This is a genomic window from Vibrio sp. AK197 (assembly GCF_053903115.1).
The window spans coordinates 115,343-173,013 of record NZ_CP096430.1; the positions used below are offsets into that span (position 1 = coordinate 115,343).

General features: G+C 46.3%; 47 protein-coding genes, 3 tRNA genes and 6 rRNA genes (2 of these 56 running past the window's edge). 40 read left to right on the plus strand and 16 right to left on the minus strand.

Annotated features, from left to right (window positions below):
* Positions 1 to 1,400 carry the 5' portion of a guanosine-5'-triphosphate,3'-diphosphate diphosphatase gene (gppA, locus tag M1D72_RS07645; RefSeq protein ID WP_456296536.1) on the minus strand. The gene continues 91 nt to the left of window position 1, outside the view, so 1,400 of the gene's 1,491 nt are visible here — the first part of the coding sequence; the start codon lies at positions 1,398 to 1,400; the stop codon falls past the left edge of the window.
* Between the two features lie 7 nt (positions 1,401 to 1,407).
* Positions 1,408 to 2,724, minus strand: a complete 1,317-nt coding sequence (gene rhlB, locus M1D72_RS07650; RefSeq protein WP_390196843.1) for an ATP-dependent RNA helicase RhlB — start codon at positions 2,722 to 2,724, stop codon at positions 1,408 to 1,410.
* 112 nt (positions 2,725 to 2,836) lie between these two features.
* Between rhlB and trxA the strand changes: the two genes are divergently transcribed.
* The 15 genes from trxA to M1D72_RS07725 all read left to right on the plus strand — a co-directional run bounded on the left by trxA (position 2,837) and on the right by M1D72_RS07725 (position 20,009).
* Complete coding sequence (trxA, locus tag M1D72_RS07655) at positions 2,837 to 3,163, plus strand: thioredoxin TrxA (RefSeq protein ID WP_093275912.1); 327 nt, start codon at positions 2,837 to 2,839, stop codon at positions 3,161 to 3,163.
* Between the two features lie 200 nt (positions 3,164 to 3,363).
* Positions 3,364 to 4,623 (plus strand): transcription termination factor Rho, encoded by a 1,260-nt coding sequence (gene rho, locus M1D72_RS07660; RefSeq protein ID WP_390196846.1) that lies wholly within the window; start codon positions 3,364 to 3,366, stop codon positions 4,621 to 4,623.
* A 112-nt stretch (positions 4,624 to 4,735) separates the two neighbouring features.
* A complete protein-coding gene (locus tag M1D72_RS07665; RefSeq protein WP_456296537.1) occupies positions 4,736 to 5,746 on the plus strand; it encodes a hypothetical protein in 1,011 nt (336 codons plus the stop codon).
* Between the two features lie 80 nt (positions 5,747 to 5,826).
* Positions 5,827 to 7,680, plus strand: a complete 1,854-nt coding sequence (ubiD, locus tag M1D72_RS07670; protein ID WP_456296538.1) for a 4-hydroxy-3-polyprenylbenzoate decarboxylase — start codon at positions 5,827 to 5,829, stop codon at positions 7,678 to 7,680.
* Positions 7,677 to 7,946, plus strand: coding sequence for a 2Fe-2S iron-sulfur cluster-binding protein (locus M1D72_RS07675; protein ID WP_456296539.1), 270 nt, complete (start codon positions 7,677 to 7,679; stop codon positions 7,944 to 7,946). The genes ubiD and M1D72_RS07675 overlap by 4 nt, the downstream gene beginning before the upstream one ends.
* A 14-nt stretch (positions 7,947 to 7,960) precedes the next feature.
* Positions 7,961 to 8,674 (plus strand): NAD(P)H-flavin reductase, encoded by a 714-nt coding sequence (gene fre / locus M1D72_RS07680; protein ID WP_456296540.1) that lies wholly within the window; start codon positions 7,961 to 7,963, stop codon positions 8,672 to 8,674.
* Positions 8,675 to 9,140: 466 nt separating this feature from the next.
* A 16S ribosomal RNA gene (locus M1D72_RS07685) occupies positions 9,141 to 10,693 on the plus strand.
* A gap of 361 nt (positions 10,694 to 11,054) precedes the next feature.
* Positions 11,055 to 13,945: ribosomal RNA gene (locus tag M1D72_RS07690) — 23S ribosomal RNA — on the plus strand.
* Between the two features lie 123 nt (positions 13,946 to 14,068).
* Positions 14,069 to 14,185 (plus strand): 5S ribosomal RNA (rrf, locus tag M1D72_RS07695).
* A gap of 350 nt (positions 14,186 to 14,535) precedes the next feature.
* Positions 14,536 to 16,088: ribosomal RNA gene (locus tag M1D72_RS07700) — 16S ribosomal RNA — on the plus strand.
* Positions 16,089 to 16,155: 67 nt separating this feature from the next.
* Positions 16,156 to 16,232, plus strand: a tRNA-Ile gene (locus M1D72_RS07705).
* A 39-nt stretch (positions 16,233 to 16,271) separates the two neighbouring features.
* Positions 16,272 to 16,347, plus strand: a tRNA-Ala gene (locus M1D72_RS07710).
* Between the two features lie 361 nt (positions 16,348 to 16,708).
* A 23S ribosomal RNA gene (locus tag M1D72_RS07715) occupies positions 16,709 to 19,599 on the plus strand.
* A 172-nt stretch (positions 19,600 to 19,771) separates the two neighbouring features.
* Positions 19,772 to 19,888: ribosomal RNA gene (gene rrf, locus M1D72_RS07720) — 5S ribosomal RNA — on the plus strand.
* The 16S, 23S and 5S rRNA genes sit together here with 3 tRNA genes alongside, the layout of an rRNA operon.
* A 44-nt stretch (positions 19,889 to 19,932) precedes the next feature.
* Positions 19,933 to 20,009: transfer RNA gene (locus M1D72_RS07725), tRNA-Asp, on the plus strand.
* Positions 20,010 to 20,716: 707 nt separating this feature from the next.
* On the opposite strand, the gene M1D72_RS07730 is transcribed toward M1D72_RS07725, so the two are convergent.
* Genes M1D72_RS07730 through hemC form a run of 4 tightly spaced genes read right to left on the minus strand, consistent with a single transcriptional unit; the run spans position 20,717 to position 24,819 of the window.
* The gene (locus M1D72_RS07730) at positions 20,717 to 21,898 is read right to left on the minus strand and encodes a heme biosynthesis HemY N-terminal domain-containing protein (RefSeq protein ID WP_456296541.1); all 1,182 of its coding nucleotides are present in this window, start codon (positions 21,896 to 21,898) and stop codon (positions 20,717 to 20,719) included.
* Positions 21,898 to 23,130 (minus strand): uroporphyrinogen-III C-methyltransferase, encoded by a 1,233-nt coding sequence (locus M1D72_RS07735; protein WP_456296542.1) that lies wholly within the window; start codon positions 23,128 to 23,130, stop codon positions 21,898 to 21,900. The genes M1D72_RS07730 and M1D72_RS07735 overlap by 1 nt, the downstream gene beginning before the upstream one ends.
* 3 nt (positions 23,131 to 23,133) lie before the next feature.
* A complete protein-coding gene (locus M1D72_RS07740; RefSeq protein WP_390197088.1) occupies positions 23,134 to 23,874 on the minus strand; it encodes a uroporphyrinogen-III synthase in 741 nt (246 codons plus the stop codon).
* Positions 23,875 to 23,880: 6 nt separating this feature from the next.
* Positions 23,881 to 24,819 (minus strand): hydroxymethylbilane synthase, encoded by a 939-nt coding sequence (gene hemC, locus M1D72_RS07745; RefSeq protein ID WP_456296543.1) that lies wholly within the window; start codon positions 24,817 to 24,819, stop codon positions 23,881 to 23,883.
* 349 nt (positions 24,820 to 25,168) lie between these two features.
* Between hemC and M1D72_RS07750 the strand changes: the two genes are divergently transcribed.
* Entirely contained in the window at positions 25,169 to 27,697 is a 2,529-nt protein-coding gene (locus tag M1D72_RS07750; protein ID WP_456296544.1) for a class I adenylate cyclase, read from the plus strand.
* A 29-nt stretch (positions 27,698 to 27,726) separates the two neighbouring features.
* Here M1D72_RS07750 and cyaY read toward each other — a convergent pair whose 3' ends face one another.
* Positions 27,727 to 28,041: an iron donor protein CyaY gene (gene cyaY / locus M1D72_RS07755; protein ID WP_390197100.1), complete on the minus strand. Its 315-nt coding sequence runs from the start codon at positions 28,039 to 28,041 to the stop codon at positions 27,727 to 27,729.
* 75 nt (positions 28,042 to 28,116) lie between these two features.
* Here cyaY and lptM point away from each other — a divergent pair, with 75 nt between their 5' ends.
* The 6 genes from lptM to yigB are packed head-to-tail and all read left to right on the plus strand — an operon-like array spanning position 28,117 to position 32,710.
* On the plus strand, positions 28,117 to 28,248 hold the full coding sequence (lptM, locus tag M1D72_RS07760) for an LPS translocon maturation chaperone LptM (protein WP_446697919.1): 132 nt from the start codon (positions 28,117 to 28,119) through the stop codon (positions 28,246 to 28,248).
* Positions 28,249 to 28,266: 18 nt separating this feature from the next.
* Complete coding sequence (gene lysA / locus M1D72_RS07765; RefSeq protein WP_456296545.1) at positions 28,267 to 29,520, plus strand: diaminopimelate decarboxylase; 1,254 nt, start codon at positions 28,267 to 28,269, stop codon at positions 29,518 to 29,520.
* Positions 29,521 to 29,530: 10 nt separating this feature from the next.
* Positions 29,531 to 30,361 (plus strand): diaminopimelate epimerase, encoded by an 831-nt coding sequence (gene dapF / locus M1D72_RS07770; RefSeq protein ID WP_390197109.1) that lies wholly within the window; start codon positions 29,531 to 29,533, stop codon positions 30,359 to 30,361.
* A gap of 30 nt (positions 30,362 to 30,391) precedes the next feature.
* Positions 30,392 to 31,096 (plus strand): DUF484 family protein, encoded by a 705-nt coding sequence (locus M1D72_RS07775; RefSeq protein ID WP_456296546.1) that lies wholly within the window; start codon positions 30,392 to 30,394, stop codon positions 31,094 to 31,096.
* On the plus strand, positions 31,065 to 31,994 hold the full coding sequence (gene xerC, locus M1D72_RS07780) for a tyrosine recombinase XerC (protein ID WP_390197114.1): 930 nt from the start codon (positions 31,065 to 31,067) through the stop codon (positions 31,992 to 31,994). The genes M1D72_RS07775 and xerC overlap by 32 nt, the downstream gene beginning before the upstream one ends.
* Positions 31,994 to 32,710, plus strand: coding sequence for a 5-amino-6-(5-phospho-D-ribitylamino)uracil phosphatase YigB (gene yigB / locus M1D72_RS07785; protein ID WP_456296547.1), 717 nt, complete (start codon positions 31,994 to 31,996; stop codon positions 32,708 to 32,710). The genes xerC and yigB overlap by 1 nt, the downstream gene beginning before the upstream one ends.
* Here yigB and M1D72_RS07790 read toward each other — a convergent pair.
* Both M1D72_RS07790 and M1D72_RS07795 read right to left on the minus strand, forming a co-directional pair.
* Positions 32,693 to 33,307, minus strand: coding sequence for a tRNA-uridine aminocarboxypropyltransferase (locus M1D72_RS07790; protein ID WP_456296548.1), 615 nt, complete (start codon positions 33,305 to 33,307; stop codon positions 32,693 to 32,695). The two genes, yigB and M1D72_RS07790, sit on opposite strands and share 18 nt — an antisense overlap.
* A 12-nt stretch (positions 33,308 to 33,319) precedes the next feature.
* Complete coding sequence (locus M1D72_RS07795) at positions 33,320 to 34,336, minus strand: hypothetical protein (RefSeq protein WP_456296549.1); 1,017 nt, start codon at positions 34,334 to 34,336, stop codon at positions 33,320 to 33,322.
* Between the two features lie 37 nt (positions 34,337 to 34,373).
* Between M1D72_RS07795 and M1D72_RS07800 the strand changes: the two genes are divergently transcribed.
* Positions 34,374 to 34,835, plus strand: coding sequence for an EVE domain-containing protein (locus tag M1D72_RS07800; RefSeq protein WP_390197124.1), 462 nt, complete (start codon positions 34,374 to 34,376; stop codon positions 34,833 to 34,835).
* A 75-nt stretch (positions 34,836 to 34,910) separates the two neighbouring features.
* Here M1D72_RS07800 and M1D72_RS07805 read toward each other — a convergent pair whose 3' ends face one another.
* Together M1D72_RS07805 and M1D72_RS07810 are read right to left on the minus strand one after the other, a co-directional pair.
* Positions 34,911 to 35,738, minus strand: a complete 828-nt coding sequence (locus tag M1D72_RS07805) for a Cof-type HAD-IIB family hydrolase (protein WP_390197128.1) — start codon at positions 35,736 to 35,738, stop codon at positions 34,911 to 34,913.
* Positions 35,739 to 35,854: 116 nt separating this feature from the next.
* Positions 35,855 to 36,859, minus strand: coding sequence for an alpha/beta fold hydrolase (locus M1D72_RS07810; RefSeq protein ID WP_456296550.1), 1,005 nt, complete (start codon positions 36,857 to 36,859; stop codon positions 35,855 to 35,857).
* 398 nt (positions 36,860 to 37,257) lie between these two features.
* Between M1D72_RS07810 and M1D72_RS07815 the strand changes: the two genes are divergently transcribed.
* Complete coding sequence (locus M1D72_RS07815) at positions 37,258 to 38,478, plus strand: EAL and HDOD domain-containing protein (RefSeq protein ID WP_456296551.1); 1,221 nt, start codon at positions 37,258 to 37,260, stop codon at positions 38,476 to 38,478.
* Positions 38,479 to 38,879: 401 nt separating this feature from the next.
* Positions 38,880 to 39,893: an acyltransferase gene (locus M1D72_RS07820; protein ID WP_390197138.1), complete on the plus strand. Its 1,014-nt coding sequence runs from the start codon at positions 38,880 to 38,882 to the stop codon at positions 39,891 to 39,893.
* On the opposite strand, the gene M1D72_RS07825 is transcribed toward M1D72_RS07820, so the two are convergent.
* Entirely contained in the window at positions 39,890 to 40,222 is a 333-nt protein-coding gene (locus M1D72_RS07825) for a DUF2500 domain-containing protein (RefSeq protein ID WP_390197141.1), read from the minus strand. The two genes, M1D72_RS07820 and M1D72_RS07825, sit on opposite strands and share 4 nt — an antisense overlap.
* 256 nt (positions 40,223 to 40,478) lie before the next feature.
* On the opposite strand from M1D72_RS07825, the gene M1D72_RS07830 reads away from it, so the two are divergent.
* The 5 genes from M1D72_RS07830 to M1D72_RS07850 all read left to right on the plus strand — a co-directional run bounded on the left by M1D72_RS07830 (position 40,479) and on the right by M1D72_RS07850 (position 44,770).
* Entirely contained in the window at positions 40,479 to 40,844 is a 366-nt protein-coding gene (locus M1D72_RS07830) for a DUF4145 domain-containing protein (RefSeq protein ID WP_456296552.1), read from the plus strand.
* Positions 40,845 to 41,834: 990 nt separating this feature from the next.
* Entirely contained in the window at positions 41,835 to 42,455 is a 621-nt protein-coding gene (locus M1D72_RS07835) for a lysoplasmalogenase (RefSeq protein ID WP_456296553.1), read from the plus strand.
* 72 nt (positions 42,456 to 42,527) lie between these two features.
* Positions 42,528 to 42,764 (plus strand): YecH family metal-binding protein, encoded by a 237-nt coding sequence (locus M1D72_RS07840; protein ID WP_456296554.1) that lies wholly within the window; start codon positions 42,528 to 42,530, stop codon positions 42,762 to 42,764.
* A 283-nt stretch (positions 42,765 to 43,047) separates the two neighbouring features.
* A complete protein-coding gene (locus M1D72_RS07845; RefSeq protein ID WP_390197156.1) occupies positions 43,048 to 43,635 on the plus strand; it encodes a YhgN family NAAT transporter in 588 nt (195 codons plus the stop codon).
* A 31-nt stretch (positions 43,636 to 43,666) separates the two neighbouring features.
* Complete coding sequence (locus tag M1D72_RS07850) at positions 43,667 to 44,770, plus strand: mechanosensitive ion channel family protein (protein ID WP_390197159.1); 1,104 nt, start codon at positions 43,667 to 43,669, stop codon at positions 44,768 to 44,770.
* A gap of 29 nt (positions 44,771 to 44,799) precedes the next feature.
* On the opposite strand, the gene M1D72_RS07855 is transcribed toward M1D72_RS07850, so the two are convergent.
* Both M1D72_RS07855 and rsmD read right to left on the minus strand, forming a co-directional pair.
* Positions 44,800 to 45,066 carry a DUF1145 domain-containing protein gene (locus M1D72_RS07855; RefSeq protein ID WP_390197161.1) on the minus strand — a complete coding sequence of 89 codons (267 nt, stop codon included), beginning with the start codon at positions 45,064 to 45,066 and terminating at the stop codon, positions 44,800 to 44,802.
* The gene (gene rsmD / locus M1D72_RS07860) at positions 45,063 to 45,662 is read right to left on the minus strand and encodes a 16S rRNA (guanine(966)-N(2))-methyltransferase RsmD (protein WP_456296555.1); all 600 of its coding nucleotides are present in this window, start codon (positions 45,660 to 45,662) and stop codon (positions 45,063 to 45,065) included. Before rsmD ends, M1D72_RS07855 begins: the two co-directional genes overlap by 4 nt.
* A gap of 268 nt (positions 45,663 to 45,930) precedes the next feature.
* On the opposite strand from rsmD, the gene ftsY reads away from it, so the two are divergent.
* From ftsY to glpG, 6 genes are all read left to right on the plus strand, one after another.
* A complete protein-coding gene (gene ftsY, locus M1D72_RS07865; protein ID WP_390197166.1) occupies positions 45,931 to 47,106 on the plus strand; it encodes a signal recognition particle-docking protein FtsY in 1,176 nt (391 codons plus the stop codon).
* A 61-nt stretch (positions 47,107 to 47,167) separates the two neighbouring features.
* Positions 47,168 to 47,842, plus strand: coding sequence for a cell division ATP-binding protein FtsE (gene ftsE, locus M1D72_RS07870; protein WP_390197168.1), 675 nt, complete (start codon positions 47,168 to 47,170; stop codon positions 47,840 to 47,842).
* The gene (gene ftsX / locus M1D72_RS07875; protein ID WP_456296556.1) at positions 47,832 to 48,806 is read left to right on the plus strand and encodes a permease-like cell division protein FtsX; all 975 of its coding nucleotides are present in this window, start codon (positions 47,832 to 47,834) and stop codon (positions 48,804 to 48,806) included. The genes ftsE and ftsX overlap by 11 nt, the downstream gene beginning before the upstream one ends.
* Positions 48,807 to 48,974: 168 nt before the next feature.
* On the plus strand, positions 48,975 to 49,835 hold the full coding sequence (gene rpoH / locus M1D72_RS07880; protein WP_390197175.1) for an RNA polymerase sigma factor RpoH: 861 nt from the start codon (positions 48,975 to 48,977) through the stop codon (positions 49,833 to 49,835).
* Between the two features lie 398 nt (positions 49,836 to 50,233).
* Entirely contained in the window at positions 50,234 to 50,557 is a 324-nt protein-coding gene (glpE, locus tag M1D72_RS07885; RefSeq protein ID WP_456297369.1) for a thiosulfate sulfurtransferase GlpE, read from the plus strand.
* An 8-nt stretch (positions 50,558 to 50,565) separates the two neighbouring features.
* On the plus strand, positions 50,566 to 51,399 hold the full coding sequence (gene glpG / locus M1D72_RS07890; protein ID WP_456296557.1) for a rhomboid family intramembrane serine protease GlpG: 834 nt from the start codon (positions 50,566 to 50,568) through the stop codon (positions 51,397 to 51,399).
* A 47-nt stretch (positions 51,400 to 51,446) separates the two neighbouring features.
* Here glpG and M1D72_RS07895 read toward each other — a convergent pair whose 3' ends face one another.
* The gene (locus tag M1D72_RS07895) at positions 51,447 to 51,854 is read right to left on the minus strand and encodes a flagellar basal body-associated protein FliL (RefSeq protein WP_390197181.1); all 408 of its coding nucleotides are present in this window, start codon (positions 51,852 to 51,854) and stop codon (positions 51,447 to 51,449) included.
* A gap of 150 nt (positions 51,855 to 52,004) precedes the next feature.
* Between M1D72_RS07895 and M1D72_RS07900 the strand changes: the two genes are divergently transcribed.
* Positions 52,005 to 52,562, plus strand: a complete 558-nt coding sequence (locus M1D72_RS07900; protein ID WP_390197184.1) for a chorismate lyase — start codon at positions 52,005 to 52,007, stop codon at positions 52,560 to 52,562.
* Positions 52,559 to 53,413 carry a 4-hydroxybenzoate octaprenyltransferase gene (gene ubiA / locus M1D72_RS07905; protein ID WP_456296558.1) on the plus strand — a complete coding sequence of 285 codons (855 nt, stop codon included), beginning with the start codon at positions 52,559 to 52,561 and terminating at the stop codon, positions 53,411 to 53,413. Before M1D72_RS07900 ends, ubiA begins: the two co-directional genes overlap by 4 nt.
* Positions 53,414 to 53,478: 65 nt before the next feature.
* On the opposite strand, the gene plsB is transcribed toward ubiA, so the two are convergent.
* Positions 53,479 to 55,929 (minus strand): glycerol-3-phosphate 1-O-acyltransferase PlsB, encoded by a 2,451-nt coding sequence (gene plsB / locus M1D72_RS07910; protein WP_456296559.1) that lies wholly within the window; start codon positions 55,927 to 55,929, stop codon positions 53,479 to 53,481.
* 383 nt (positions 55,930 to 56,312) lie between these two features.
* On the opposite strand from plsB, the gene lexA reads away from it, so the two are divergent.
* Positions 56,313 to 56,933, plus strand: coding sequence for a transcriptional repressor LexA (gene lexA, locus M1D72_RS07915; protein WP_390197192.1), 621 nt, complete (start codon positions 56,313 to 56,315; stop codon positions 56,931 to 56,933).
* A gap of 92 nt (positions 56,934 to 57,025) precedes the next feature.
* Positions 57,026 to 57,671, plus strand: partial view of a class I SAM-dependent methyltransferase gene (locus M1D72_RS07920; protein WP_456296560.1) — the 5' portion only. Its footprint extends 167 nt past the window's final position; only the first 646 of its 813 coding nucleotides appear in the window; its start codon is at positions 57,026 to 57,028; the stop codon falls past the right edge of the window.

Consider the following 57,671-nt stretch of genomic DNA (forward strand, 5'->3'; position numbering starts at 1 on the left):
CAGTTTGGGTCAATGTGCAGCGTTAATTTATCGCCTTGAGCATCCAACGCAATCTGAGGCTCTAATTCCGGTGTGCGGCGATGTGTTAACAGAACTGCCAGGCGTAGCACCCGTAACAAACGTTTGGCGCTTGTTCCTGACATGGCATATTGTTCTGGCAGCGATGTGAGGTGTTCTCGATAACGCCGAGTCAGCTCAGCAAGAAAATGCTTCTGAGCGCGAGTAAAACCAGGAAGATCCAAATGCTGCAATAGGTAGGCACTGTGTTCACCGCCTTTTTTGAAATCGATGGTTAGGCCGATTTCATGCAGTTTTGCCGCTGCTACAAGCAGTGCTTCGCCTTGAGGCTCTTCAACCCACTCGTCTCCACCGCAATCGGCTAATAATTGCTTAGCTAATAAGGCGACTTGTTCACCGTATTCAGAATCCAACTGATAGCGTGTTTGTACACTGTCGATGGTACGTGCGCGAATATCATCTTGGCGCAGCTCATCGACCATTTCATACAACAATCCCTCACGGAGTGCGCCACCGGCTAATGTCATTGAATCAATATTCAGTAACTCAAAAATGGCGATTAAAATCGAGAGCCCGCTTGGAAACACCAGCGCGCGTTCGAGAGTCAAGCCTTCAATTTCCAGCTCTTCTAAGTGATCAGCGCGCATGGCTTGCTGTTGAAGCCGCTTAAGTTTGGCGTGGGTTATTACCTCATCCATACCTTGAGCGAGCATGATCTCTTGCAATGCCTGCACGGTACCACTGGCGCCAACACAAACATCCCAACCGATTTGCGTGTACTGCTGCAACATTGGTTGCAGAGTTTGTTTCGCGGCTTGAATCGCTTGATTAAAGTTATGAGCATTTAATTGGCGGTCTTTAAAATGACGCTCAAGCCAAGTGACACAGCCCATTTTTAGGCTAGTCAGCGCTTTGGCATCAAAGCCTTCACCGATAATCAGTTCGGTACTGGCGCCGCCAATATCAACGACCAAGCGACGCCCGCTTCCTCCTGACGTGTGCGCCACCCCCTTATAGATGGTGGCCGCCTCTTCTTCGCCAGAGATAACCTCAACTGAGTAACCCAGAATGTGCTTTGCCTTACTCAGAAATTCGTCCACATTGGTCGCGGTACGCAGAGTTGCAGTACCGACGATTCGAATGTTGTCTTTGGGAATGTCTTGCAGACGCTCCGCAAATAAACTCAAGCAATCCCAACCTCGCTGCATGGCTTCTTGGCTGAGAGCATTGTTTTCATCAAGACCAGCGGCCAAACGCACTTTGCGTTTGATTTTTGCCATGGTCTGAATACTGCCATCAATATGACGCACAACGAGCATATGAAAACTGTTCGACCCAAGGTCGATGGCAGCATAGAGCGGAGAAGTGACAGCTTGACTCATAGACGACTTAAGAATCCTTTTTCTGTTGTGGCTTACGAGGTGGGCGTGAACGACGTTGTGACTGACGTTTGTTGTTATTTGAGCGCGAACCACCAGTATTTGTGCGGCGCTGTTGGTTACCACTACGGAAACGTTGAGGCGCGGGTAAATCTCTTAATAGGGCGCTTGGGTCATAATCCGAAACAGGAATCGAGTGCTCAATATACTCTTCGATTGGTGGCAAGTTAATCGCATAACGTTCACACGCAAAGCTGATGGAGAAACCACTTTCGCCAGCACGACCAGTACGACCAATGCGGTGAACATAGTCTTCACAATCGTCAGGAAGGTCGTAGTTAAACACATGCGTCACTTGCGGTATGTGTAGGCCACGTGCTGCCACATCGGTCGCAACCAAAATGTCGACTTCACCTTGGGTAAATTGCTCAAGAATTTTTTCACGTTTCTTCTGTGGTACGTCGCCAGTCAGGAGCCCGACACGGTGTTGGTCTGCGGCTAGGTGACCCCACACCAATTCACATTGCTGTTTGGTATTCGCGAAAATGATCGCGCGATCAGGCCACTCTTCTTCAACCAGAGTTTGCAAAAGTGACATTTTGTCTTCATTAGAAGGGTAGAAAAGCTCTTCGGTAATGCGGTGACCCGTTTTTTGTTCTGGTTCAACCACCACGTGTTCCGGTTCGTTCATATGCTCAAAAGCCAACTCTTGAACTCGGTACGAAAGTGTCGCAGAGAATAGCATGTTTAGGCGATCTTTGGATTCAGGCATGCGACGGAATAAAAATCGAATGTCTTTAATAAAGCCAAGATCAAACATACGGTCCGCTTCATCGAGAACCACAGCTTGAATATTATTCAAGTTGAACGCATTTTGTTTATAAAAATCAATGATGCGCCCTGTTGTACCGATGAGAATATCGACACCTTGTTGAATTTTATTTAGCTGTTTATCGTAGCTTTCACCGCCATAAGCGAGCGCCGCTTTTAGACCCGTAGAGGCAATTAACGATTCTGCATCGTTGTAAATCTGAATTGCCAGTTCACGCGTTGGTGCCATAATGATGGCCCGTGGCTGAGTCGGCTTGCGACCTTCATGTTCAGGTGTGGTCAATAAATGATGGAATGTAGCAGCAAGAAACGCGATGGTTTTACCAGTCCCGGTTTGGGCCTGGCCTGCAATGTCTCGGCCGGTGAGCAGAACCGGCAACGCCTTAGCTTGAATAGGGGTACAATACTCGAACCCTTTTTTATTCAATCCTTCAATAACTTGCGCGTTTAGCGCGAAGTCGGCGAACTTTTGCTCTGTGATATGCGTCTTTTTCATCGCTATAGAATATCAGCTTAAGCTTGCAATACGAAAGTAAATACATTCCAATAGGGCATCTATTTGCTGGTTACCATTAAACCAGTTCAAAAAATGTACATTGGAGTGGAAGATGAGTGATAATATTTTGCAGCTGACCGACGATGGCTTTGACAACGACGTTATCAATGCTGCAGGCCCGGTTCTGGTTGATTTTTGGGCAGAGTGGTGTGGTCCTTGTAAGATGATCGCGCCTATTCTTGATGAAATCGCCGAAGAGTACGCAGGCAAACTCACTATCGGTAAACTGAATATCGACCAGAACGCAGGTACTCCGCCAAAATTTGGTATTCGTGGTATCCCAACGCTGCTGTTGTTCAAAGATGGCGGTGTCGCGGCAACAAAAGTTGGCGCACTATCAAAAACTCAACTTAAAGAGTTTCTAGACGCCAACCTATAATGTCTCAATTGTAAAACCGTGCGTGTATCAAGACGTGCGGTTTTACTTTTGTCTCTTAACAAAATCTAGACTAGTCTTTTATTTAGTGATAGTTTATCGCACGTTAAATAAACAAGAACCCTCTTCTTGGTCGATCCTGTGACCAAATCCATCTTAACTAGAAAACAGATCCTATTTTGACTAAACAAGTATCCTCCACAATGAATCTAACTGAATTGAAGAACAGACCTGTGTCTGAGCTTGTCAAACTTGGCGAAAGCTTAGGCCTTGAAAATCTGGCTCGTTTGAGAAAACAAGATATCATCTTCTCGATCCTGAAAGCGCACGCGAAGAGCGGTGAAGATATTTTTGGCGACGGGGTTCTGGAAATTCTACAAGACGGCTTTGGTTTCTTACGTAGTGCCGACAGCTCTTATTTGGCAGGTCCTGACGATATCTATGTCTCTCCGAGTCAGATTCGTCGCTTCAACCTACGCACAGGTGATTCGATTGCTGGTAAGATTCGCCCACCGAAAGATGGTGAACGCTATTTTGCCCTCCTTAAAGTCAATACTGTTAACCACGACAAACCTGACAACGCCCGCAATAAAATTCTCTTCGAAAACTTAACGCCGCTGCACGCCAACGAACGTATGGTGATGGAACGTGGAAATGGTTCAACCGAAGATATTACAGCACGCGTACTGGATTTGGCCTCACCAATTGGTAAGGGTCAACGTGGTCTGATCGTGGCGCCGCCAAAAGCGGGTAAAACCATGTTGCTGCAAAACATCGCGCAAAGCATTGCTTACAACCACCCTGAGTGTGAGTTGATGGTTTTGCTGATTGATGAGCGTCCAGAAGAAGTGACCGAAATGCAGCGTCTAGTTAAGGGTGAAGTGGTTGCCTCAACATTTGATGAGCCAGCATCACGCCACGTGCAAGTTGCAGAAATGGTGATTGAAAAAGCCAAGCGTCTCGTTGAACACAAGAAAGACGTGGTTATCCTTTTGGACTCGATCACTCGTTTGGCTCGTGCGTACAACACTGTCGTTCCTTCATCAGGTAAAGTACTGACTGGTGGTGTGGATGCCAACGCGCTACATCGTCCTAAGCGTTTCTTCGGTGCAGCTCGTAACGTAGAAGAAGGCGGTAGCCTGACTATCATCGCAACAGCACTTGTGGATACAGGTTCTAAGATGGATGAAGTCATCTACGAAGAGTTCAAAGGTACAGGTAACATGGAATTGCACCTGAATCGTAAGATTGCTGAAAAACGTGTTTTCCCAGCCATTGATTTCAACCGTAGTGGTACTCGTCGTGAAGAGCTACTGACGAAAAACGATGAGCTGCAGAAAATGTGGATTCTGCGTAAGATTGTCCATCCAATGGGTGAGATCGATGCAATGGAATTCCTCATTGATAAATTGGCGATGACCAAAACTAACGATGAGTTCTTTGACGCAATGCGCCGTCAGTAAAAACACCTCGCTCAGACGAATATTTGAAGCGCCACCACACTCTGGTGGCGTTTTTGTTTGCATTATCGGCAAACAGTGCCCAAAATAGGTGCAATGTTACAAGGAGGTTAATATGCAACAAGGAATGTTGTCTTCGCTTCTCCTGTCGATGATGTTGGTGCTAGGAGCGGCACCGCAGGCTAACGCTGCAGAAATGCAGTCACAAGAAGTGAAGCAGTGGCTTCAGGATCAACAACTTCAAGATAAAGTCGCTCAACTTCTTCAATATGTTATCGAAGATGAAATCGATAGCCTGAAATTTGCTATCGAGCGACTTGCATTACCCCAGCAGGAAATTGCCCGCTATCTTCTGTTACGAAAAATCGATCAGCAAGAAATCTATTTAACGCCCAAAATGGCGATGTTTGTTGAAGAGCAGCAAGCCATGGCTCCGACATATCATGTGCTCGAGCGTGGTGATGGCTACGAGTTTTCTGTTCCTGCGTTTAATTACCCATCCATTGCCAATCGAATTTTAAAACGTTGGCATCAAGACCAATCTAGCTTAGGTTTTAAGTTGGCGGCAGAACGTCATGAACTCAGATTAAAAGATTGGTTATCAGGCTCGGCTTATCAGGTGCAAGCACGGGAAGCTCTGTTTATCAGTGAACTTGATAGTCTTTCCGCCAGTGCGATTCAATACTTGAGTGAACAATTTACTAAGCAGGCTGTCACCAGCTGGCTACCTTCTTCGCAAGTCATGGTGCGTTTAGCCCAGGTCAGTGAAGATGCACAGGTATATGCGATTTTATGGCGGATGCGTGCCGATCAAACCATTCTTAACGAAATGGAGCGTTTAGCTCGAGTTGGCGATACTTTTTCATTGCAGCAGGTTATGCAAGCAACCAATAACCCGAGTTTAAAAGAATCAGCGCTAAAAGCATTAACTGGGATAAAACCAATGACGGAGCCAGTAAAGCAATTTTTGGTCGCACGGATGTCAACCGCAGGTGATGCCACCTACGTGGCCCAACAGTTGGCCAGCCAAGGTTATCATTCTTGGCTCAGGGAGTTGGCCGACAGTAATTCAGACGTCAATAGCCGCGCCCTGCTTAGTGTGATCAGCCAATCGTTAACCGAATGAAAACCACAAATAAAAAGTGGGATCGATTGGTGACGCTTTTTGATATACTGCCTGCAGTTTAACCAGCCAATAGAAGGCCTATGAGTTTTAAGGACCTACGCGAGTTTACTGACCGCCTTGAACAGCTTGGATTGTTAAAGCGCATTGCTCATCCCGTTGATCCCGATTATGAAATGGTCGAAATCAGCGATCGTACCTTGCGAGCGGGCGGTCCTGCGTTGTTATTTGAAAACCCTATCGGTTATGACATCCCTGTATTAACCAATTTATTCGGTACACCTGAACGTGTGGCGCTTGGCATGGGGCGACAAGACGTCAAAGAATTACGTGAAGTCGGTAAATTACTTGCCTATCTTAAAGAGCCGGAGCCGCCCAAAGGGTTTAAAGATGCGCTGGATAAACTCCCGGTATTTAAGCAAGTACTAAATATGCCCGCAAAGCGTTTGCGTAATGCCCCTTGCCAGCAAGTGGTCCTAACAGGAGAGGGTGTCGACCTCGATAAGATTCCTGTCATGAGCTGTTGGGCAGAGGATATCGCACCGCTAATGACTTGGGGGTTAACGGTGACTCGAGGCCCCAATAAAAAACGCCAGAATATTGGTATATATCGTCAGCAAAAACTCGGCAAGAATAAAATCATTATGCGCTGGTTAGCCCATCGAGGTGGTGCACTTGATTTACAAGATTGGATGGAAACCCATCCGGATAAACCCTTTCCGGTCTCTGTGGCCTTTGGGGCCGATCCTGCAACTATTCTTGGTGCTGTCACTCCGGTGCCAGATTCATTATCAGAATATGCCTTTGCTGGTTTATTACGGGGTAGTAAAAGTGAAGTGGTCAAATCGATCAGCAACGATTTAGAGGTACCAGCTAGCGCGGAAATCGTGTTGGAAGGTTATATTGACCCGCATGAGTTTGCCGACGAGGGGCCTTATGGTGACCACACGGGATATTACAACGAGAAAGAGCGCCATCGCGTGTTCACGATTACCCACATCACGATGCGCGATAACCCTATTTATCACAGTACCTACACTGGTCGTCCGCCTGATGAACCTGCGGTTCTCGGTGTTGCCTTGAATGAAGTCTTTGTGCCGATATTGCAAAAGCAGTTCCCCGAGATTCAAGATTTTTACCTTCCACCGGAAGGCTGCTCTTATCGTATGGCTGTCGTTACGATGAAAAAGCAATACCCTGGCCATGCTAAACGGGTGATGATGGGCTGTTGGTCATTTCTGCGCCAGTTTATGTATACCAAATATGTCATTGTGTGCGACCAAAGTGTTGATGCTCGCAACTGGGAAGAAGTGATTCAAGCAATAACCGATAACACCGATCCGGTTGGCGATGCCTTAATGATAGAGAACACACCGATTGACTCCTTGGATTTTGCTTCGCCTGTGGTTGGGCTCGGTTCAAAAATGGGGATCGATGCGACCACAAAATGGGAGGCGGAAATCGCGATGAGCCCAGTAATGACACCTCATCACAGCCAATCACTGACGGATGCCGAAATCACGTTATTCAAACAACAACATTCTAGTGTGATTGATATGTTAGTTGCTCCAAGTAGCAATAGTCGATTTGTTGTTATTACGATGCACAAAAAGGCTGCGGGTGAGTCGCAAACGTTATTGGAACATGCTTGGTCGTTTTTGGCTCAGTACAGTGATGTAAAGTATGTGGTAGTGTGTGATGATGATGTGAATGCTCATGATTGGAAAGATATTATATGGGCCATTACTACGCGCATGGATCCATCCCGTGATACTGTGCGTATTCCGGCTCAGCATGGTTGCGCCTCGAAATTGGGACTAGACGCAACAAAGAAATTTCCAGGAGAAGTGCAACGCGAATGGGGAGTTCCTATTCACAAAGACCCTAAAGTGGTTTCCAAAGTCGATGCAATCTGGGAACAGCTCAATATCTTATGAGTTATCAAGTCACACTGTTACCACAAAATATTCAATTTGAGGTGGCTGATGGTCAAACGGTATTGGAAGCAGCGCTCAACCAACATATTCGTTTTCCACATCGTTGCCGTGTCGGCGCTTGTGCAGCTTGTTTGTGCCGAAAACTAGAAGGCGAGGTGAGTTACCAACTTGATCCTATGCTCACAGAGAAAGAACAACAGCAAGGTTGGATATTTGCTTGCCAAGCCTTTGCCAAAAGTAAATTAGTACTTACTTTTGAAGAGTAAGTAAGAGGAATAACATGACGATTCAATGTAAAGTAAAGTCGATTCAGCCTTTAGCCAGCAACACCTACCAGATTCTTCTCCATCCAGAGTCTCCAATCGACTTTAAAGCTGGACAGTATTTGATGGTTGTGATGGGAGAAAAAGACAAACGCCCATTTTCAATTGCCAGCAGCCCGAACCGTCACCAAGGTGAACTAGAACTGCATATTGGGGCTGCTGAGCATAACGCCTATGCGATCGAAGTTGTCGAAGCAATGAAAAGTGCATTGGAAAATAATAGTGACATTGCGATTGATGCGCCACACGGTGAGGCATGGGTTAAAGAAGATAGCCAACGACCTCTACTGTTAATCGCGGGTGGAACAGGGTTTAGCTATGTTCGCTCGATTCTGGATCACTGTATCGCTCAGCAACTTGAGAATCCTATCCACCTTTATTGGGGGGCTCGTGATGAAGTGCAGCTTTATGCTAAACAAGAGTTGATGGCGATTGCTGAGCAATACCCACATTTCCATTTCATTCCGGTTGTTGAGCACAGCCCTGAGAATTGGCAAGGCAAAGTAGGTAATGTCCTTGAGGCGGTCAGTGCTGACTTTGAATCCTTGGAAGGCTATGACATCTACATTGCAGGTCGTTTTGATATGGCGGGTGCGGCAAGAGATCTTTTCACTCAACATAAGCAAGCGCGTAACGACCGTTTATTTGGTGATGCTTACGCCTTTATATAAAGTAGTTACTGGGTAAAAAGAGGACAAAAAGTCCTCTTTTTTTATGCTTTTGTACAGATAATCAACGAAAAGCCATATTTTTCAATTTTTTTTGAAAAAAGCCTTGCGCTACTTAGAGATGTCCCTATAATGCGCCCTCACTGACACGGTAGACGCCACAAGGCTTCAGCCAATGTCTTAGAGGGTAAGACTTCTAAAAAAAGAAAATTTGCGAAAGTGTTTGACACAACAAATTATCTGGTTAGAATGCACCTCCGCTTTGAGAACAAAGTTTCGATAAGCAACGCTCTTTAACAATATAAACCTATCAATCTGTGTGGGCACTCGTTGATGATAATCAAAGATGATTCTAAAGAATCAACTGAGGTTTCAATGAACTGAGTGACCAATCAAGACTTCGGTCTTGGCACAGTCAATTCAACATTACTATGTAATGTAATCAGTATTCATTGAGCCAAAAAACTTTAAATTGAAGAGTTTGATCATGGCTCAGATTGAACGCTGGCGGCAGGCCTAACACATGCAAGTCGAGCGGCAGCGACATAAACAAACCTTCGGGGGCGCTTATGGGCGGCGAGCGGCGGACGGGTGAGTAATGCCTGGGAAATTGCCCTGATGTGGGGGATAACCATTGGAAACGATGGCTAATACCGCATGATAGCTTCGGCTCAAAGAGGGGGACCTTCGGGCCTCTCGCGTCAGGATATGCCCAGGTGGGATTAGCTAGTTGGTGAGGTAAGGGCTCACCAAGGCAACGATCCCTAGCTGGTCTGAGAGGATGATCAGCCACACTGGGACTGAGACACGGCCCAGACTCCTACGGGAGGCAGCAGTGGGGAATATTGCACAATGGGCGCAAGCCTGATGCAGCCATGCCGCGTGTGTGAAGAAGGCCTTCGGGTTGTAAAGCACTTTCAGCAGTGAGGAAGGCAATGTATTTAATAGATGCATTGCTTGACGTTAGCTGCAGAAGAAGCACCGGCTAACTCCGTGCCAGCAGCCGCGGTAATACGGAGGGTGCGAGCGTTAATCGGAATTACTGGGCGTAAAGCGCATGCAGGTGGTTTGTTAAGTCAGATGTGAAAGCCCGGGGCTCAACCTCGGAATAGCATTTGAAACTGGCAGGCTAGAGTACTGTAGAGGGGGGTAGAATTTCAGGTGTAGCGGTGAAATGCGTAGAGATCTGAAGGAATACCGGTGGCGAAGGCGGCCCCCTGGACAGATACTGACACTCAGATGCGAAAGCGTGGGGAGCAAACAGGATTAGATACCCTGGTAGTCCACGCCGTAAACGATGTCTACTTGGAGGTTGTTCCCTTGAGGAGTGGCTTTCGGAGCTAACGCGTTAAGTAGACCGCCTGGGGAGTACGGTCGCAAGATTAAAACTCAAATGAATTGACGGGGGCCCGCACAAGCGGTGGAGCATGTGGTTTAATTCGATGCAACGCGAAGAACCTTACCTACTCTTGACATCCAGAGAACTTGGCAGAGATGCCTTGGTGCCTTCGGGAGCTCTGAGACAGGTGCTGCATGGCTGTCGTCAGCTCGTGTTGTGAAATGTTGGGTTAAGTCCCGCAACGAGCGCAACCCTTATCCTTGTTTGCCAGCGAGTCATGTCGGGAACTCCAGGGAGACTGCCGGTGATAAACCGGAGGAAGGTGGGGACGACGTCAAGTCATCATGGCCCTTACGAGTAGGGCTACACACGTGCTACAATGGCGCATACAGAGGGCGGCCAACTTGCGAGAGTGAGCGAATCCCAAAAAGTGCGTCGTAGTCCGGATTGGAGTCTGCAACTCGACTCCATGAAGTCGGAATCGCTAGTAATCGTGGATCAGAATGCCACGGTGAATACGTTCCCGGGCCTTGTACACACCGCCCGTCACACCATGGGAGTGGGCTGCAAAAGAAGTAGGTAGTTTAACCTTCGGGGGAACGCTTACCACTTTGTGGTTCATGACTGGGGTGAAGTCGTAACAAGGTAGCGCTAGGGGAACCTGGCGCTGGATCACCTCCTTAATACGAAGATTATTGCGATGAGTGTTCACACAGATTGATGGTTTTGAAGCATACGCTTCGAGCTATGATTGCTCTTTAACAATTTGGAAAGCTGACGAATAACAACAATCCCCTTATCTTTAGATAAGCGTTGTTATTCAAATAAAAGTTCTCAAATCCTATTCTCTATGAGAGTAGGTACCAAAATACACATTCAAGTGTTCTTGGGAACAACATTTATGTTGTTCATATTTGAGTCCGGCAAAATCGAATGTCTCTCGCTCATTCAAATAATGAGAGACACAAACCTTGGTTGCTTATTTGTCTTCACTTTAAAAAGTGAAATCAAATGGGCCATACGCAAGACCCTTTGGGGTTGTATGGTTAAGTGACTAAGCGTACACGGTGGATGCCTTGGCAGTCAGAGGCGATGAAGGACGTACTAACTTGCGATAAGCGTAGATGAGGCAGTAAGAGCCACTTGAGTCTACGATTTCCGAATGGGGAAACCCAAGTGCATAAGCACTTATCTTGCAGTGAATACATAGCTGTAAGAGGCGAACTCGGGGAACTGAAACATCTAAGTACCCGAAGGAAAAGAAATCAACCGAGATTCCGACAGTAGCGGCGAGCGAAATCGGATTAGCCCTTAAGCTTTTAATGATGCAGGTGAACAAGCTGGAAAGCTTGGCAATAAAGGGTGATAGCCCCGTAGCCGCTCCATCATTTTGAGTGAAAACGAGTAAGGCGGGACACGTGATATCCTGTTTGAAGATGGGGGGACCATCCTCCAAGGCTAAATACTCCTGACTGACCGATAGTGAACCAGTACCGTGAGGGAAAGGCGAAAAGAACCCCTGTGAGGGGAGTGAAATAGAACCTGAAACCGTGTACGTACAAGCAGTAGGAGCACCTTCGTGGTGTGACTGCGTACCTTTTGTATAATGGGTCAGCGACTTATATTCAGTGGCAAGGTTAACCGCATAGGGGAGCCGTAGGGAAACCGAGTCTTAACTGGGCGATTTAGTCTCTGGATATAGACCCGAAACCGAGTGATCTAGCCATGGGCAGGTTGAAGATTGAGTAACATCAATTGGAGGACCGAACCGACTAATGTTGAAAAATTAGCGGATGACTTGTGGCTAGGGGTGAAAGGCCAATCAAACTCGGAGATAGCTGGTTCTCCCCGAAAGCTATTTAGGTAGCGCCTCGGACGAATACTACTGGGGGTAGAGCACTGTTAAGGCTAGGGGGTCATCCCGACTTACCAACCCTTTGCAAACTCCGAATACCAGTAAGTACTATCCGGGAGACACACGGCGGGTGCTAACGTCCGTCGTGGAGAGGGAAACAACCCAGACCGCCAGCTAAGGTCCCAAATTATTGCTAAGTGGGAAACGATGTGGGAAGGCTTAGACAGCTAGGATGTTGGCTTAGAAGCAGCCATCATTTAAAGAAAGCGTAATAGCTCACTAGTCGAGTCGGCCTGCGCGGAAGATGTAACGGGGCTAAGCAATAAACCGAAGCTGCGGCAATGCAATTTATTGTATTGGGTAGGGGAGCGTTCTGTAAGCGGTTGAAGGTGTGTGGTAACGCATGCTGGACGTATCAGAAGTGCGAATGCTGACATGAGTAACGATAAAGGGGGTGAAAAACCTCCTCGCCGGAAGACCAAGGGTTCCTGTCCAACGTTAATCGGGGCAGGGTAAGTCGACCCCTAAGGCGAGGCCGAAAGGCGTAGTCGATGGGAAACGGGTTAATATTCCCGTACTTCTTACAATTGCGATGGGGGGACGGAGAAGGCTAGGTGGGCCTGGCGACGGTTGTCCAGGTTCAAGTGCGTAGACTTAAGAGTTAGGTAAATCCGGCTCTTTCTAAGGTCGAGACACGATGTCGAGCCACTACGGTGGTGAAGTCATTGATGCCATGCTTCCAGGAAAAGCCTCTAAGCTTCAGATTGTAAGGAATCGTACCCCAAACCGACACAGGTGGTCGGGTAGAGAATACCAAGGCGCTTGAGAGAACTCGGGTGAAGGAACTAGGCAAAATGGTACCGTAACTTCGGGAGAAGGTACGCTTCTGACGGTGAAGTCTCTTGCGGATGGAGCTATCGGAAGTCGCAGATACCAGGTGGCTGCAACTGTTTATTAAAAACACAGCACTGTGCAAAATCGTAAGATGACGTATACGGTGTGACGCCTGCCCGGTGCCGGAAGGTTAATTGATGGGGTTAGACTTCGGTCGACGCTCTTGATCGAAGCCCCGGTAAACGGCGGCCGTAACTATAACGGTCCTAAGGTAGCGAAATTCCTTGTCGGGTAAGTTCCGACCTGCACGAATGGCGTAATGATGGCCACGCTGTCTCCACCCGAGACTCAGTGAAATTGAAATCGCTGTGAAGATGCAGTGTACCCGCGGCTAGACGGAAAGACCCCGTGAACCTTTACTACAGCTTGGCACTGAACATTGAGCCTACATGTGTAGGATAGGTGGGAGGCTTTGAAGTAATCACGCCAGTGGTTATGGAGCCATCCTTGAAATACCACCCTTGTATGTTTGATGTTCTAACTTGGTCCCCTAATCGGGGATGAGGACAGTGCCTGGTGGGTAGTTTGACTGGGGCGGTCTCCTCCCAAAGAGTAACGGAGGAGCACGAAGGTGGGCTAATCACGGTTGGACATCGTGAGGTTAGTGCAATGGCATAAGCCCGCTTGACTGCGAGAATGACAATTCGAGCAGGTGCGAAAGCAGGTCATAGTGATCCGGTGGTTCTGAATGGAAGGGCCATCGCTCAACGGATAAAAGGTACTCCGGGGATAACAGGCTGATACCGCCCAAGAGTTCATATCGACGGCGGTGTTTGGCACCTCGATGTCGGCTCATCACATCCTGGGGCTGAAGTCGGTCCCAAGGGTATGGCTGTTCGCCATTTAAAGTGGTACGCGAGCTGGGTTTAGAACGTCGTGAGACAGTTCGGTCCCTATCTGCCGTGGGCGTTGGAGAATTGAAAGGGGCTGCTCCTAGTACGAGAGGACCGGAGTGGACGAACCTCTGGTGTTCGGGTTGTGTCGCCAGACGCATTGCCCGGTAGCTAAGTTCGGAATTGATAACCGCTGAAAGCATCTAAGCGGGAAGCAAGCCTTGAGATGAGTTCTCCCTGGCGCTTTAAGCGTCCTAAAGGGTTGTCGTAGACTACGACGTTGATAGGCAGGGTGTGTAAGCGTTGTGAGGCGTTGAGCTAACCTGTACTAATTGCCCGTGAGGCTTAACCATACAACACCCAAGGGGTTTTGTGGGCTCAAAGCAAGAACAGAATTGAATGTGTAAGAAACAGAACGAAAAACAGCTTTCCAGATTATTAAACTTGCTTGAATAAGCGGGTTTAAAAAGAATTTGCTTGGCGACCATAGCGATTTGGACCCACCTGATTTCCATGCCGAACTCAGAAGTGAAACGAATTAGCGCCGATGGTAGTGTGGGGCTTCCCCATGTGAGAGTAGGACATCGCCAGGCTCCTATTTATTTTCACTTTTTTAAAAAAGTGAAGACAAAAGGTTCGACTTTGTCTACTTGTTAGGCAAGTCACCATAAAACTTTCGAAAGCGTAGAGTTTTATGTTGACTTAGAAAGTCAGTCGCGTATTATACGCGTCCTGCCTAAGTGCTAAGGCACTGAAAGCAAAGCTCTTTAACAATATAAACCTATCAATCTGTGTGGGCACTCGTTGATGATAATCAAAGATGATTCTAAAGAATCAACTGAGGTTTCAATGAACTGAGTGACCAATCAAGACTTCGGTCTTGGCACAGTCAATTCAACATTACTATGTAATGTAATCAGTATTCATTGAGCCAAAAAACTTTAAATTGAAGAGTTTGATCATGGCTCAGATTGAACGCTGGCGGCAGGCCTAACACATGCAAGTCGAGCGGAAACGAGTTAACTGACCCTTCGGGTGACGTTAACGGCGTCGAGCGGCGGACGGGTGAGTAATGCCTGGGAAATTGCCCTGATGTGGGGGATAACCATTGGAAACGATGGCTAATACCGCATAATAGCTTCGGCTCAAAGAGGGGGACCTTCGGGCCTCTCGCGTCAGGATATGCCCAGGTGGGATTAGCTAGTTGGTGAGGTAAGGGCTCACCAAGGCAACGATCCCTAGCTGGTCTGAGAGGATGATCAGCCACACTGGGACTGAGACACGGCCCAGACTCCTACGGGAGGCAGCAGTGGGGAATATTGCACAATGGGCGCAAGCCTGATGCAGCCATGCCGCGTGTGTGAAGAAGGCCTTCGGGTTGTAAAGCACTTTCAGCAGTGAGGAAGGCAATGTATTTAATAGATGCATTGTTTGACGTTAGCTGCAGAAGAAGCACCGGCTAACTCCGTGCCAGCAGCCGCGGTAATACGGAGGGTGCGAGCGTTAATCGGAATTACTGGGCGTAAAGCGCATGCAGGTGGTTTGTTAAGTCAGATGTGAAAGCCCGGGGCTCAACCTCGGAATAGCATTTGAAACTGGCAGGCTAGAGTACTGTAGAGGGGGGTAGAATTTCAGGTGTAGCGGTGAAATGCGTAGAGATCTGAAGGAATACCAGTGGCGAAGGCGGCCCCCTGGACAGATACTGACACTCAGATGCGAAAGCGTGGGGAGCAAACAGGATTAGATACCCTGGTAGTCCACGCCGTAAACGATGTCTACTTGGAGGTTGTTCCCTTGAGGAGTGGCTTTCGGAGCTAACGCGTTAAGTAGACCGCCTGGGGAGTACGGTCGCAAGATTAAAACTCAAATGAATTGACGGGGGCCCGCACAAGCGGTGGAGCATGTGGTTTAATTCGATGCAACGCGAAGAACCTTACCTACTCTTGACATCCAGAGAACTTGGCAGAGATGCCTTGGTGCCTTCGGGAGCTCTGAGACAGGTGCTGCATGGCTGTCGTCAGCTCGTGTTGTGAAATGTTGGGTTAAGTCCCGCAACGAGCGCAACCCTTATCCTTGTTTGCCAGCGAGTCATGTCGGGAACTCCAGGGAGACTGCCGGTGATAAACCGGAGGAAGGTGGGGACGACGTCAAGTCATCATGGCCCTTACGAGTAGGGCTACACACGTGCTACAATGGCGCATACAGAGGGCGGCCAACTTGCGAGAGTGAGCGAATCCCAAAAAGTGCGTCGTAGTCCGGATTGGAGTCTGCAACTCGACTCCATGAAGTCGGAATCGCTAGTAATCGTGGATCAGAATGCCACGGTGAATACGTTCCCGGGCCTTGTACACACCGCCCGTCACACCATGGGAGTGGGCTGCAAAAGAAGTAGGTAGTTTAACCTTCGGGGGAACGCTTACCACTTTGTGGTTCATGACTGGGGTGAAGTCGTAACAAGGTAGCGCTAGGGGAACCTGGCGCTGGATCACCTCCTTAATACGAAGATTATTGCGATGAGTGTTCACACAGATTGATACGGTTTAAACGTTAAGAGTTTAATGTTGGGTCTGTAGCTCAGCTGGTTAGAGCGCTCGCCTGATAAGCGGGAGGTCGGTGGTTCAAGTCCACTCAGACCCACCAATTCTTTGCCGATAAGGGTTGGCTTCAACATTAAGTTTTGGGGCTATAGCTCAGCTGGGAGAGCGCCTGCCTTGCACGCAGGAGGTCTGCGGTTCGATCCCGCATAGCTCCACCATTCTCTTAACGAGAAAAGCATCATCAAAATGTTCGTTGTTGGAATATTTGAATGATGTTTTTTAACATCTGCTCTTTAACAATTTGGAAAGCTGACGAATAACAACAATCCCCTTATCTTTTGATAAGCGTTGTTATTCAAATAAAAGTTCTCAAATCCTATTCTCTATGAGAGTAGGTACCAAAATACACATTCAAGTGTTCTTGGGAACAACATTTATGTTGTTCATATTTGAGTCCGGCAAAATCGAATGTCTCTCGCTCATTCAAATAATGAGAGACACAAACCTTGGTTGCTTATTTGTCTTCACTTTAAAAAGTGAAATCAAATGGGCCATACGCAAGACCCTTTGGGGTTGTATGGTTAAGTGACTAAGCGTACACGGTGGATGCCTTGGCAGTCAGAGGCGATGAAGGACGTACTAACTTGCGATAAGCGTAGATGAGGCAGTAAGAGCCACTTGAGTCTACGATTTCCGAATGGGGAAACCCAAGTGCATAAGCACTTATCTTGCAGTGAATACATAGCTGTAAGAGGCGAACTCGGGGAACTGAAACATCTAAGTACCCGAAGGAAAAGAAATCAACCGAGATTCCGACAGTAGCGGCGAGCGAAATCGGATTAGCCCTTAAGCTTTTAATGATGCAGGTGAACAAGCTGGAAAGCTTGGCAATAAAGGGTGATAGCCCCGTAGCCGCTCCATCATTTTAAGTGAAAACGAGTAAGGCGGGACACGTGATATCCTGTTTGAAGATGGGGGGACCATCCTCCAAGGCTAAATACTCCTGACTGACCGATAGTGAACCAGTACCGTGAGGGAAAGGCGAAAAGAACCCCTGTGAGGGGAGTGAAATAGAACCTGAAACCGTGTACGTACAAGCAGTAGGAGCACCTTCGTGGTGTGACTGCGTACCTTTTGTATAATGGGTCAGCGACTTATATTCAGTGGCAAGGTTAACCGTATAGGGGAGCCGTAGGGAAACCGAGTCTTAACTGGGCGATTTAGTCTCTGGATATAGACCCGAAACCGAGTGATCTAGCCATGGGCAGGTTGAAGATTGAGTAACATCAATTGGAGGACCGAACCGACTAATGTTGAAAAATTAGCGGATGACTTGTGGCTAGGGGTGAAAGGCCAATCAAACTCGGAGATAGCTGGTTCTCCCCGAAAGCTATTTAGGTAGCGCCTCGGACGAATACTACTGGGGGTAGAGCACTGTTAAGGCTAGGGGGTCATCCCGACTTACCAACCCTTTGCAAACTCCGAATACCAGTAAGTACTATCCGGGAGACACACGGCGGGTGCTAACGTCCGTCGTGGAGAGGGAAACAACCCAGACCGCCAGCTAAGGTCCCAAATTATTGCTAAGTGGGAAACGATGTGGGAAGGCTTAGACAGCTAGGATGTTGGCTTAGAAGCAGCCATCATTTAAAGAAAGCGTAATAGCTCACTAGTCGAGTCGGCCTGCGCGGAAGATGTAACGGGGCTAAGCAATAAACCGAAGCTGCGGCAATGCGATTTATCGTATTGGGTAGGGGAGCGTTCTGTAAGCGGTTGAAGGTGTGTGGTAACGCATGCTGGACGTATCAGAAGTGCGAATGCTGACATGAGTAACGATAAAGGGGGTGAAAAACCTCCTCGCCGGAAGACCAAGGGTTCCTGTCCAACGTTAATCGGGGCAGGGTAAGTCGACCCCTAAGGCGAGGCCGAAAGGCGTAGTCGATGGGAAACGGGTTAATATTCCCGTACTTCTTACAATTGCGATGGGGGGACGGAGAAGGCTAGGTGGGCCTGGCGACGGTTGTCCAGGTTCAAGTGCGTAGACTTAAGAGTTAGGTAAATCCGGCTCTTTCTAAGGTCGAGACACGATGTCGAGCCACTACGGTGGTGAAGTCATTGATGCCATGCTTCCAGGAAAAGCCTCTAAGCTTCAGATTGTAAGGAATCGTACCCCAAACCGACACAGGTGGTCGGGTAGAGAATACCAAGGCGCTTGAGAGAACTCGGGTGAAGGAACTAGGCAAAATGGTACCGTAACTTCGGGAGAAGGTACGCTTCTGACGGTGAAGTCTCTTGCGGATGGAGCTATCGGAAGTCGCAGATACCAGGTGGCTGCAACTGTTTATTAAAAACACAGCACTGTGCAAAATCGTAAGATGACGTATACGGTGTGACGCCTGCCCGGTGCCGGAAGGTTAATTGATGGGGTTAGACTTCGGTCGACGCTCTTGATCGAAGCCCCGGTAAACGGCGGCCGTAACTATAACGGTCCTAAGGTAGCGAAATTCCTTGTCGGGTAAGTTCCGACCTGCACGAATGGCGTAATGATGGCCACGCTGTCTCCACCCGAGACTCAGTGAAATTGAAATCGCTGTGAAGATGCAGTGTACCCGCGGCTAGACGGAAAGACCCCGTGAACCTTTACTACAGCTTGGCACTGAACATTGAGCCTACATGTGTAGGATAGGTGGGAGGCTTTGAAGTAATCACGCCAGTGGTTATGGAGCCATCCTTGAAATACCACCCTTGTATGTTTGATGTTCTAACTTGGTCCCCTAATCGGGGATGAGGACAGTGCCTGGTGGGTAGTTTGACTGGGGCGGTCTCCTCCCAAAGAGTAACGGAGGAGCACGAAGGTGGGCTAATCACGGTTGGACATCGTGAGGTTAGTGCAATGGCATAAGCCCGCTTGACTGCGAGAATGACAATTCGAGCAGGTGCGAAAGCAGGTCATAGTGATCCGGTGGTTCTGAATGGAAGGGCCATCGCTCAACGGATAAAAGGTACTCCGGGGATAACAGGCTGATACCGCCCAAGAGTTCATATCGACGGCGGTGTTTGGCACCTCGATGTCGGCTCATCACATCCTGGGGCTGAAGTCGGTCCCAAGGGTATGGCTGTTCGCCATTTAAAGTGGTACGCGAGCTGGGTTTAGAACGTCGTGAGACAGTTCGGTCCCTATCTGCCGTGGGCGTTGGAGAATTGAAAGGGGCTGCTCCTAGTACGAGAGGACCGGAGTGGACGAACCTCTGGTGTTCGGGTTGTGTCGCCAGACGCATTGCCCGGTAGCTAAGTTCGGAATTGATAACCGCTGAAAGCATCTAAGCGGGAAGCAAGCCTTGAGATGAGTTCTCCCTGGCGCTTTAAGCGTCCTAAAGGGTTGTCGTAGACTACGACGTTGATAGGCAGGGTGTGTAAGCGTTGTGAGGCGTTGAGCTAACCTGTACTAATTGCCCGTGAGGCTTAACCATACAACACCCAAGGGGTTTTGTGGGCTCAAAGCAAGAACAGAATTGAATGTGTAAGAAAAAGAACGAAAAACAGCTTTCCAGATTTTGGAATTGAATTTATTAACTACATCCATGTAGTTAACCCTTCGGGCCGCACTAAAGTGCGTTAAATTTTGTTCCTGACAAAATTTTGCTTGGCGACCATAGCGATTTGGACCCACCTGATTTCCATGCCGAACTCAGAAGTGAAACGAATTAGCGCCGATGGTAGTGTGGGGCTTCCCCATGTGAGAGTAGGACATCGCCAGGCTTTAAATTTAGTGAACTTGCTTTATTAAGCAGGTATACCACTGCGGAGTGGTAGTTCAGTTGGTTAGAATACCGGCCTGTCACGCCGGGGGTCGCGGGTTCGAGTCCCGTCCACTCCGCCATTTATACTAAGCCTCAGTCGAAAGACTGGGGCTTTTTTACGTCTGGAGAAAGGTGAGTAATGCACAAGCGGTCTTTCCGTGGGTTCGCTTATTGACCTTGAAAGAAGCGGCTTATCACGCTGCCGCAGGCATTCGCGGGTTCGAGTCCCGCAGGGTTGCCAGTCCAACCGCTCCGCCATTTATACTAAGCCTCAGACTAGGCGTCCCCATCGAAATGTTGGCGCTTTTTACACCTATAGAAAAGTCTCTGGCTACAAAACTTGCCTTCAAAGGGTTAGTGTATTGAGCTTAAGCTCGTCCATTTTGGGCGATTGTCTGGATTAGAGCGGTGGTCGTGTCAGTTTGACTGCTTCATTACGGATTGGTTCTCCGATTAGCTATACTGGGGGATATACATAGAAAGGAACGCTAGGGAACGTGGTTCGAAACCGTACCCTGAAACAAGCGACCGATCAGGCTGGGGTTTACCTTTTTATTACTGCTTAGCGGTAGTCAAATCCTTTCTCTACGTCTACTTAACGCCTCGGTTTATAGCCTTTACGTTTGATGAAAAGAATCAAGGTCAGTATTGGGTGAGTGTGTTCTTGACATCAACGGACTTGAGTCTTCGTTTCAACTTTTCCTGCAACCATTTTGAACACGTATTTTAGGTATGAAAAAAGCCGGCATGATACCGGCTTGTTCTTATAGCTGATGGAGTCGTCCTATTAGTTGCTGACTAAAGTCAGAGCTTTGCGCGAGACTTCATTTGCAGCTTGGGTCATATTCTGTTTACCCAAGGCATCTGCAAGGAGAGCATAGTCAGTGACTTTAGAGCGAATTTTTAAAGCGCTCTCTAAATGTTGCTGAGCTTGAGGCCAATTTTTTTCTTTCATATGCAGCTGGGCGAGCGCACTATGCGCTTCTGCGTTTTGTCCGTCTTTTTTCAACGCGTCATTGAGAAAAGTGAGTGCAGGGTGGTTATCTGACAAGTTAAGTTTAGCGACAAGCTCATATAGGTCAGTATGGCCTGGGTGTTTTTTGAGAGTTTCTTTAATGACGGTAAACGCCTCATTATCTGCTTGGCGTGCAATTAACTGCTGAGCAAAACATTGGGTGAGTGTCTGGTGAGTTTTAAGCTTTTTAGGCAGGTGATCCCAATGCTCGATAAGCCCTTCACTACCTCGCTTTTCTGCTACGTCGATTAAAGCCCCACATTGTGCTTGAATCATCAATTGTTCATATTGTTGTTCCGAGATGCATTTCTCTTTGAGCAGCCTTGGTAACAAGCTTAGTAATGCTTCCCAGCGTTTTAATTCGACATAGGTAGTCTTCAATAAAGACAGAACCATTGAGTTGTTTGGGTATTCTCGATGCAATTCATCAAGCGTCACTAACGCCTTCTCAAATTGTTTTTGGCGGACATGCTGTCTCGCTCGAGTTAACTCAACGACCAAATAAGAATCAGGCTGATCTGCCGCTAACTGTAAGTAGTGATCGCGCTGTTCAATTTTTCCCTGATTGTCTGCCGCTTCCGAGGCCACGAGATAGCAAAGCAAAGGCATATCATGGTGATTAGACCAACGCGTTACTCGTTTTTCGGCTTGCTTATAGTCACCTTCCATCAGCTTAATAATGCCTTCATTGGTGTAACGACGTGAACGTTTTAGTTTACGTACCCCAAACCAATTCCATGTCCTTGAACTCGCGTTCAACGCTTTTTTCAACAAGTACTCTAAACCAAATAAGGCCGCTAAAATCGCAATGACAAAAATAACTAAGGTGGTCACGCTCATTTCGATGGTTTTATTGGCAATAGAGATAAGTACATAACCTTGTTGGCCAGCAAACTGTGTCCCAACGAATAGGCCTGCACCTAGAATCACGAAAAGAAAAATAAGACGAAACATTATTCTTCCTCCGTAGTCAGAGTGGTGACTTCTCTACGTAACCGTTCGTTAATCACATCGCTCAGCTGCTTCTGAGTTTCAAGTTTTGTCGGGTACTCTACGGCAACGTTTACTTTACTGAGTTGGGTGAGTGTTTTATTGAACTCAGCAACCTTATTGTCATCCTGATTGAGGTAGCTAGCTGACCACTGCTTAGCTGTTTTTAGCGCAATATCATAAAGTGCTTGTTGTTCGTCATACACGCCTTTAATCGCCGTTTGTAGCTGGGCTTTTAGATTCTCGCGTAAATAGAAATGTTGCTCAGGAGACAATAACGGTGTGACATTCCCATCGCGAGTGCGGAAAGTAATAAAGTTTTCCGAGAAGTCTTTTAAAGAAGTTAATAGATTATTTTGCCAGTTAGCAATATTTTCGCTGACTTGCTCGGTTTGAACTTCTGCCGCTTCAGGCAAAATGGCGTTGGCTAATGGAAGTTCATCCACTTGTTGCTGCATGGAGACCAAACGCAGAACCAGTCCATCACGATCAACGAGCGGCACATTTTTCAGCTCGGTAATATCGTTAGCCATAGCTTGGCGAAGTGGAACCAGAGAAGGGTCATTTAAAGCCGCAATTCGAACATCTGCACTTTCCATTAGCTTGGTGGCGCTAAAAGCATCATGCTCTAGGAACAGTTTGCGACCAGCCAGTTTGACAAGGTAATCCGCTTCCGCCAACAGCCAATCATTGGGACGACGCCCTTTCACATCGGCAACCGCGAGTTGTAGGCTTTTAATGGTTTGCTGCTGTTGATTGAGAACCGTCTCTGTACGATTGGTGACTTCCGTCGCTTTTTGTATTGCTTGTTGTTTAGCATTATCAAGCTGAGAGTCTAGGTTGTTCTGCATTGTGCTCAATTTAGATTCTAAATCCGCGATGCGAGCTTGGTATTCACTCTCTTTTTGCATAGCAAAATAGCTACCACCACCGGCAAAAACAATTGAAATGATCAGCGCCAACGCGGCCATTTTTCTGCCTTGAGATTTTTTTTGTTCAGGGGCAGTGGTCGAAGAGGCTGTTTTGGGTGTTGAGGGCGTGGTTTGTGGTGTCTCGCTTTTTTTCTCTGTCGAGGAAGAAGAAGCTGAATCCGCCTTGTCTTTTTTTACCGCAGACTTTGGCTCTTGCGCTTTAACAACCGTTTTATTGGTTGATTGCGGAGATTGTTCTGAGTCGTTGTTTTTCTTATCTGTCATTGATTACTGTCCTATATTTGGCTGGAGAGTGGCCAATAAATCTGAATTTGCTGCACTGCCCGTATTCGAGACGATGTGAAAACCCATGGCGTTCGCTTCCTTTGCGATGCGATCACTCGGTACAATCAGTTTGAGAGAGTAGAGCCAATGTAAGTCAACCTCTGCGATCTTTGAAGCAAAGAAATTGAGTTGACCACTACTGGTGATTACAACGGTATCGATATGTGCTTGTTGCCACTGTGCGACCAATACCTCTGCATCAAAATCTCGATATTCTCTTTGATACACTTCTCTGTATTCTACTATTGCACCACGCTCGACGAGTGTGTCAAAAATGAGCTCTCGCCCACCATTTCCGCGCAGAATAACGATTTGTTTTTTATTGATATCTTGTAAGTCATCGAGTTCAAGAAAATGTTCACTATCACTCTGTTGGGGATAGTTTACTTTTTGTCCGCACACTCTGCTCAATTCAAGTGCGGTTTTATGACCTATGGCAAGGTAGTGGCAGTCTTGCGGCCAGCTTATATTATGTTGAGTAAAGTATTCATCAGTAAAAGCGACTGAATGCTGGCTGATCGCGACCATGATATCGATTTGTTCAATATCATCAGAAAGTTGTGACAGTTGTGAGCCGGGAGTGAAGGTTAAGAGAGAGTGATGGAAGCTGGCAATACCGGCTTCCATCAATTGTTGGCATAGCGAGTAACCTTGTGCACCGGGGCGGGTAACTAACACGGCCATCGGTGATTACTCGTGTTCGTGATAAAGCTTGTCTAAAATTTCTTTGGCACCATCGTTTAATAGTTGGTGTGCCAACTGCACGCCCATGGTTTCAGCGTTTTTGCGCGGGCCACGAATGTCGCCACGAACAATTTGAGAGCCATCCGGCTCCCCTACGAGAGCACGCAGCCAAAGTTCATCACCTTCCAGTATGGCGTAGCTGCCGATCGGTACTTGGCATCCACCTTGTAGAGTGATGTTCATTGCTCGTTCACAGGTAACGCGATCAGCGGTATCCGCATGAGCTAAAGGTTCAAGTAACTTAATCAGACGTTCATCGTCCAAGCGGCACTCAATACCTACGGCACCTTGACCAACAGCAGGCAAAGATTGCTCTGGTTCGATAAAGCTGCGAATTCTTTCTTCTAATTCAAGACGTTTTAATCCAGCAGCAGCGAGAATGATGGCGTCATAATCCCCTGCATCGAGCTTAGATAAGCGAGTCCCAACGTTGCCACGTAGTTCTTTAATAATAAGATCGGGACGATAGGCTTGGAGCTGACTTTGGCGACGTAAACTGCACGTTCCGACGACGGCACCTTGTGGGAGATCATCGATCGACTGGTATTGGTTAGATACGAAAGCATCTCGCGGGTCGCCACGTTCACAGATTGTGACTAAGCCTAGACCTTCGGGAAAATCGACGGGAACATCTTTCATTGAATGGACGGCCAAATCGGCTCTGCCTTCGAGCATAGCCACTTCTAACTCTTTTACAAACAAGCCTTTTCCACCTACTTTTGCTAAAGGTGTATCGAGGATGATATCCCCTTTGGTCACCATTGTGACCAATTCCACTTCGAGTCCTGGGTGTGCAGCTTGCAACGCATCTTTGACATAGTGGGCTTGCCATAAAGCAAGTGGACTTTTGCGCGTGGCGATTCGAATTGGTGTAGATTGTGTCATGGTGTCAGTCGTGTCTTTTCTGAAAAATCTTACTCTCATCCTAACATTGTCGAGCATGAAAGTATTAGTGATTGATGGTGTGCAGGAGGGATCGATGTAGGGTTTCGTTTATTGAACGAAAATTGTGTGATTAGGTTCTCGTTTACAATATGGTCTATTATTAGAATTGATGGTTAGGTACCAAACTATGCCGCAAATCAAAGAGAAATAATATTAGGCGCGTAATTTTGAATCGGATCGTTCAAATCTTTACCAATCCAAATAAAAGTGTTAGATTGATCACGTTTTCAGGCGCGTTGTGAACAAAATCGTTAGAACGCAGAGACAAGATTTATTCAAGGACTGTACCTTGCAGGCTTACACTAAGACAATTATTCAGAGACTCGACAAGCTCAACCAGCAGCGTATAGCGCGCGCGCTGGCGTTGATGGATCTGCAAAGTCAGCGTGTATTCCATCTTATTCCCGCTCTGTTGCATTTCAACCATCCAGTTATTCCTGGCTTTTATGACGAGTCGGTTCCCCATGGTATTTGCGGTTTTGAACCGAATACGGTGCAAAAACAGTTTGTTGAAGACACTGAACTTATCATTGGTAAACCCCTTACCACTAGTCGCCAAGCTAATATACTCGGTCTTTATACGATGGGAAGTACCTCATCGATCGGTCAAAGTACCTCAAGTGATTTAGATATTTGGGTGTGCGTCTCGGCTGAAATGAAAGCTGAAGAGCGTAGCTTATTGACGAATAAGTGTTTATTGATCACTGATTGGGCACAAAGCCAAGGTGTTGAAGCCAACTTTTTCTTGATGGATGAGGAGCGTTTTCGTACTAATCACTCAGAAGAAATGACGGGTGACAACTGCGGCTCTTCTCAACATCTGTTATTACTCGATGAATTTTATCGTTCAGCGGTGCGCTTGGCTGGTAAACGTCTGTTGTGGCAAATTGTGCCACCAGAAATGGAAGAGTGTTACGACGAGTACATTGGTAAAATGTGCCGTGACGGTCATATCAACTGCGCGGAGTGGATTGATTTTGGCAAGCTTAACCGTATTCCTGCTGAAGAGTACTTCGGTGCGAACTTGTGGCAACTGTATAAAAGTATCGACTCTCCGTATAAGTCGGTTCTTAAAGCTATCCTTCTCGAAGCATACTCTTGGGAGTATCCACATACCCAATTATTAAGCATCGATACTAAGCGACGTTTCTTTGCCCATGAGCCAGACTTGTACGGCATGGATACCTATTATCTGATGCTCGAAAAAGTGACGCGCTATTTAGTGCGTATTGGCGATCATACGCGCTTGGATCTCGTCCGCCGCTGCTTTTACCTCAAAACTCATGAGAAATTATCTCGTGAGCCCGGTGTCGGCTCTGTCGCGTGGCGGCGAACCGCCATGTCTGACATGGTTAAGTCGTGGGATTGGAATACCGAGATGCTTCAGCAGCTTGACGACCGCCGTAACTGGAAGGTTGAACAAGTTAAAAGTGTTCATCACGATTTGCTCGATGCGTTGATGCTTAGCTACCGCAACTTAATTCAGTTCGCGCGCCGTAATGACATTACCTCAGCGATTAGTCCACAAGATATCAGTATTCTTGCGCGTAAACTCTATGCAGCATTTGAAGTCCTTCCGGGCAAAGTGACGTTACTGAACCCGCAGATTTCGCCAGATTTACATGAATCTGATTTGAGCTTTATTCAGGTACAACCTGGACGAACCAACAAACCGGGTTGGTATTTATATAAGCAGCCACTTGAGCCTCAGCGTTTAATGGGTCAGAAGCCTCTTGAGCACAACGAATATCTCAGTAAGTTGGTGGCCTGGGCGTTTTTTAATGGGTTAATTACCGAATCTACTCATCTGCATTCAGTCGTGCGTGATGCGCATATGGACATTGATAAGTTCTACCAGATGGTGAGTGATCTGCGTAATACGTTTTCATTACGTAAACGTCGTCCTTCGATGCAAGCATTAGCTAGCCCGTGTGAGATAAGCCAGTTAGCGATGTACATTAACTTTGAGAATGACCCAACGGACGAGCTCAATGGGAAATCCCATAAAGTTGATTTAAAAAATATCGATATCTTTAGTTTTGGGCCAGAACAAAGATGTTTGGTCGGCAGTGTAGATTTGGTGTATCGCAATTCGTGGCATGAGGTTCGTACCTTACACTTCCGCGGCGAAACCGCCATGCTGGATGCGCTAAAAACGGTATTAGGTAAAATGCACCAAGATGCGTTGCCGCCGGAGTCTGTCGATGTTTTCTGCTATAGCAAAAACTTGCGCGGTGTTATGCGTAATATGGTTTACCAACTATTAGCAGAGTGTATTGAGCTGCGCCTAAAACCTGTCGAACAAACCAAACGTCGCCGCTTCAAAGCGATGCGTATGGGTCAGCAGATGTTTGGCTTATTCTTTGAGCGTCGAGGAGTGTCGGTTCAGAAGTTGGAGAACTCGGTCGATTTTTACCGCAGCATTTCCACCAATAAACTGAAAGGCTCACCTTTGCTGATGTTGGATAAAGAGCAAGATTTCTCTTTACCAGATGTTGTTGATGGCTTTGCCAGTGAAGGCTTGATCCAATTCTTCTTCGAGGATTCCGATCAAGGGTTCAATATCTATGTTTTGGACGAGAACAATCAGGTTGAGGTCTATCACCAGTTTAGCGGTGAAAAAGATGAAATGATCGCCAGCGTGAACAGCTTTTATACCTCGATGCGCGGTAGTGATGGTGTGGTGGACAGTTTTATCAACTTTAACTTGCCACAGTACTATCAGATTGTGCATCCGAAAGAGGGCGAAGATTACGTGGTGCCTTACCGAAGTGATGCCACGACTTACGATAAAATCAATCGAGCGGCAAATGCATAAAATAAAAAAGAGCACTTACGTGCTCTTTTTTATGTCCAATCGATGGTTTCTCCAGCGTGTTTTTCACACTCTTGTTTGACCATCTCTATTAGCTCAATACCGGTTTTAGAACAGATCCAATGTTTGGAATCATATTGGAAGTGATAACCACCAGATTTTGACGCTAACCAAATTTCACGCATTGGTTCCTGGCGATTAATAATCACTTGGCTACGGTCTTCAAATTCGAGCGTCATGACGTTGCCAGAAACCTCATAATCGATGTCTGCGCCTGAGTCATCGACCATCTCTTCGATTTTTTCCATTTGTATATCGGCAAGTTGATGAAATTCAGTCTCGTTCATCTTGTCTGTCCTATTGCTTTTCCTGAGTGTGGTGCGATTATAGGGGGCATTGAAAGAATAATCACGAATTGGCCAATGAAAAAGACTTTATTAGCGCTATTTATCTTCTCTGTAGTAGGGTTATCCGGTTGTGGACAAACTGGAGCCCTTTACATGCCCACAGATTCTCAACAAAATGAGCAAACTGACAGCTCAAATACCGATTAGTTATTAAGGGAACGTATTTTGGATTACTTTAACTATCAGGACGATGGTCAGCTATGGGCTGAAGGCGTCACATTGACCAGCTTGGCCGAGCAGTATGGCTCGCCACTTTACGTTTACTCGCGTGCAACGCTTGAGCGCCATTGGCATGCCTTTGATAAGTCGGTCGGTGAGCATCCGCACCTTGTTTGCTATGCGGTTAAAGCCAACTCTAATCTAGGCGTGTTAAATACATTGGCTCGCTTGGGATCGGGGTTTGATATTGTTTCCGGCGGTGAGCTTGAGCGTGTTATCGCGGCTGGCGGAGAGCCGAGCAAAGTCGTGTTCTCTGGTGTGGGAAAAACACCCGCAGAAATGCGCCGTGCACTGGAATTGGGTATCAAATGCTTTAACGTTGAGTCAGAGCCTGAATTGGTTCGTCTTAACCAAGTGGCTGGTGAAATGGGAGTTAAAGCGCCTATCTCTTTGCGTATCAACCCTGATGTCGACGCCCACACACACCCTTATATCTCGACCGGACTGCGGGATAATAAGTTTGGTATTGCCTTTGAACGCGCACCAGAAGTGTATCAATTTGCACAAGGCTTAGCGCATCTGGAGATTCACGGAATTGATTGCCATATCGGTTCTCAGCTCACAGAAATTGCCCCCTTTATTGATGCGACCGATCGCCTGCTTAAACTGATCGATGATTTGAAGCAGCAAGGTGTGCATATTCGCCATCTTGATGTTGGTGGTGGTTTAGGGGTGATTTATCGAGATGAAATGCCACCCCAACCATCTGAATATGCGAAAGCGTTGTTGGCTCGTTTGGAGAATCATCAGGACTTAGAACTGGTGTTTGAACCTGGACGTGCTATCGCAGCAAATGCTGGCGTATTGCTTACCACAGTAGAATTCCTAAAACACACTGAGCATAAAAACTTCGCGATCATTGATGCGGCGATGAATGATTTAATGCGTCCCGCTCTGTATCAAGCTTGGCAAGATATTGTTCCTGTGAAACCGCGCCAAGGTGAAGCAGTAACTTACGACCTTGTTGGGCCGATTTGTGAAACTGGCGACTTTCTTGGTAAAGACCGAACTCTGTGTATTGAAGAAGGCGATTTGCTAGCTGTTCGTTCTGCGGGGGCCTATGGCTTCGTCATGTCATCGAACTACAATACACGCCCACGTGTTGCAGAAGTGATGGTTGATGGTGATCAAAGCCATTTGGTGCGTCGTCGTGAAGCGTTAACCAGCCTGTGGGAACTTGAACAAATTCTGCCGGAGTAACGAGCGTCTTATGCATTTCCATTTTTCAAAAATGCATGGTCTGGGTAATGATTTTATGGTCGTGGACTGCATTACTCAGAACATCTTTTTCTCACCAGACTTGATCCGCCGTTTGGCGGATCGTCATACAGGCGTGGGCTTTGACCAGCTTTTGGTGGTTGAGGCGCCTTATGATCCTGAAAGTGACTTTCATTACCGCATTTTTAATGCCGATGGCAGCGAAGTCGAGCAATGTGGCAACGGTGCCCGTTGTTTTGCGCGTTTTGTCCGTATGAAAGGGTTGACTAACAAGTACAACATCTCAGTCAGTACCAAAAAAGGCAAAATGGTGCTCAATATTGAAGATGATGGGCAAGTGACAGTCAATATGGGGCAACCTGAATTTGAGCCAAGCAAGATTCCATTTCGCGCCAAGCAAACTGAGAAAACCTACATTATGCGGGTGGAAGAGCAGACGCTTTTCTGTGGTGCGGTCAGTATGGGCAACCCTCATGTTGTGACCATTGTGGATGATGTTACCACTGCCAATGTTGAAACCTTAGGGCCATTATTGGAATCTCATGAGCGTTTTCCTGAGCGCGTAAACGCAGGTTTTATGCAAGTGATTAGCCGTGATGAGGTTAATTTGCGCGTTTACGAACGTGGAGCAGGAGAAACACAAGCGTGTGGTAGCGGTGCTTGTGCGGCCGTGGCTGTAGGTATTGTTCAAGGGGCGCTAGATAACAAAGTGAAAGTGCACCTGCCTGGTGGCGATTTGGAAATTCAATGGAAAGGTCCAGGACATCCTTTGTATATGACAGGGCCGGCTACGCATGTGTTTGATGGTCAATTGAACTGCTGATAACAATATATAACAACATAGGAAAATCGAGTGTCGCAGATTGAAGCAGACGCATTAACGGCGGAAATTGTCGCCGAATATTTAGCTGAAAACCCAGACTTCTTTCTTCACCGCCGAGAGCTGGTGGATCGTTTATCTCTTCCTCATCAAGAGCAAGGGGCCGTGCCATTAGCTCTGGTACAAATGAATCGTCAGCGTCGCCGAATTGAAGAGTTAGAAGAAGACATTACTGCTTTAATGTCGCTGGCTGCCAACAATGACAAAACCTTTCATGAGTTTATGTCATTGCAAGAGCAAGTTCTCAAGTGTGAAGCTTTGTTACCTGCTTTTGAGGCGGTACAGGCGATGGCGCGTGACCTCAATCTAACCGCGTACATTCGCTTGCTTGAAACACCACACAGCGAGTATCAATTAAGCTCTGATGTGTACCAACGTTTTACGACCAATCACTTAAATGGCAAAAGTGCGTATCTTGGGCGGTTACGTAAAGCGGATCGTCACGCACTGTTTGGAGAAGACAGTGACGCGCCGGAAATGGGGTCCTATGTTGTGTTACCTTTACACAAAGGGACAACACTTGGCTTGTTGGCTTTTTCCAGTGAGGATGGCGGTCATTTCCAGCCGCATATGGACACACTGTTTTTACGCCATCTAGCGTTAGTGCTTTCGCATTTGATGGTTACATTACCTTGGCAAGTGACTGATGAACGACGCTCTACCCACTCTTTCTCGTAGTTTACAACGTCCACTCGAGCGCTTTTATGAATATTTGCGTAGCGAGAAAGGGCTTAGTTTGCATACGCAACGTAATTATAAACAGCAGCTTGAAACCATGGCGCTGCAATTAATGACGTTGGGGCTGAAAGAGTGGTCACAAGTCGATGCTTCTTGGGTGCGTCAATTAGCCAGTAAAGGCATGCGTGAAGGCATGAAAGCCAGCAGTATCGCCACTCGTTTGTCATCACTGCGCAGTTTTTTCGACTTTCTGATCTTACGCGGTGAGATGAGCGCGAACCCTGCGAAAGGAGTGTCTGCGCCTCGCAAGAAGCGGCCTCTGCCCAAAAATCTGGATGTCGATGAAGTCAATCAACTGCTTGAGGTGAACGATGATGATCCCTTGTCGATTCGAGATCGGGCGATGATGGAATTGTTGTATGGGGCGGGGCTGCGTTTAGCTGAGATGGTCAGTATCGATGTGCGTGATATTAGCTTGTCTTCAGGTGAGATTCGCGTTGTCGGTAAAGGTGATAAAGAACGTAAAGTGCCGTTTGCTGGTCAAGCTAAAGAGTGGGTGGCCAAATGGATGAAAGTGCGTTCAAATCTAGCGCAACCAAGTGAGAAGGCACTGTTTGTTTCTAAATTAGGCGTGCGAATTTCTCATCGCAATGTTCAAAAACGCATGGCAGAGTGGGGGCAAAAGCAAGCGGTCTCTAGTCATATTAGCCCGCATAAACTGCGTCACTCGTTTGCCACGCATATGCTCGAATCAAGTAACAACTTGCGTGCGGTGCAGGAATTGTTGGGCCATGAAAATATTTCCACGACTCAGATCTATACTCACTTAGATTTTCAACACCTTGCGACGGCATACGATGAGGCCCATCCGCGAGCCAAGAAAAAACGGAACGACTAATGCGCTATTATCGCCAGCTAAAACCCATCTATGCTATGAGCTTCGATCTCGATGACACACTGTATGACAACCGTCCTATCATTCGTCAGGTCGAGCAGGGTGTTGTAGCATGGTTACATCAGCAGCATCCTGTTACTGCCACTCAATCACCAGAGTGGTGGCAGGCGCTGAAACTCTCCGTGGCAGATGCGACACCTGAAGTTAAACATGATGTCAGTGAATGGCGTTATCAGCAGATTTTTCAGGGGCTGAAGCTTTTGGGTTATGATGATCTAAAAGCAAAGCAAGCTGCCGAACAGGCATTATCTCTCGTGTTAGACATGCGTAGCGATTTCGAGGTGCCGAGCACCACGCATCAGGTGATGGCCAGTCTAGCTAAAAAAGTGCCATTAATTGGGATTACTAATGGCAATGTTGATGCAAAAAGAATAGGACTTTCTCCGTATTTTCAACAGGTTTTCCGTGCAGGGCCAGATGGCCGTGCCAAACCATACTCTGATTTGTTTCAGCAAGCTCAGCAGTTATTAAATCTACCACCACAAAACATCTTACATGTCGGCGATCATTTACGCACTGACGTGTCTGGGGCGCGAAATAACGAATTTATGGCGTGCTGGTTCAATGACCAAGGCCGGACTTTGCGTCATGCGACGAAAGCTCGTGTCCTACCAGACATTGAAATTGTTGAACTGAGTGAGTTACTTGAGTTGGTTTAGTGACGGCGGTTGGAGCGCATGACCGCTCTTTTCTGCCTGATACACACGCAAGTAGTAATCTAAAAACTCAATCAGCTCTTCGCTTTGTGGTGCAAAACCGAGTTCATTGAGTAGCATTGCCCCCACTTCTAACGTGCATAAATGCCCCGGCTGCTGATTGCGACGAAGCGTATACTTTGATGCTTGGTCGACATTGAGGTGCACATGCTGAACCTCACTAAGCCACGCCGTTTTACGCTGCATTTTCTGCGCTTCTTGCCATGTTCCATCCAACACAATAAACAAGGGCTCTCGGTCAGCTCGGCGAGCAATTTTTTGTGCTTTATCAACGCTAATGCTCTCATCACTCGGGTATAAGATAAAAGGAGTAACCGCTTGGCTGCTCATCTTTGCCACCAGTTCGGGAGCTGCTTGTAAACGCTGCCAAGGATAGCGGCGACACTGGGGCAAACAACGCGCTAATAAGTGGCCAGTGTTGGTTTCTCGCTCCCACTCTCGCTCATGAGTCAGCAGCGCTAAATGGATGGCGACTTCACTTAAATCAGGGATATGCGAGCAAATACATTGATGCTCAAAACCACATTGCGGACACGACATATACAGTTCCTCTTATTGCTGAGCTTTGTAGAGCGTTAATCCACCGTTGGCGATGGTATAAATAACGTCTCCGACTTGCTCTTTTTCTGCTTTGAGCGTTTTGCCGTCAACAGTGAAAATCCGTTTTGAGACCAAATATTGTCGCTGGTGGCGAGTCATGACGACTTGTACTTGGTTGTCATTGAGCTGCTGCCAATAGCCATTCTCAACAGAATCAGCGTCGCCATTTTGATAACCATAGACGGTGGTTGCGGAGTGATCATCATTGAGAGTCATTGTCACCGTAAAATTACTCGCATCGTTAGCTTGTGCTTGATAGGTCGCGCTCCACTTTTGGGTGACATCCAAGTTTGAGATCGCGCCACAACCTTGGTATTCGTGTCCGTCATGATGGAACTCGGCTTGCCAGCCGTAGAGATCATCACTCATCCCATCTGAGCAGCTGCGTTTGTCTAATTGCAAAAAGCCATTTTCTAATTGGTAGAACCGTTGGTCGCGGCGAATACGGCGTGACGTAACAACGAGAGGTTGCGGCGCCGCGTCGACTTGGCGCTGTATGAGCTCTTGTTGGTCAAATTCTACCGACCAAAATGGCTCGGTGCCAAGCGCGCGAGTTGGTTTATTAGGTTGACGACACAGCTCTGGGTTATCGGCGCTAATGAAGTTGAAGTGATCGACCACAAAACGCGAGGTGAAATCAGCATCCAGTCCAGTTCGAGAGGGTGGCGCTAAGTGGCCAACTAACTCAGCATATAAGGGTTCATAAGGCGCGCTTAATAGCGGTTTTAGCTGAGCGAGTTTGTCATCAGAAGCATCTAGCCAGAACTGGTGCTGACTCTCACATGGCATAAAGGATTGCGCTTCGCGACCCAAGACAATTTGCCCTCGCATCACAAAGGTTGGGACTTGAATTGACGCGGGATCATCGAGAGTCGCAACAGGAGTGGATTTTTGCGATGACGGTGAGTGGCTGCACGCGGCTAGTAACGTAGTAAACAGGATTGCGACTGGGTTTCTTAACGCCTTCATGGTATACCTTGGCCATCAAATTGAATTGGAAGACATTATGGCATATTGGTTGTTTAAAACCGAACCGGATGAGTTCTCAATTGATACACTTCGCGTTCGTGGTACAGCATGCTGGGAAGGCGTACGTAACTATCAAGCGCGAAATATGTTGAGAGATGAGGTAAAAAAGGGCGACTTAGTCCTTATTTATCACTCTTCTTGCAAGAAGGTCGGGGTTGCTGGTGTCGCACGCGTGGTACGCGAGGCGTATGCTGATCACTTTGCGTTTGATGTAGAAAGTGATTATTACGACGCGAAATCAACGCCGGATAATCCTCGCTGGGTGATGGTCGATATTGAATATGTTTCAACCACCAGTCGCATTATTACCCTCGCCGAAATGAAAGCGATGCCAGAGCTTGAGGCGATGCCATTGGTGAAACGAGGCAACCGTTTATCGATTATGCCCGTTAGTGAACATGAGTGGCAGGCTATTCTTGGTAAAGACAGCAGTAGCTAATCTCACGAGGCGTATAACACAAAGGCAGCGTCGGCTGCCTTTGTTGTCAGTGAAGTAACCCAGTGAGAACCACCGTTACAGTAGATGCGTTCGCAAATAATGTGCGACGGCATCATCCGCGTTGCTGCCAATGACTTCGTTATTAGGCAGTGCTTTAAATACTTTATCGTGAGCGGTTCCCATGATGAGCCCTTTACCCGCCATGTCCAGCATTTCTTTATCATTCATACCGTCACCAAAAGCAATACAGTCAGACAGAGAATAACCGAGTGACTGAGCAACAGCATTGAGTGCTTCGCCCTTTGAGACGTTGGCGGCCATGACTTCAAGGCACCAAGGTGTGGAAAATGCCACATTGAGCTGGCCTTGAAAGCGTGCATTTAGCACTGTTTCCAGGCGAGCTAACCGCTCATGATCTTTGCCTGGGTGAGTAAAGAACACTTTGGCAATGCCATCTGATGGCGCTTGGCTTGGGTCAAAGAGTTGGTAGCTAAAGCCTGATGCGTTATGGAATTCACGCAGCTCTTGGTTTTCGTGACTGATCAGCCAGTTTTCATTGCGGTACATATGAATGTAAATTTCTTCATCTTCACGAACCACATCGATCACGGATTGCACCAGTTCACTCGGTACATTTTGGCTATACATCAAGGTGTCGTGCTGATCATGAACACGGGCACCGTTGGAGGTGATCATGTACGCAGGAATGCCAACGATTTCACGAATCCCGGAAACATCGACATGATGACGGCCTGTCGCAAAGATAAAGGTATAGCCTTGGTTATGCAGCTCTTTAAGTGTCTGTTTGGTAAAGTCACTCAATTGGTGGTTGGGTGCCAGTAAGGTACCGTCTAAATCCGATGCCACAATGCGGAAAGGGCTCTCTTTGCGTACTTCTGTCATATTATCCTCTTTAAGTGAGCCCTTGGGCTCGAAAGTCGAAAACCAGCGAGGTAACTAGTTTACTGCAATTGAAAGCGGAAAAAGAGGGTAAAAACCAAACCAAGACATTTCCTATTTTACGCTTGGTGCCGCGAGTATTGAGCGAAAAAATTCAGCAAGGTGTCGAGCACTTGGTTACGATATTGGTCTTGTTCAAACAGCAGTTCATGCCTTGCACCATGGATGATCTTAAATCCACAGCGAGTATTAGTGCGTGCCAATTTTTTGATGAATTTAATATGTGATGCGTTAGCAACGATGGTGTCATCGCCGGCCTGCATCAGTAGCAAAGGTATTTTAATTTGCCGGGTCAACTGAATGGATTGTTTGGCCGCCATCATCGACTGCCATACCCAGCGAGTACTCGGGCCACCGACTTGCAGTTCCGGCTTATCCTCATAGAGCTGACGAAACCATTCATAACGAGGTAAACATTGGTTCAGTGGATTACTGTCAAACGGCTTAGGATAATAAGCTTGATGACCTGGAGCATAGACAGGTTTAGGGTTGCAGGCGGTCAGAAGTTGACTGATCAGCGAGGCAATGGGTTTTAAATACCATGGTAAGTGAATGCCAAACATAGGAGCACTCAAGGCCATGGCATCAAATTGATGCTGAGGATGTGTTTGAATATAGCGCGTCGCGATGGTGCCACCCATCGAGTGAGCTAACAAATGGCGTGTTTGATACCCCGATAAATCAAAGGTATCGACCATCTTATCCATATCCAAGAGATAATCATTGAATTCATCGATGTGACCAATTTGTGGGTCGTCAGTGAGACGACCAGATAACCCTTGACCACGGTGGTCATATGAGAAGATGTCATAGCCTTGTTGATAGAGATCGTAAAACAGCTCTTGATACTTCCACGCACTTTCAATTCGACCATTAATCACCACAATGGCTTTGGTGTGTTGTGGGTGCGTCAATTTTATCCAATATAAACTAGTTCTATCGAATGAGGTGATCGTCCCTTCGACTCGCTGTTGCCATAATTGAGCAATATGGCTCGAGCTAGCTTGGGCAAATTGTTGTTCTTGCGTGTAACGGTGCTTAGGTGTCGATTCGATATCAGACATACTTCATTTTGAATTGGATAACCATATGACAAATTAGATTATGTGGGCTTTGAATCTCAGAGTCGAGAAAAAAGCCGTGATTTAGTGAAGTGAATATCGGTGACGTGACGGTGAGTTAATTTATGACTCATCGTGGCACATTACGGGAACTTTATAAATTTAACCCGGTCGCAAGTTGCGGGTTAATTCGTTCTTTGGTTTATTTTTTGTGCCTTGTAGCATAGTGTGTCAATGAGCCTAAATGCCATAGGAAAATGGTCGCCTAGTTAATAGGTATTCGCCCAAATTTAGGCGTCATTCATCTCGAACTGAAAGAGTCGGTTGTTTGGCTGTGCAGGGCACACGAACGACGCCAACAAGATCATCAAGAGAATGAACAATGAGGCTGGCATCAGGTTATGCATGATACCTATGTGGCGCGGCAACCGATTTTCAATGCTCGTCGTCAAACGCTAGGGTATGAGATTTTATTTCGCAATGGCGAAAATAACGCCTTTCCACATCATATCGACTCAAACCGTGCAACATACCGTTTGGTGGCAGAAAACTTTCTCTCTCTTGGTACCAATGCGGCGATAAGGGGTTCGCGCTGTTTTATCAACTTTCCATATCAAAGTTTGATCAATCGCTTGCCTCTGAGCTTGCCACGCCAAGAATTAGTGGTGGAAGTATTAGAAAATTGTCCACCAACAGATGAGCTTTACGATGCGTTACAAGAGTTGTACCACCAAGGTTATATGGTGGCACTTGATGATTTTGTTTATGGCCCGCAATGGGAGCGTTTTCTGCCTTTTGTGCAGATCATTAAGATTGACATACAAGAGCTAGGCATTGAAGCCGCATGTGATTTTGTCCGCCGGCGTTTAGAGCATGGATGTAAACGAAAGTATTTGGCTGAGAAAGTAGAAACCGAGCAGGAGTTTTTGCTTGCTCGTTCCGCGGGCTTTCATTTTTTTCAGGGCTTTTTCTTTAGCCAGCCGCAATTACTCAAGCAACGGTACTTTAGCCCTGAGCATTTGATTGTGATGGAGCTGTTTCAAGAAGTGTGCAAACCGATGGTGGACTTCGAAAAAGTTGAAAATATTGTCGCGAAAGATGTTGCGGTTTCCTATCAGCTGCTGAAATTCGTCAATGCAATGTCTGATCGATTGGAAGTGTCGATCTCTTCTTTTCGCCAAGCCTTAGTCTACCTAGGGCAAGATAAACTTAAAACATTTGTCTCGCTCGCGGTTGCCTCGTTCATTTCGGCAAAAAAGCCGCGTGCGCTTTACCATTTGGCGCTGCAAAGAGCGCAGTTTTGCCTGCTGATGTCGCGTCAGGCTCCTTTTGAGCAGTACCGTGATCAAGCCTTTTTGATTGGTTTATTTTCTATTTTGGATGCGCTGCTTGATCTGTCGCTTCCACAGCTGGTGGAGCAGTTACCGCTTAGTGATGAAATCAAACGGGCACTCTTAGAACGTGAGGGGCCATTAGGTCAGTTGTTAACCATTGAAGCGTCATTTGAACAGGGTGATTGGGAAGAAGTGGAACGTTTATGTGTGGTACTGGGGGTTGACCCACAGCGAGTCTTGAATGCGTTGATGGACGCTCAAATGTGGAGCCATCAGTTTACAGACTAATCACCGAGTTCTAAAAAGATAGGCTGACTGCGTTTTGCAGCCAGCCTTTTTTGTTGCTCCTAAAAGTAAGGAAAACGAAGCAACAAATTGATCAGCAAAAGTCTGTGTAGCCGGGCGAAAGTGAAAAGGGAAAAACTTTCGCTTAACGATAGACTTGCTGGACATTAAGGCGAACCCATCTCACAGAGAAGGGAGACCTATTCTAGAACGAATTGCATTCAGTACGCTGTCTCAATACAGAGAAGTTGATATAACTATCAGCTATCTTTGGCGGTTTTGGACTTAAGATCTTCTGGAAGCGCTAAGCTAACGTTAGCTTGTAAAACAACTTGTTAAAAATTAACAGAGGCGATTTTTGCGCATGCTATAGTCAAGCGAATTTTGATTCAGAGTAAGGTGATATGAGAGAACGGGTACTGTTTTTTGACTTGATGCGCTGCGTCGCGGCGATCGCAGTGATCGCTATTCATGTATTAGCACCTTATCGAACAGAGCTCGGTGAAATTCCATTTGACCACTGGTTGACTGCGGTGAGTGTTAACAGTATTTCACGCTGGGCAGTACCGGTATTTATTTTGATTACTGGTGCTTTGATGCTGAGTGATGAACGGCCGTTCAACGCCAGTTATTATGTGCGACGCCGTTTAGGTAAAGTCTTAATTCCTTTTCTCATTTGGTCTCTGTTTTATGCTTACCTTTCTGGCTGGAGCGCTGATGGCTATGATGCCGAGGTTTCTAAGCAGGTACTAGAGCACAGCCCGGAGCACGCGACGTATTATCACCTTGGCTTTTTTTACTACTTTATTCCGCTCTATTTTGTGATTCCTTTTTTGCAGTTAATGGTTCAGCGCTTAGATACGAGCGCGATTGTTGCCTTTACCCTTATTTGGCTGGTGACGACGGTATGCTATTTATTGCGAATTGATGGCCCTTGGAGCCACCAGTTGTGGCTGTATACTGGGTATCTTCCTCTTGGCTATTTGCTGTATAAAAAGGTTCCGTTGCGAGGCTGGATTATCACGCTATTTATTTTATTGGGTAGTGCTGCCTTAGTGTGGACGGTCTTTATGGTCGTTATGAACAGTATTGAAGCTGATCATTATACGGTTGGGCGTTGGTTATCTTATAAAACCATTAACGTTGTACTCGCCGCCAGTATGATTTTTATGTGTTGTAAATACGTGGGCAATATTTTCTCTGCTCGCACGCAGCGGGTTATCAGCTTTATCAGTAAGTACAGCTTAGGGATTTATCTTTTACACCCCATCTTTTTGTGGCCAATGAAAGCCTACGGCTGGTATCAAGGTCACCCAGTATGGGTTATTCCTTTATGGGTGGTTCTGAGCGGTGCAGGAGCCTTGTTGGTCAGTTGGGTACTCGGACGTTCATCAAAAACGCGTTGGTTATTGCCCTAACGTTGCAGAGCAAAGTGGATGAATTGGTCGCCGTGGTAAGTGAGCTGCCCTTTATCTCCAGGGTTTAACACTTGAAAATAATCAAAAGTGACCTCGAACTCGCGCTTGGGGCCAAAGCGCCCCTTCTGCACCCAAATCCAGTAGCTATTGGCGTTACTTATAAACGAGTCATGCTGTTGGTTTTCCAGCATCTGCTTATCGAGTACGGTCACTTCAATGGTTTTCTCAACGGCATGATGACCTTGGCTATGTTGCAAGTACAAGCGATAGCAACCAAGCCCTGCCACTACCATCAATAGTGATATTGCGATAAACATGAGTAACGGCATAAGCCCCTCCTTATTAACGGTTTATTGTAATCAGATCTGACGCAAATAGTGTGTTAATCGTTTGGCGTTTTAAACATACGAGTGGATGAATTGCTTCAAACTTCGAGTCATATCACCTGAGGGCGCTTAATTTGTGACCCTTATCTTAGTGGTTGATTATTTTGTATAAATTGACTTGCTTGCGGCAATTAATTCAGGATAGATATAGAGAAATCCACGATTACCCCCTAAACTCAAACAGTGATGGAGGGAGAGTATGTCTGATATTGAAAAAGTGGTATTGAGGACGCGAAAACTCGAGCAGTTATTGCGAGTTCAATATCATGCAGAAGGCAAGGGACTTCATCAACTGATCACCAGCTGTGAAGAACGCTTGCCGCATAAGATTGTTGCCAAGTTACGTTACGTCGCGACGATCAGAAATAAAATCGTCCATGAAGACGATTATAAGCTTGATGATCGTGCCGGCTTTCTTTCGGCTTGTGATGAGTGTGAAAAAGAGCTAACCCCACGCAGCAGCCGTTTTATTTGGAGAGTCGCTCTATCATTAATGACGATGATTACCTTGGCAGCGTTGGCTTTCTATTACATGCATTGGGATATGTTGTCTGAACATTTCTAACTGTCGTTTTTCAAAAAATCACCCATTGCCTATATTGGTGCTAAATGCAGCGATTTTACGAAAAAGTGGTGCTTAAATCAGCAATTAACAAAAAGGGACGCAAATGCGTCCCTTTTTGTTAATTGTATTCTTGCTAGTACATCAATGGCAGTGCCATAAGGCCAACCACTACCGCAATCATTACAAGTCCTTGTTTTTGTGAAGATGTAATCATGACACTGCTCCTTTATTTGGTGATGTTCCACTTCATTATTTTTAGAATATCAGTTTTATGTGGTTTTGATCAAGTTTTATTTTCTAGACTTCAAAAGTCTAACTTTACTCTGGGTTTTTTGACATTTTTATAGCAATTAAAGGTGGATAATTGAGGTGTCTATATATTGTTCTTTTCTAGTTTTAAGGTTTATATTTTGATGTAACTTATTGTTTTTAATTTGTTTATTATTGTATTTTAAAGTGTACATAATTGTTTTTGTCTATTTTATGTATTTTCGGTCTTGAAGCTTATTTTGTTGCTTTAATCTTAAAAATTATTGGTCACGATAGAAAATGTTTATCATACGCAGAGCCAGATCCTAGCAACTGAGTCTTTTTGATTTGGTCATCTACCCTCATTGAGAGGGAAATTAAAAGAAGATAATCATGATATGGTTTTGTTGATTTTATCTAATTAACTATTTGTTAAATAACAACATTAATATTTTTTTTGATTTTAACTATCACTTAGCAATCGTTTGCTTTCGTTTTTTGTGTTCGTTAACTTAAGACTTTTATCAATACCGCTCTCTGATGTGCCATATATGAGAGTTTGTGGCTCTTTTAGAGTGGGGATTTTAAATTTAAATACTTAATGGGTTAGGAATACCCCTTGCTTGATAAGGGAATTTAAGGGTTAAATAAGCCTAATCAAGATCGAAGTTTTTACTTTGCTCTCTGGACTTATCATTGCGGCAGCCTACACTGGCGGCGGAAATAACAAGAGGTGTTTGCATGTGGAGTTGGTTGTCCGTCGCGCTATCGGGTTTTATCAGCATTTCAGCGAATCAACGTAATCAAAAAATTCAGGCGGCCTTATTCCAAGCATTTAGCTTTGTTCTGCTATTGACCATGGTGGCATTTCGTCATGAGCTAGATGCGCCAGCATTGTGGATTGCTGTTGGGCTGTTGATCTCGGTGATCGCTGATTCCCTGTATATTTTGAAGCGTCATTTAAAGCTGAGTTTTGTGGCTTTTCTCTTGGCTCAGTTGAGTTACAGTAAATCTTTTTGGTTACAGCTCTCTGGGGACATTGTCTGGTGGGTTCCCTCAATGCTCTTTGCTGGTGGTATTGTGGTGTTTTTCCTTTTCCTACCTAAAATAGATCGTTTGATTTTTCCGGTTGCCATCATGGGAATGATGCTCTTACAGCTGAATTGGGCGGCCGGGCAAGTGTGGTTAATCACGCCGACGATAGCGACGGCGATGGGTATGCTCGGGACGATGGTGTTGGCCATTTCCGCTGGCTTACTTGCGGTACACGATCACCGACGTACATTTAAAGCTGGCCAGTACTGGATATCAGGCAGTTATTTATTGGCACACTCACTGATTACCGCCTCCTTGATTATCTAAAATCAAAGTTTTTTTCTACTTGTTGCGTATGCTTGGGCTTCTCATTACACAATGTCAGTGACAGAGGGCTCTATGTCTCAAGAAATCCACGCACATAAAGTGCTGAACCTATTGAAAGCAACGCCGATGAGTGAAAGTGAATTACAAACGGTGGTAGAAAAACAATTTGGCGCTGACGTACGCTTTCGTACATGCAAACTAGACGGGTTTGACTTCGATAGCTTAATGGCGTTTTTTAAGCGCAATCAGAAAATCGTTCAAGTCGATGATAAATGGACGATGAACGAAGCACGAGTGTGCAGCCACTAATCTATCTGTTTCGCGTTAAAAGCCGAAAATAACAAAGCCGACCAAATGTATTTGGTCGGCTTTGTTCTATTCTTAACCTTGTGATTTTATTAAATTTGAAGCAGCTTATCAGCCAATAGTTGAATCAGTTCTCATTCTGTGGTCTTGTGTAGCTCGTTTGCCCAAGGAGTCAGGGCGGGCTTCTTGAACCTCGCTAGAAATAACCAAAATGGTGGAAGTCGTCGATTGAGGATATCGATATAAAACGCGAATATTTGTTTGCCGATGGAGGCGTATTTTAGTTATGGAAATCTTTTCTGCTGCGACGATGTTGTTTTTGATTATGGATCCTCTAGGCAACCTGCCCATTGTATTATCCATTCTGAAACATCTGGATCCTAAGCGTCGACGTAAAGTTCTCGTGCGTGAACTGCTGTGTGCTTTGGCTATTTTGTTGTTATTCCTATATGCGGGACGGATCATCCTTAACTTCTTACATGTGCAACCTGAGACCTTAAGTATATCGGGTGGTGTCATTCTGTTTATTATTGCGATTCGGATGATTTTCCCTAGTGCAGGAAGCATTACTGGGCTAGCTGCTGGTGAAGAACCTTTTATCGTCCCGTTGGCCATTCCGATGATCGCCGGGCCTTCGGTGATTGCTGCGTTGTTACTGTTATCAAACCAATATCCAACACAAATGGTTGAGTTGTCGATTGCCGTTATTTTAGCTTGGGTTGGTACCTTCATTATTTTGATGTTTTATGGATTCTTCCACCGCATTTTGGGTGAGCGAGGCCTGAAAGCGATAGAGCGTTTGATGGGCTTGTTATTGGTGATGATCTCGACGCAAATGTTCCTCGATGGATTAAAAAGCTATATGCAAGGTTGATCGTTTTTTGATCGCTGGTTAGGATGAAAATATGCAACTTCATCCCGAATACTATTTTACGACTTACCCCCTGATTGCCACCATTTCACTGGTGGCGATTGCCTTCCTGATCGGCATTCTATGCCGAGCAGTGATGTTTAGTGTGCTTAAATTCAATGCACGACGGGGTGATCGCTTTTTGTTTGAGTCCCTTCAGCGGCATTTAAAAGGCAGTATTCTACTGTTTATTCCTTGTATCATCATTCATGTTTGGGCCGGTTGGTTGCCTCTGAGTGCGGAACGCATTGACTTGCTGCGGCAGGTTCTCCAAATGCTGATTGTGATTTCGCTGGCGATGATTTTGATTCGTTTGGTGAGAGTGGTTGAAGATGTGTTGTTTAAGCGTTATGACATCTCGATGGCGGATAACCTCAAAGCTCGTAAAGCACGCACGCAGATTATTTACGTCAAAAAAATTGCCATCGTTGTTATCGCCTTTATAGCGACGGGTATTATTTTATTGAGCTTTGATAGTGTTCGTCAGTATGGCACGACGATTCTAACCGGTGCGGGTGTTGCAGGTATTATCGTTGGTTTCGCGTTGCAGAAAACCTTGTCCAATTTGTTTGCGGGAATCCAAATTGCTTTTACTCAGCCAATTAAAATCGATGATGCCGTCGTCGTCGAAGGTGAGTGGGGCTGGATTGAAGAAATTAACCTCACTTATGTGGTAGTTCGAATTTGGGATATGCGCCGTTTAATTCTGCCCATCACTTATTTCACAGAGAACTCTTTTCAGAACTGGACGCGAAATACCGCACAAATTCTTGGCTCCGTATTTATCTATACAGACTACACCATGCCACTTGAGCCTTTACGTGAGCATTTTGACAAAGTGTTGGACAATACAGAGATGTGGGATGGGCAAGCCAAGGCATTTCAAGTCAGTGATTGTACCGATCATATTATGACGATTCGTTTACTGATGACCGCAAAAAACTCGCCGGTGGCCTGGGATTTACGCTGTTACGTTCGTGAAGAGATGATTCGTTTTGTACAGGAGCATTATCCACAGTGCTTGCCGAAAACTCGGGCGGAACTTTCTCGTGTTGAGTTGCCCCAAGATGAAGGCGTTGCCTCGAAACCGTCACCATAAAAAAAGCCGCATTCGCGGCTTTTTCGTTGTTAGGTCATATGCTTACGGCGAATATCAAGTAAAGCAAAAATACCAAACACTAAAATTGACCATTTTTCCCAGCGGCTCATGGTGATCTTATCGCCAAAGGCTCCAACAAAAATCAGCATTTGTAGGCCGTGCATAATAAATAGGAACGCGGTCATGATATACAAGGCGACCGCCGCTTTGCCTGGAAATGGCATTACAATATTCAGCAGCAGAACCAACCACACAAAACCGATTGCGGCTTTGGCTGCAATTAATAACGCTTTCATACTGGGGTCCTTTCAAATAAACGATAGCTGACTTGGCCAGCGGACTTTTCTCGATGCAGTCGCCAGTTTTGCGGAACGCCGTCTAAAGTCAATTCTTTTTCTGTTTCAATATAAATCAGAGCCCCTTCGGCCAACCACCCCTGTGTTTCGAGCAAATGCATGGTTTCGGCAAGCAAGCCCTGACGAAATGGAGGATCGATAAACACCACATCTTGTGGAGTGGGTGAGGTTTTTAAGTATTGCAATGCATCGCTGTTGACCACGTCAATATTGTCGGCGTTGAGTGCTTGTGCATTTTTCTTCAATACGGAAAATGCGGCTGGATTGAGTTCAACCAACGTCACTTTTTGTGCTTGGCGTGATGCGGATTCAAACCCTAAACCACCAGAACCGGCAAAAACATCCAAACAGATTGCGCCTGGTATATCTTGAGCAAGCCAGTTAAAGAGTGTCTCTTTGACGCGATCTGTGGTGGGACGAAGTCCCTGCGCATCGTGAACGGGAAGTTTTCTGCCGCGCCATAATCCGCTAATAATGCGAATAAAGCCGCTTGAAGCACGTTTTTGTGAGGCTTTTTGCTGTGGACGTCTTGCCATAGATTTTTTGACCGCAAATTAAGTGATACTATAATCCGTTACCCAGTGATCGCTCATGAGCGTCACCGGAGCAGTTCAGATATGGATTGGTGACAGAGTGTACCCTTAACGGTGAGATGATGCATCTTTCACGGCAATGCCGTAGTGAGTCAATCACCCAGTTTAGAGAAAACTTTTCACGACTTTGTCATTCCTCTTTTCACAAAAGGGATAATCCTTGTGATAAAGAGCCAGAAGCATTAATTCAGTAGATCTAGGATATTCCCTGATGACGGAAAAAAAGAAGCGCGGTTTACTTTCCTGGCTAGGTTTTGGCGATGAAGAGCAGGCCAAATCAGTCGCTGAAGAACAAACAACGCCCGAAGAACAAGAACTTGAAGCTAAATCGGTTACGGAAGAAGCCAGTGTTGAGGGCGACACTGAGGCGGATCACGATGTTTCAGCCCAGCAACATGAAGCCGAGCAAGAGGTAGAACCTCAAGCACCAGAGACGCCTCGAGTTCAAGAGCAAGAGAAACCGACAGAGAGCTTTTTTGCTCGCCTTAAACGCAGCTTGGCACGCACCAAATCAAACATCGGTGCTGGTTTCTTCGGGTTATTTAAGGGCAAAAAAATCGATGATGAGCTGTTTGAAGATCTCGAAGAGCAGCTACTTATCGCCGATGTGGGAATGGACACAACGGTCAAAATTATCGATAACCTGACGGAAAAAGCGTCGCATCAAGCTTTAAAAGATGGTGAAGCGCTTTACGGCCTGCTGAAAGACGAAATGTCAGACATCCTTAAGCAAGTTGAGCAACCTCTAGAGGTCGATAGCACTAAAACTCCTTACGTCATTTTGATGGTTGGAGTTAATGGGGTGGGCAAAACCACCACGATCGGTAAATTGGCAAAACAGTTCCAATCTCAAGGGAAAAAAGTGATGTTGGCGGCTGGGGATACATTCCGCGCGGCGGCGGTTGAGCAGTTGCAGGTTTGGGGGGAACGCAATCAAGTTCCTGTCATTGCGCAGCACACTGGCGCAGACAGTGCTTCCGTAATTTACGATGCCATAGAAGCGGCGAAAGCGCGTGGAGTTGATGTTGTGATAGCGGATACGGCTGGTCGTTTACAAAATAAAGCCAACTTGATGGAAGAGCTGCGTAAGATTGTCCGTGTAATGAAGAAAATTGATGACTCTGCGCCTCACGAAATCATGCTGACGCTGGATGCCGGCACAGGGCAAAATGCCATTAGCCAAGCCAAATTATTCAGTGAAGTTGCTCCGATCACCGGTATTACGCTAACCAAACTGGATGGCACAGCGAAAGGTGGGGTGATTTTCGCGATCGCCGATCAATTCCAAATCCCGATTCGGTTTATCGGTGTGGGTGAGGGAATTGAAGATTTGCGTCCATTTGAGACTCAAGAATTTATCGATGCGCTATTTAGCCGAGAAGACTAATCATTAGGGGCGCAAAGTCGCCCCTCTACAATAATAACGCTCATAAAAGAGGGATTGACGGGTGATAAAGTTTCAGCAAGTCAGTAAAGCTTATCGAGGTGGACGTCAGGCTCTGCAGAAAGTCGATTTTCATCTTCGTCGTGGAGAAATGGCGTTTCTAGGCGGCCACTCAGGAGCCGGAAAAAGCACCTTACTCAAGCTTATTTGTGCGATTGAACGTCCTACTGACGGCAAAATCAGTTTCAATGATTACGATATTACTCGTATCCCAACCAAAGACATTCCATTTCTACGCCGCAATATTGGCATCGTTTTTCAAGATCATCGCTTATTGATGGATCGCACCGTGTATGAAAACGTCGCACTGCCTATGCGTATTGAGTCGATCTCAGAGAATGACATTAAGCGGCGGGTAAGTGCAGCACTCGATAAAACGGGGCTTCTGGACAAAGCACGCAGCTATCCAAGCCAGCTTTCTGGTGGTGAACAGCAGCGGGTGGGTATTGCACGGGCGGTAGTCAATCGACCAACGTTGCTATTGGCTGATGAGCCGACAGGTAATCTCGACCCCGATTTATCGAATTTGGTATTGAAACTATTTGAAGAGTTTAACCGCGCAGGCGTCAGCATTATTCTTGCGACGCATGATATTGAACTGGTTAACACTCGTCCTCAATATCGCCACCTGGAACTGAACCAAGGCTTTCTGAGCGAGGTGCAAGATTATGGCCGTTAATACCCGCACTAAAGCCAAGAAAGGCAAACAGACAGCAACCACACGAGTCAAAAAAACCGACGGTTTCTTTGCTATCCACTATAAGCAAGCTAAAGCCTCATTTGGCGAATTATGGCAACGACCTTTGGGCAACATATTGACTTTGGCGGTAATTTCAATGGCGCTTGCTTTGCCCGCTTGTTTGTATCTGATGGGCAAAAATGTGGCGGCGGTATCGAATGATGTCGCAACGCCTTCGCAAATTAGCGCGTATATCCAAGAGCGGACGCCCGAAGCGAAGATTATGGTGCTAAAAGATCAGCTTGAAGCCAGTGATGACGTCAAAACCGTCGAATATATTTCGTCGCAGCAAGGGCTCGCGGAACTGAGCGAATATTCTGGATTTGATCAAGCGATTTCACTACTTGATAACTACGCCTTACCTCCGGTACTGGTGGTGACACCACGAGTAGATGACCAAGCCGTGATGACCTCGATCGCCAGTCAACTGCGTAAAGATGAAAGTATTACCGATGTGCGGATGGATGAAGATTGGTTAACCCGTCTGGATGCGATTCGCACGCTGGTCAGCGCGATTGTCTCTATCTTATCGTTCTTGATGCTGTGTTCGGTATTCTTGATCGTCGGCAATACACTGCGTTTTAACGTGCTGGCTGATAAAGAAGCGATTCAGACCATGAAGCTGATTGGAGCGACGGATACCTATATTTTGCGCCCCTATCTGTATTCAGGAATGTGGTTTGGGTTATTAGGTGCATTGGCGGCTTGGATACTAACGGCCATTATTACCGTATTACTCAATTACAGTGTGGCGACATTAGCAGAGTTGTACGACAGTCAATTCCGTTTGATTGGTCTTGGCTGGGATGAAACTTTGTTGTTACTGATGCTGGGGACCTTTATTGGTTGCTTGGCGGCGAAGGTTTCAGCGAAACGCCATTTAAAAGAAATTGAACCTGTTTAATGGCTCAAGGTCATACTATTGAAAATCACTACCACAACCGTATACTTTGATAGGTTGTATTGAGGGATGAGTTATGGATAATAGCCGCCCTTGCTTGAAACTTGTTCATTTTAGGTTCAAGATGGATCAGTTAAAAAGTACTCCATATCAGATTTGATGAGGAATTGAATGACTAACCAAGCTTATCCAATGGCCGTAGTCACCAAAGATAGCCTTGATGGCTATATTCGTTCAGTCAACAGCTATTCTATGCTGTCGGCGGATGAAGAACGTGAACTGGCGGAGAGACTCTACTACGATGGCGAAATCGAGGCAGCGAAAGGTTTGATTCTATCGCACCTACGCTTTGTTGTGCATGTCGCTCGAGGTTATTCTGGTTATGGTCTGCCGATGGCCGATTTAATTCAAGAAGGCAACATTGGTCTAATGAAAGCCGTCAAACGCTTCAACCCTGAAGTCGGGGTGCGTTTGGTGTCGTTTGCTGTGCATTGGATCAAAGCAGAAATCCATGAGTACGTGCTTCGTAACTGGCGCATTGTCAAAATTGCGACCACAAAAGCGCAGCGCAAGCTGTTCTTTAATTTGCGCAAGTCTAAAAAGCGTTTAGGTTGGTTTAACAACGGTGAGATCGAAACGGTTGCTCGCGAACTGGGGGTTGAGCCTTCAGAAGTGCGTGAAATGGAATCTCGACTCGCGGCGCAAGATGCAGCATTTGATATGTCCAATAGTGATGACGAAGATTCAAGTAGCTCGTATTCAGCCCCGATGCTGTATTTACAAGATAAAGCCTCTGATGTGGCGGAAAACCTTGAAGCTGAAAACTGGGAAGCTCACACCAATAATCGCCTTAACTTAGCGTTAGCCAGTTTGGATGATCGCAGCCAGCATATTGTGCGTTCACGCTGGTTGGATGATCAAAAATCCACGTTACAGGATTTGGCGGAAACTTACGGTGTGTCGGCTGAACGTATTCGCCAGCTAGAGAAAAACGCCATGAAGAAATTGAAATCCGCAGTCGGCGACATCTAACGAGTTTTAACTTAGACAGCCACGTTGCTAAAAACCGAGATCAAATGATCTCGGTTTTTTTATATCTGAGCATAATGGCTGATCAAATTTACTTAAGCAGCCTGTGTATAAGTCTGTGATAAATTTCTTTGTCAACTGTAAGAAAGCAGGGTGAATAAAGGGCTGAAGCCACGTATTTTCATGGGGATAGTTTTTCTTTTACCCACATAAAAATCAGGATCAACACTACATATAGTGGATCATTTAAAATTAAACCACTTTATCAACGTAATCCACAGCTTTATCCACAAATGAATAAAAAATAGTCTGTGGTGGATAACCCTACACTTGGTCTCTACATGTGCACCTTGGGATAGGTTACAATGAGTTATTCAAAAAAAGAGATAAGAGAAAGTAAAATGGACCAGTTTAAACATATCGATGTCGCCGGTGCTCAGGCGTTGTTAGAACAAGGGGAAGCGTGTTTAGTTGATATTCGCGACCCGCAATCTTTTACCGTGGCTCACGCTGCCTCCGCATTCCATTTGACGAACGATACCATGGTAACGTTTATGGATGATGTCGAGTTTGAGCAGCCTATTTTAGTAATGTGTTATCACGGAATTAGCAGCCAAGGGGCTGCCCAATATCTGGTTAACCAAGGCTTTGAGCAGGTGTATAGTGTTGATGGTGGGTTTGAAGCTTGGCAACGTGCCAATCTGCCTATCGAAGCTAACCAGTAGAGACCATTATGATTAGACTGATCGCTCTCAATAACCCTCGAATGGGGCAAGCTTTTATTGATTACATGGCCTCGCGCCAGATTGACATTCAGATGCTGGCTGAAGGAAGCGGTGAGTTTTCATTATGGTTAAAAGAGGCAGAGCATCAGGTTGAGGTCGAAGCTGAACTTCGCCAATTTCTTAATGACCCGACTCACCCTCGCTATCAAGAAGTATCATGGAGCATGGCGGAATCGCGTAAAGCGAAGTTCAGCTATGGTTCACCGAGCATGCTGGGGATGGTCAAATCCAAAGCGGGTCCGTTTACGCTGTTGATTATGCTCATGTGTGCTGCGATTTTTGGGGCTAGCCTGATTGGCGGCGGCAACGTCATTTTCGACCTATTGCATTTCCCTGCATTTGAATGGCAAAAATGGCAACTATGGCGCTGGGTGACTCATGCCCTGCTGCACTTTTCTGCCCTACACATTATCTTCAACTTACTGTGGTGGTGGCAATTTGGCGGGGATGTCGAGAAGAAGTTGGGTTCGCTTAGCCTTATAAAAGTCTTTCTGGTTTCTTCCGCCTTATCTGGGGCTGGGCAGTATTGGGTCGAAGGTGCTAACTTTGGCGGATTGTCTGGGGTAGTCTACGGTTTGGTCGGGTACGTTTGGATGCTTGGTGTCCGGGCTCCTAATGTTGGTTTAGTGATGCCTAGAACATTGATTGGCTTTATGCTGGTGTGGTTAGTTCTTGGTTTTGTACAACCATACATGGCGATCGCGAATACTGCTCATTTAGTGGGGCTGATCGCGGGTGTGGTGCTAGGGCTGGTTGATGCCGAACGTTGGCGAAATGCTTAGAGGAAATCAGGAGAGTAGGGAGAGCAAACTCCCCACTCTGAGAGCGATTACTGATATAAGTACTTGGTAAACAGTAAATCGGCAATAATGGTTCGACCCACTTCAGGCAACAAAATATTGTTGAGGTGTTCAACAAGGTTTTTCCTGAGGTCTTCACGTCCAGCAAGCGATTTTATCGTGTCTTCACTCTGCTTACCGAGTAACTCGACGATGGCATCACGGATTAAAGGTTGATGCTGCTCGATAAGAGCAAGATCTGCCTCGCGTGCGACCATAATGTCAATCCGTACCTGAATATAACCGAGCTGTTTGCCTTTGGTGTAGAAATTGGTGGTTAAATCAGGTTCAAGGGTAAAGTAAGCCAGTTTATCTTGCCCTTCTTCTGACGCTATCGAAGGGAACGCGATACAGGTACTGACGATGATCATTATTTGGGCTAGGTAGCGTTTCAGCATATTTCTGTCTTTTCTTTCTTCTATTCGCGATATTCGAATTACTCGAGTCTTGTTACAATAGCGCACTAGATAAGCATCCTAATGCACCAACCATTGGTGTAGTGCTAAAACCAAACTGCGACACTTTAGCTTAAGTGATAAAGCCACTAATTGAATAATAGTATGAATCAATCAATAACTCATTATCTTCAAGCCTTACGAACTATTGATTGGCAATTACCTGATAAGTTTAACTTTCCTTCATCAATTGCTCAGGAATGGATGTTGGAAAATGGCTCTTTATCACGATTATTAGCCAAACAGTGCCAGCACTTGTCGGTCAAGTTGCTGCAAAACCAATTCATTCCTAAGTCTCAACTGCTTGAACACGAGCGCGATTTGCTCAGTGAAGAAGCGTGTTTATTAAGAAATGTTGTGTTGCAAGGCGATGACCAAACCTGGGTGTTAGGTCGTACATTAATTCCTCAATCTTCACTTGTGGAACAAGGCGTTGATTTAACGCAGCAAGGTGAGACCCCTCTCGGCTTAACCGTGTTTAAAGCCGATAATGTTAGACGCGATGCGTTGCAAGTGGGATGGGGCGAAACATCCCATGGTCGCTTACTTGCCCGTCGTTCACGTTTATGGATGAACCACAAACCTATGCTGGTGGCAGAGCTTTTCCTGCCTGAGGCGCCAATTTATACCAAGGAGAACCCATCACAATGATAGCGGAAAAAGCAAAAGCGTATTGGCAGTTAACCCGAATGAACCGACCGATCGGGACTCTTTTGTTACTTTGGCCGACGTTGTGGGCGTTAATTTTGGCAGCTCAGGGAATGCCAGATATCAAAGTATTGCTGGTGTTTGTTGCTGGTGTTGTGCTGATGCGAGCCGCCGGATGTGTGATTAACGATTTTGCTGATCGCAAAGTGGATGGTTTTGTCAAAAGAACCAATCAGCGCCCTTTACCTGCTGGGCTTGTCACCAGTAAAGAAGCCTTCAGTTTATTTCTGGTGTTAGGCATTGTGTCATTTTTGTTGGTATTAACCATGAACTCGCTGACAATCAAGCTCTCCTTTGCTGGGATTGTTTTGGCATTTATCTATCCGTTTATGAAGCGGTATACTCATTTGCCTCAACTTTTCTTAGGGCTCGCTTTTAGTTGGTCGATCCCTATGGCGTGGGCTGCGCAAGCGAATGAAGTGCCTGCGGTGGTCTGGTTTGTGTTCATTATTAATGCAATCTGGACCATTGCTTATGATACGCAATATGCCATGGTTGATCGCGATGATGATTTAAAGATCGGGATCAAGTCGACAGCGATCCTATTTGGCCGCTATGACAAAATGATCATTGGTGCCTTACAGTTGATCACCTTATTGATGCTGATGGCACTAGGTTACTTTTATCAACTCGGTGCTAGCTACTATTGGTGTTTATTGATTGCAGGTGCGCTGTTTGTCTTTCAACAGCATCTCATTCGTCATCGTGAACGCAATCTGTGTTTTCAAGCTTTTCTCAATAACAACTATGTTGGCATGGCGATAGCGGGTGGGCTACTTTTGGCTTTCTGGTAAATTGGCCATCGTAAATGAAAAAGGCGTCCTAATGGACGCCTTTTTTGTATTGTGGCTTCTCTCGACTACACTTGGTCGACATCTTGTTCATTGCTGTTGGCGCGGCAAATACTTTCTTGAATCGTCAGACGAATTTGTGAGTCAAGCAAGCTATAGAGCAGCTCAGCAAAGTGACGGCTTTTCTCTTGATCGACTTGGCCATCGCTATCGAGATAGCCTTGCTGTTTCAATGTGGTAAACATTGATGAGAAAACACCTTTATCAAAGAACTCTGGCGCATTGATACCATGCAAGCGTCCTAGACGCTGGGCGATATCTTGGCTTACTTTTTCTAAGTCAGCTTTTCCTACTTCGGCACTTGAAGCCAGCAGGTTGAGAGTAATCGCATAGCGCTGCAATGTCTCTGAGATGGTGCGGCCAAGCAGCATCAACACTTGAGTATTTGATTGGTTAATTGAAACGTGCTCAGCATCAATGGCAATAATGCCTTGCAACGCCAACTCTTCAAGGTACGCTTCAACCGTTTCATTGAGTTGAGTTTCATCGAGTCCTAAAAATAGCTCTTGTTTGAAGAATGGGAACAACTTCGCCACACATTGTTGAATATTTTCCAGCGTTGTCGATTGCTCGCGAATGAGGATCTGGGCAATAAGCGATGGGATCGCAAACAGATGAATAATGTTATTGCGATAATAGGTCATCAAAATCGACTGATTGCGATCAAGCGAAATAATGTCACCCATCACGTCAGATTCCACCACGAATTTATCCAAGGAAATCGCGTGATCGACCAGTTCTTGGGCACTTTGATCCGGCACCGTATAGGTCGAGGAATAAGGGACGTTGCGCAATAGCGATAAGTAGCTATCAATCTGTCTAATTAAGCTATCACGAGACAAAGCACGTTGACGTGATGCCAATAGTGCCGTTGCACATAGAGTTAACGCATTGGCTGCCGCTGCATCGTTAATGTGCGTCATCATTTTATTTGCTAGCCCATTGACGACTGGTGTTAACCATTGCGGTTTGCTTGCCCCCATTGGGTCGATATCTTGCGTCCATTGAGGCGCATGCTCGTTAAGGTAATGATTGAGTGGAATTGGCTCGCCAAAGTTCACATAACCTAAACCAAAGTTGCGCAGTTTACGTATCGTGCGCAGGACTAGGCCTGCGTTCTCTTTCTCTTTACGTTTGCCCCGTAATTCCTTGGCGTAGGTGCTGACTTCCATAACATGTTCATAGCCAATGTACACCGGTACCAATGTTACAGGGCGGTTCAAGCCACGCAACATTGCTTGGATGGTCATGGCTAACATGCCCGTTTTGGCATTCAGTAGACGCCCGGTTCGTGAACGACCGCCTTCACTGAAGTATTCGACGGAATACCCTTTAGCAAATAGCTCAGCGAGGTATTCACGAAAGATGGTTGAGTACAGCTTATTGCCTTTGAAGCTACGACGAATAAAGAACGCCCCACCGCGGCGGAAAATCGGCCCTGCCGGGAAGAAGTTCAAGTTAATGCCTGCGGCAATATGCGGCGGCACCATGCCTTCATGATACAGAACATAAGAAAGCAGCAAGTAATCCATATGGCTACGATGACAAGGTACATAGACGATTTCGTGACCGTCCTGAGCCAGTTTACGAACTGCTGTGGCATTGTTGATGTGCAAGCCGTGATAGATACGGTTCCACAGCCAGCCTAGTATACGGTCACCTTTTTTCACCAGTGAGTAAGAAAAATCAGCGGCGATTTCATCCATGATGTCATGCGCTTCTTTCGTTACTTTACTGATATCGACATTGCGCGCTTTGGCTTCATCGGCAATCACCTTTTCAATCGCTTTGGATTTAATCAGGCGATTAAACAGCGCTTGGCGGCTTGGCAAATTTGGCCCTGATGCCGCAAGTTTTTGACGTGAAAAGTGGATACGTGCAACACGCGCCAGTTTGTGAGCGATGGCGTGGTCGGTGCCGTGAGAATCTGCCATGTAGCGTAAAGAGACCACCGAGCTCAAGCGAACTAAACAATCACGCCCAGAAAACAACACTGCTTTGGCCTTTTGTGGGCCGTTGAGCGGTTTGAGATACGGTTTTTGTTCAGACTCTTTACCTGGTTTACGCCCCCACAATACCGTGGCTGGCATCATTTGGATGTCGAGCTCAGGGTCAAACTTATGCAGTTCGAGCAGCTCGGAAAATTGATGAATGGACTCCACGGGAACATCGTTATCATTACCAACGACGGTTGGACGAGAGGATGTAAACACGTAGCGTGGATATTGTTTACCGTTGATTTCCAATGGCGTAAGCGGATCGGGTAGCCCCAGCTTGATCACCTGTTGCTGTAAGGCTAGAAGATCGACGTTAGAACGGAAAGGCATGGCGTAAACAATCGGTTTACTGACATCGATTTGATGATCTTCAATTGGATTCGATGGAATGGTGGTGCCCTTCACTAACAGCGAAACAGGTTGTTTCAATAGCGAGCGAGAAAATGCGTGTCCTGAAGACATAAAGCTTTTTAGCCTCAAAATTTGGTTAAGATGCTTGAGTGAGTGGGGGAGAGTGTTCAGCTCCCAAAGACAAAGTCTCAAGCCGACATTTTAAGCGAGCAAGAATACCAGAAACAGGTCCAACCTTTTACCTCTTATTTGTGGAGGAAGTCAGCAAATTTGTACCATTTCACGACAAGCGACGCTAAGTTACTGAATTCTCTCTAAGCTTATCTATGTCAAAATTGAACCTTTGAGTGGTAACGGCTTTGGTTCCAAGGGTGAGCTGAGTATTCGGCGTTACGCTTTAAACTTATAACATGCCAAAAAACAACCAATTGGCGTTGCAATTCCCGAATTACTGGATATACTCACAGTTGACTGTATAAAAAGACAGGTAAGCTATGAAGCCTTTAACGCCCCGCCAGCAACAAGTGTTCGACCTGATCAAAAGTAAAATTGATGAAACCGGTATGCCACCCACTCGTGCAGAAATCGCGAGAGAGCTTGGTTTCCGTTCCGCGAATGCAGCGGAAGAGCATCTTAAAGCGCTGGCTAGAAAACAAGTAATTGAGATTATTCCCGGCGCATCACGCGGCATTCGTGTACTGCTTGATAGCGCAGCCAACGAAGAGTCCGGTCTGCCTTTGATTGGTCAAGTTGCAGCCGGTGAGCCGATTTTGGCTCAAGAACATGTCGAGACGCACTATCAGGTGGATCCCGCGATGTTCAAGCCACAAGCTGATTTTCTTCTCCGCGTACAAGGTGAGAGTATGAAAGACATCGGTATTATGGATGGTGACTTACTGGCTGTGCATAAAACCCAAGATGTACGTGATGGCCAAGTTGTGGTTGCCCGGGTGGATGATGACGTAACGGTAAAACGTTTAGAGCGCAAAGGGGCAATGATTTTATTGCACGCTGAAAACGAAGAATTTGCGCCGATTAAAGTCGACCTGACCAGCCAGCACATGGAAATTGAAGGGTTGGCAGTTGGCATCATTCGCAACACGGATTGGATGTAAGTCAAAAAAGTTGTTGATACTAATTCTCAATAACTTGTCAGTTTAAACGATAACCATTATCATCTTACCATGTTCGATGGAGGAAGATGATAATGGTCACTTCTCAGAGTTCTCACTCTCACCGTTACCAAATCCCAGCCAATTTACTCAAGCCGATGTGGCTACGTAGCCGCGAAAGCATGGTCGACAATGGTCTGATTTATGATCCGATTGCTGCTAGCGCTTGTCAGCGTTGTCAGCTTGCTCCTGAGTGTTTGTCTGGCGATGTCGATCAATCGCAATTACTTCACATGACATTAACGCGCTTGTGCGATGAAAAGATCACGGAATTTATCCATCGTCACCCTGATGCTTGGGTGATTAACGTCGGTGCTGGACTCGACACCCGTTTTTATCGTGTCGATAATGGACGTTGCCATTGGATAGAGTTAGACGTCACTGAGAATTTATTGTGGCGCCAAAAACTGTTTCATCGCAGTGAGCGTTACAAACATATGTCGGGAAGTGTGGAAGAGCTTGAGTGGATGACGTCAGTCACGGTACCTGATAATACCCCGCTACTTATTGTTTGCGAGTATGCATTGCTTGATTGCTGTGCGCCTCAAGTTGCACAATTTGTACAGGCATTAGGTCGTCATTTTGAAAATGCGTGTGCTTGTTTAGTGGTCGCGGGAGACTTAACCGTATCGCGCTGGGGGCAAAAGTTAGGCTCTGAATCTTATGCTCATGGCTTCAGTC

Bases quoted from the DNA above. Each gene is read 5' to 3' on its own strand.
- M1D72_RS07895 (WP_390197181.1), bottom strand. From the start codon at position 51,854: ATGCTGAAACGCTACCTAGCCCAAATAATGATCATCGTCAGTACCTGT.
- fre (WP_456296540.1), top strand. From the start codon at position 7,961: ATGACGATTCAATGTAAAGTAAAGTCGATTCAGCCTTTAGCCAGCAAC.
- M1D72_RS07665 (WP_456296537.1), top strand. From the start codon at position 4,736: ATGCAACAAGGAATGTTGTCTTCGCTTCTCCTGTCGATGATGTTGGTG.
- M1D72_RS07730 (WP_456296541.1), bottom strand. From the start codon at position 21,898: ATGTTTCGTCTTATTTTTCTTTTCGTGATTCTAGGTGCAGGCCTATTC.
- plsB (WP_456296559.1), bottom strand. From the start codon at position 55,929: ATGTCTTCAGGACACGCATTTTCTCGCTCGCTATTGAAACAACCTGTT.
- lptM (WP_446697919.1), top strand. From the start codon at position 28,117: ATGAAAAAGACTTTATTAGCGCTATTTATCTTCTCTGTAGTAGGGTTA.
- M1D72_RS07855 (WP_390197161.1), bottom strand. From the start codon at position 45,066: ATGAAAGCGTTATTAATTGCAGCCAAAGCCGCAATCGGTTTTGTGTGG.
- glpG (WP_456296557.1), top strand. From the start codon at position 50,566: ATGATTAGACTGATCGCTCTCAATAACCCTCGAATGGGGCAAGCTTTT.
- M1D72_RS07825 (WP_390197141.1), bottom strand. From the start codon at position 40,222: ATGCCGTTACTCATGTTTATCGCAATATCACTATTGATGGTAGTGGCA.
- cyaY (WP_390197100.1), bottom strand. From the start codon at position 28,041: ATGAACGAGACTGAATTTCATCAACTTGCCGATATACAAATGGAAAAA.
- glpE (WP_456297369.1), top strand. From the start codon at position 50,234: ATGGACCAGTTTAAACATATCGATGTCGCCGGTGCTCAGGCGTTGTTA.
- M1D72_RS07795 (WP_456296549.1), bottom strand. From the start codon at position 34,336: ATGAAGGCGTTAAGAAACCCAGTCGCAATCCTGTTTACTACGTTACTA.
- trxA (WP_093275912.1), top strand. From the start codon at position 2,837: ATGAGTGATAATATTTTGCAGCTGACCGACGATGGCTTTGACAACGAC.
- M1D72_RS07735 (WP_456296542.1), bottom strand. From the start codon at position 23,130: ATGACAGATAAGAAAAACAACGACTCAGAACAATCTCCGCAATCAACC.
- M1D72_RS07820 (WP_390197138.1), top strand. From the start codon at position 38,880: ATGAGAGAACGGGTACTGTTTTTTGACTTGATGCGCTGCGTCGCGGCG.
- dapF (WP_390197109.1), top strand. From the start codon at position 29,531: ATGCATTTCCATTTTTCAAAAATGCATGGTCTGGGTAATGATTTTATG.
- M1D72_RS07815 (WP_456296551.1), top strand. From the start codon at position 37,258: ATGCATGATACCTATGTGGCGCGGCAACCGATTTTCAATGCTCGTCGT.
- rhlB (WP_390196843.1), bottom strand. From the start codon at position 2,724: ATGAAAAAGACGCATATCACAGAGCAAAAGTTCGCCGACTTCGCGCTA.
- rho (WP_390196846.1), top strand. From the start codon at position 3,364: ATGAATCTAACTGAATTGAAGAACAGACCTGTGTCTGAGCTTGTCAAA.
- M1D72_RS07790 (WP_456296548.1), bottom strand. From the start codon at position 33,307: ATGTCGTGTCCGCAATGTGGTTTTGAGCATCAATGTATTTGCTCGCAT.
- M1D72_RS07845 (WP_390197156.1), top strand. From the start codon at position 43,048: ATGGAAATCTTTTCTGCTGCGACGATGTTGTTTTTGATTATGGATCCT.
- M1D72_RS07800 (WP_390197124.1), top strand. From the start codon at position 34,374: ATGGCATATTGGTTGTTTAAAACCGAACCGGATGAGTTCTCAATTGAT.
- ubiD (WP_456296538.1), top strand. From the start codon at position 5,827: ATGAGTTTTAAGGACCTACGCGAGTTTACTGACCGCCTTGAACAGCTT.
- M1D72_RS07810 (WP_456296550.1), bottom strand. From the start codon at position 36,859: ATGTCTGATATCGAATCGACACCTAAGCACCGTTACACGCAAGAACAA.
- yigB (WP_456296547.1), top strand. From the start codon at position 31,994: ATGCGCTATTATCGCCAGCTAAAACCCATCTATGCTATGAGCTTCGAT.
- M1D72_RS07740 (WP_390197088.1), bottom strand. From the start codon at position 23,874: ATGGCCGTGTTAGTTACCCGCCCCGGTGCACAAGGTTACTCGCTATGC.
- xerC (WP_390197114.1), top strand. From the start codon at position 31,065: ATGAACGACGCTCTACCCACTCTTTCTCGTAGTTTACAACGTCCACTC.
- lexA (WP_390197192.1), top strand. From the start codon at position 56,313: ATGAAGCCTTTAACGCCCCGCCAGCAACAAGTGTTCGACCTGATCAAA.
- hemC (WP_456296543.1), bottom strand. From the start codon at position 24,819: ATGACACAATCTACACCAATTCGAATCGCCACGCGCAAAAGTCCACTT.
- M1D72_RS07805 (WP_390197128.1), bottom strand. From the start codon at position 35,738: ATGACAGAAGTACGCAAAGAGAGCCCTTTCCGCATTGTGGCATCGGAT.
- rsmD (WP_456296555.1), bottom strand. From the start codon at position 45,662: ATGGCAAGACGTCCACAGCAAAAAGCCTCACAAAAACGTGCTTCAAGC.
- ftsX (WP_456296556.1), top strand. From the start codon at position 47,832: ATGGCCGTTAATACCCGCACTAAAGCCAAGAAAGGCAAACAGACAGCA.
- M1D72_RS07840 (WP_456296554.1), top strand. From the start codon at position 42,528: ATGTCTCAAGAAATCCACGCACATAAAGTGCTGAACCTATTGAAAGCA.
- rpoH (WP_390197175.1), top strand. From the start codon at position 48,975: ATGACTAACCAAGCTTATCCAATGGCCGTAGTCACCAAAGATAGCCTT.
- ubiA (WP_456296558.1), top strand. From the start codon at position 52,559: ATGATAGCGGAAAAAGCAAAAGCGTATTGGCAGTTAACCCGAATGAAC.
- M1D72_RS07830 (WP_456296552.1), top strand. From the start codon at position 40,479: ATGTCTGATATTGAAAAAGTGGTATTGAGGACGCGAAAACTCGAGCAG.
- M1D72_RS07835 (WP_456296553.1), top strand. From the start codon at position 41,835: ATGTGGAGTTGGTTGTCCGTCGCGCTATCGGGTTTTATCAGCATTTCA.
- ftsY (WP_390197166.1), top strand. From the start codon at position 45,931: ATGACGGAAAAAAAGAAGCGCGGTTTACTTTCCTGGCTAGGTTTTGGC.
- M1D72_RS07850 (WP_390197159.1), top strand. From the start codon at position 43,667: ATGCAACTTCATCCCGAATACTATTTTACGACTTACCCCCTGATTGCC.
- M1D72_RS07675 (WP_456296539.1), top strand. From the start codon at position 7,677: ATGAGTTATCAAGTCACACTGTTACCACAAAATATTCAATTTGAGGTG.